General features: G+C 55.7%; 51 protein-coding genes and 1 pseudogene (2 of these 52 only partly in view). 24 read left to right on the top strand and 28 right to left on the bottom strand.

What is annotated here, in order from left to right:
• Positions 1-891, top strand: partial view of an Lnb N-terminal periplasmic domain-containing protein gene (locus tag FAP39_RS03370; RefSeq protein WP_138014966.1) — the 3' portion only. The gene continues 96 nt to the left of window position 1, outside the view; only the last 891 of its 987 coding nucleotides appear in the window; its start codon lies beyond the left edge, outside the window; it ends in the stop codon at positions 889-891.
• A 17-nt stretch (positions 892-908) separates the two neighbouring features.
• Here FAP39_RS03370 and FAP39_RS03365 read toward each other — a convergent pair whose 3' ends face one another.
• The 8 genes from FAP39_RS03365 to FAP39_RS03330 form a co-directional block, all read right to left on the bottom strand.
• Positions 909-1,394 carry an RNA pyrophosphohydrolase gene (locus FAP39_RS03365; RefSeq protein ID WP_138014965.1) on the bottom strand — a complete coding sequence of 162 codons (486 nt, stop codon included), beginning with the start codon at positions 1,392-1,394 and terminating at the stop codon, positions 909-911.
• Positions 1,395-1,580: 186 nt separating this feature from the next.
• Positions 1,581-2,912 carry a S41 family peptidase gene (locus FAP39_RS03360; RefSeq protein ID WP_138014964.1) on the bottom strand — a complete coding sequence of 444 codons (1,332 nt, stop codon included), beginning with the start codon at positions 2,910-2,912 and terminating at the stop codon, positions 1,581-1,583.
• A gap of 3 nt (positions 2,913-2,915) precedes the next feature.
• The gene (locus FAP39_RS03355) at positions 2,916-4,061 is read right to left on the bottom strand and encodes a murein hydrolase activator EnvC family protein (protein ID WP_138014963.1); all 1,146 of its coding nucleotides are present in this window, start codon (positions 4,059-4,061) and stop codon (positions 2,916-2,918) included.
• Positions 4,058-5,578, bottom strand: coding sequence for a 2,3-bisphosphoglycerate-independent phosphoglycerate mutase (gpmI, locus tag FAP39_RS03350; RefSeq protein ID WP_138014962.1), 1,521 nt, complete (start codon positions 5,576-5,578; stop codon positions 4,058-4,060). The genes FAP39_RS03355 and gpmI overlap by 4 nt, the downstream gene beginning before the upstream one ends.
• A gap of 155 nt (positions 5,579-5,733) precedes the next feature.
• Positions 5,734-7,779 carry a hypothetical protein gene (locus tag FAP39_RS03345; RefSeq protein ID WP_138014961.1) on the bottom strand — a complete coding sequence of 682 codons (2,046 nt, stop codon included), beginning with the start codon at positions 7,777-7,779 and terminating at the stop codon, positions 5,734-5,736.
• Positions 7,776-10,535 (bottom strand): DUF4159 domain-containing protein, encoded by a 2,760-nt coding sequence (locus FAP39_RS03340; protein WP_138014960.1) that lies wholly within the window; start codon positions 10,533-10,535, stop codon positions 7,776-7,778. Before FAP39_RS03340 ends, FAP39_RS03345 begins: the two co-directional genes overlap by 4 nt.
• Positions 10,535-11,404: a DUF58 domain-containing protein gene (locus FAP39_RS03335; protein ID WP_138014959.1), complete on the bottom strand. Its 870-nt coding sequence runs from the start codon at positions 11,402-11,404 to the stop codon at positions 10,535-10,537. The genes FAP39_RS03340 and FAP39_RS03335 overlap by 1 nt, the downstream gene beginning before the upstream one ends.
• Complete coding sequence (locus FAP39_RS03330) at positions 11,401-12,408, bottom strand: AAA family ATPase (protein WP_138014958.1); 1,008 nt, start codon at positions 12,406-12,408, stop codon at positions 11,401-11,403. Before FAP39_RS03330 ends, FAP39_RS03335 begins: the two co-directional genes overlap by 4 nt.
• Positions 12,409-12,475: 67 nt before the next feature.
• On the opposite strand from FAP39_RS03330, the gene FAP39_RS03325 reads away from it, so the two are divergent.
• On the top strand, positions 12,476-13,069 hold the full coding sequence (locus FAP39_RS03325; protein WP_138014957.1) for a DUF1285 domain-containing protein: 594 nt from the start codon (positions 12,476-12,478) through the stop codon (positions 13,067-13,069).
• Positions 13,070-13,215: 146 nt separating this feature from the next.
• Positions 13,216-13,974, top strand: coding sequence for a hydroxypyruvate isomerase family protein (locus FAP39_RS03320; protein ID WP_138014956.1), 759 nt, complete (start codon positions 13,216-13,218; stop codon positions 13,972-13,974).
• A 51-nt stretch (positions 13,975-14,025) separates the two neighbouring features.
• Here the strand turns inward: FAP39_RS03320 and polA are convergent, their stop codons facing one another.
• Positions 14,026-16,827, bottom strand: coding sequence for a DNA polymerase I (gene polA, locus FAP39_RS03315; protein WP_138014955.1), 2,802 nt, complete (start codon positions 16,825-16,827; stop codon positions 14,026-14,028).
• A gap of 328 nt (positions 16,828-17,155) precedes the next feature.
• On the opposite strand from polA, the gene FAP39_RS03310 reads away from it, so the two are divergent.
• Positions 17,156-18,220, top strand: coding sequence for a saccharopine dehydrogenase (locus tag FAP39_RS03310; protein WP_138014954.1), 1,065 nt, complete (start codon positions 17,156-17,158; stop codon positions 18,218-18,220).
• A 59-nt stretch (positions 18,221-18,279) separates the two neighbouring features.
• Entirely contained in the window at positions 18,280-19,422 is a 1,143-nt protein-coding gene (locus FAP39_RS03305; protein WP_138014953.1) for a saccharopine dehydrogenase family protein, read from the top strand.
• A gap of 74 nt (positions 19,423-19,496) precedes the next feature.
• Here FAP39_RS03305 and FAP39_RS03300 read toward each other — a convergent pair whose 3' ends face one another.
• The gene (locus FAP39_RS03300; RefSeq protein ID WP_138014952.1) at positions 19,497-19,823 is read right to left on the bottom strand and encodes a DUF3775 domain-containing protein; all 327 of its coding nucleotides are present in this window, start codon (positions 19,821-19,823) and stop codon (positions 19,497-19,499) included.
• Positions 19,824-19,869: 46 nt separating this feature from the next.
• Here FAP39_RS03300 and FAP39_RS03295 point away from each other — a divergent pair, with 46 nt between their 5' ends.
• The gene (locus FAP39_RS03295) at positions 19,870-20,049 is read left to right on the top strand and encodes a hypothetical protein (protein ID WP_138014951.1); all 180 of its coding nucleotides are present in this window, start codon (positions 19,870-19,872) and stop codon (positions 20,047-20,049) included.
• Here the strand turns inward: FAP39_RS03295 and FAP39_RS03290 are convergent.
• Together FAP39_RS03290 and mutL are read right to left on the bottom strand one after the other, a co-directional pair.
• A complete protein-coding gene (locus tag FAP39_RS03290) occupies positions 20,016-21,167 on the bottom strand; it encodes a DNA recombination protein RmuC (protein ID WP_138014950.1) in 1,152 nt (383 codons plus the stop codon). The genes FAP39_RS03295 and FAP39_RS03290 overlap by 34 nt on opposite strands.
• The gene (gene mutL / locus FAP39_RS03285; RefSeq protein WP_138014949.1) at positions 21,164-23,023 is read right to left on the bottom strand and encodes a DNA mismatch repair endonuclease MutL; all 1,860 of its coding nucleotides are present in this window, start codon (positions 23,021-23,023) and stop codon (positions 21,164-21,166) included. The genes FAP39_RS03290 and mutL overlap by 4 nt, the downstream gene beginning before the upstream one ends.
• Before the next feature lie 262 nt (positions 23,024-23,285).
• Here mutL and FAP39_RS03280 point away from each other — a divergent pair, with 262 nt between their 5' ends.
• The 3 genes from FAP39_RS03280 (at position 23,286) to FAP39_RS03270 (ending at position 27,138) form a co-directional block, all read left to right on the top strand.
• The gene (locus FAP39_RS03280) at positions 23,286-23,501 is read left to right on the top strand and encodes a YgaP family membrane protein (RefSeq protein ID WP_138014948.1); all 216 of its coding nucleotides are present in this window, start codon (positions 23,286-23,288) and stop codon (positions 23,499-23,501) included.
• A gap of 42 nt (positions 23,502-23,543) precedes the next feature.
• Positions 23,544-25,217 carry a bifunctional protein tyrosine phosphatase family protein/NAD(P)/FAD-dependent oxidoreductase gene (locus tag FAP39_RS03275; protein WP_138014947.1) on the top strand — a complete coding sequence of 558 codons (1,674 nt, stop codon included), beginning with the start codon at positions 23,544-23,546 and terminating at the stop codon, positions 25,215-25,217.
• A 169-nt stretch (positions 25,218-25,386) separates the two neighbouring features.
• On the top strand, positions 25,387-27,138 hold the full coding sequence (locus tag FAP39_RS03270; protein WP_138014946.1) for a SulP family inorganic anion transporter: 1,752 nt from the start codon (positions 25,387-25,389) through the stop codon (positions 27,136-27,138).
• 51 nt (positions 27,139-27,189) lie between these two features.
• Here the strand turns inward: FAP39_RS03270 and FAP39_RS03265 are convergent, their stop codons facing one another.
• From FAP39_RS03265 to FAP39_RS03250, 4 genes are read right to left on the bottom strand one after another with little or no spacing between them, the layout of a single operon-like run.
• Positions 27,190-28,116: a metal ABC transporter permease gene (locus FAP39_RS03265; protein ID WP_138014945.1), complete on the bottom strand. Its 927-nt coding sequence runs from the start codon at positions 28,114-28,116 to the stop codon at positions 27,190-27,192.
• Positions 28,113-29,321 (bottom strand): metal ABC transporter permease, encoded by a 1,209-nt coding sequence (locus FAP39_RS03260; protein WP_138014944.1) that lies wholly within the window; start codon positions 29,319-29,321, stop codon positions 28,113-28,115. The genes FAP39_RS03265 and FAP39_RS03260 overlap by 4 nt, the downstream gene beginning before the upstream one ends.
• 3 nt (positions 29,322-29,324) lie before the next feature.
• Positions 29,325-30,131, bottom strand: a complete 807-nt coding sequence (locus FAP39_RS03255; protein WP_138014943.1) for a metal ABC transporter ATP-binding protein — start codon at positions 30,129-30,131, stop codon at positions 29,325-29,327.
• A gap of 11 nt (positions 30,132-30,142) precedes the next feature.
• Positions 30,143-31,105 (bottom strand): metal ABC transporter solute-binding protein, Zn/Mn family, encoded by a 963-nt coding sequence (locus FAP39_RS03250; RefSeq protein ID WP_138014942.1) that lies wholly within the window; start codon positions 31,103-31,105, stop codon positions 30,143-30,145.
• Between the two features lie 186 nt (positions 31,106-31,291).
• Between FAP39_RS03250 and deoC the strand changes: the two genes are divergently transcribed.
• Positions 31,292-32,284 carry a deoxyribose-phosphate aldolase gene (gene deoC, locus FAP39_RS03245; protein ID WP_138014941.1) on the top strand — a complete coding sequence of 331 codons (993 nt, stop codon included), beginning with the start codon at positions 31,292-31,294 and terminating at the stop codon, positions 32,282-32,284.
• Between the two features lie 13 nt (positions 32,285-32,297).
• Positions 32,298-34,637 carry an aldehyde dehydrogenase family protein gene (locus FAP39_RS03240; protein ID WP_138014940.1) on the top strand — a complete coding sequence of 780 codons (2,340 nt, stop codon included), beginning with the start codon at positions 32,298-32,300 and terminating at the stop codon, positions 34,635-34,637.
• Positions 34,638-34,740: 103 nt separating this feature from the next.
• Here FAP39_RS03240 and FAP39_RS03235 read toward each other — a convergent pair whose 3' ends face one another.
• From FAP39_RS03235 to FAP39_RS03205, 7 genes and pseudogenes are all read right to left on the bottom strand, one after another.
• Positions 34,741-36,039 (bottom strand): M16 family metallopeptidase, encoded by a 1,299-nt coding sequence (locus FAP39_RS03235; protein WP_138014939.1) that lies wholly within the window; start codon positions 36,037-36,039, stop codon positions 34,741-34,743.
• Entirely contained in the window at positions 36,036-37,376 is a 1,341-nt protein-coding gene (locus FAP39_RS03230; protein WP_138014938.1) for a M16 family metallopeptidase, read from the bottom strand. Before FAP39_RS03230 ends, FAP39_RS03235 begins: the two co-directional genes overlap by 4 nt.
• 117 nt (positions 37,377-37,493) lie before the next feature.
• On the bottom strand, positions 37,494-38,003 hold the full coding sequence (locus FAP39_RS03225) for a DUF3035 domain-containing protein (RefSeq protein WP_138014937.1): 510 nt from the start codon (positions 38,001-38,003) through the stop codon (positions 37,494-37,496).
• A gap of 53 nt (positions 38,004-38,056) precedes the next feature.
• On the bottom strand, positions 38,057-38,527 hold the full coding sequence (gene lspA, locus FAP39_RS03220) for a signal peptidase II (RefSeq protein ID WP_138014936.1): 471 nt from the start codon (positions 38,525-38,527) through the stop codon (positions 38,057-38,059).
• Positions 38,528-38,633: 106 nt separating this feature from the next.
• Positions 38,634-40,223, bottom strand: a complete 1,590-nt coding sequence (purH, locus tag FAP39_RS03215; RefSeq protein ID WP_138014935.1) for a bifunctional phosphoribosylaminoimidazolecarboxamide formyltransferase/IMP cyclohydrolase — start codon at positions 40,221-40,223, stop codon at positions 38,634-38,636.
• Between the two features lie 23 nt (positions 40,224-40,246).
• Positions 40,247-41,993 (bottom strand): annotated as a pseudogene (locus FAP39_RS03210) (heparinase II/III family protein).
• A 207-nt stretch (positions 41,994-42,200) separates the two neighbouring features.
• Positions 42,201-43,469 (bottom strand): RsmB/NOP family class I SAM-dependent RNA methyltransferase, encoded by a 1,269-nt coding sequence (locus FAP39_RS03205; RefSeq protein WP_138014934.1) that lies wholly within the window; start codon positions 43,467-43,469, stop codon positions 42,201-42,203.
• Positions 43,470-43,546: 77 nt separating this feature from the next.
• Here FAP39_RS03205 and FAP39_RS03200 point away from each other — a divergent pair, with 77 nt between their 5' ends.
• Together FAP39_RS03200 and FAP39_RS03195 are read left to right on the top strand one after the other, a co-directional pair.
• Complete coding sequence (locus tag FAP39_RS03200) at positions 43,547-43,735, top strand: DUF1674 domain-containing protein (RefSeq protein ID WP_138014933.1); 189 nt, start codon at positions 43,547-43,549, stop codon at positions 43,733-43,735.
• A gap of 15 nt (positions 43,736-43,750) precedes the next feature.
• The gene (locus tag FAP39_RS03195) at positions 43,751-44,080 is read left to right on the top strand and encodes an NIPSNAP family protein (RefSeq protein WP_138014932.1); all 330 of its coding nucleotides are present in this window, start codon (positions 43,751-43,753) and stop codon (positions 44,078-44,080) included.
• A 4-nt stretch (positions 44,081-44,084) separates the two neighbouring features.
• Here the strand turns inward: FAP39_RS03195 and dapB are convergent, their stop codons facing one another.
• Positions 44,085-44,894 (bottom strand): 4-hydroxy-tetrahydrodipicolinate reductase, encoded by an 810-nt coding sequence (gene dapB / locus FAP39_RS03190; protein ID WP_138014931.1) that lies wholly within the window; start codon positions 44,892-44,894, stop codon positions 44,085-44,087.
• A 139-nt stretch (positions 44,895-45,033) separates the two neighbouring features.
• Here dapB and rbfA point away from each other — a divergent pair, with 139 nt between their 5' ends.
• The 7 genes from rbfA (at position 45,034) to rpsO (ending at position 49,557) form a co-directional block, all read left to right on the top strand.
• Positions 45,034-45,438, top strand: coding sequence for a 30S ribosome-binding factor RbfA (gene rbfA, locus FAP39_RS03185; protein WP_138014930.1), 405 nt, complete (start codon positions 45,034-45,036; stop codon positions 45,436-45,438).
• Positions 45,438-46,184: a phosphodiester glycosidase family protein gene (locus tag FAP39_RS03180; protein WP_425471391.1), complete on the top strand. Its 747-nt coding sequence runs from the start codon at positions 45,438-45,440 to the stop codon at positions 46,182-46,184. Before rbfA ends, FAP39_RS03180 begins: the two co-directional genes overlap by 1 nt.
• A gap of 101 nt (positions 46,185-46,285) precedes the next feature.
• Positions 46,286-47,206, top strand: coding sequence for a tRNA pseudouridine(55) synthase TruB (truB, locus tag FAP39_RS03175; RefSeq protein WP_138014928.1), 921 nt, complete (start codon positions 46,286-46,288; stop codon positions 47,204-47,206).
• Positions 47,203-47,718 carry a DUF1643 domain-containing protein gene (locus FAP39_RS03170; RefSeq protein ID WP_138014927.1) on the top strand — a complete coding sequence of 172 codons (516 nt, stop codon included), beginning with the start codon at positions 47,203-47,205 and terminating at the stop codon, positions 47,716-47,718. The genes truB and FAP39_RS03170 overlap by 4 nt, the downstream gene beginning before the upstream one ends.
• Positions 47,719-47,736: 18 nt before the next feature.
• The gene (locus tag FAP39_RS03165) at positions 47,737-48,033 is read left to right on the top strand and encodes a DUF5665 domain-containing protein (RefSeq protein WP_138014926.1); all 297 of its coding nucleotides are present in this window, start codon (positions 47,737-47,739) and stop codon (positions 48,031-48,033) included.
• A gap of 87 nt (positions 48,034-48,120) precedes the next feature.
• Entirely contained in the window at positions 48,121-49,116 is a 996-nt protein-coding gene (locus FAP39_RS03160; protein WP_138014925.1) for a calcium-binding protein, read from the top strand.
• A 171-nt stretch (positions 49,117-49,287) separates the two neighbouring features.
• Positions 49,288-49,557, top strand: coding sequence for a 30S ribosomal protein S15 (rpsO, locus tag FAP39_RS03155; protein ID WP_138014924.1), 270 nt, complete (start codon positions 49,288-49,290; stop codon positions 49,555-49,557).
• Between the two features lie 92 nt (positions 49,558-49,649).
• On the opposite strand, the gene FAP39_RS03150 is transcribed toward rpsO, so the two are convergent.
• Entirely contained in the window at positions 49,650-50,336 is a 687-nt protein-coding gene (locus FAP39_RS03150; RefSeq protein ID WP_138014994.1) for an SGNH/GDSL hydrolase family protein, read from the bottom strand.
• A gap of 290 nt (positions 50,337-50,626) precedes the next feature.
• On the opposite strand from FAP39_RS03150, the gene pnp reads away from it, so the two are divergent.
• The gene (gene pnp / locus FAP39_RS03145; protein ID WP_138014923.1) at positions 50,627-52,768 is read left to right on the top strand and encodes a polyribonucleotide nucleotidyltransferase; all 2,142 of its coding nucleotides are present in this window, start codon (positions 50,627-50,629) and stop codon (positions 52,766-52,768) included.
• A 125-nt stretch (positions 52,769-52,893) separates the two neighbouring features.
• Positions 52,894-53,613, top strand: coding sequence for a glycosyltransferase family 25 protein (locus FAP39_RS03140; protein WP_138014922.1), 720 nt, complete (start codon positions 52,894-52,896; stop codon positions 53,611-53,613).
• A 68-nt stretch (positions 53,614-53,681) separates the two neighbouring features.
• On the opposite strand, the gene FAP39_RS03135 is transcribed toward FAP39_RS03140, so the two are convergent.
• Positions 53,682-54,335, bottom strand: coding sequence for a peroxiredoxin (locus tag FAP39_RS03135; protein WP_138014921.1), 654 nt, complete (start codon positions 54,333-54,335; stop codon positions 53,682-53,684).
• 237 nt (positions 54,336-54,572) lie between these two features.
• Between FAP39_RS03135 and FAP39_RS03130 the strand changes: the two genes are divergently transcribed.
• Positions 54,573-56,003, top strand: coding sequence for an aldehyde dehydrogenase family protein (locus tag FAP39_RS03130; RefSeq protein WP_138014920.1), 1,431 nt, complete (start codon positions 54,573-54,575; stop codon positions 56,001-56,003).
• 52 nt (positions 56,004-56,055) lie between these two features.
• Here FAP39_RS03130 and FAP39_RS03125 read toward each other — a convergent pair whose 3' ends face one another.
• Positions 56,056-56,727, bottom strand: a complete 672-nt coding sequence (locus FAP39_RS03125; protein WP_138014919.1) for an FkbM family methyltransferase — start codon at positions 56,725-56,727, stop codon at positions 56,056-56,058.
• 83 nt (positions 56,728-56,810) lie between these two features.
• Between FAP39_RS03125 and FAP39_RS03120 the strand changes: the two genes are divergently transcribed.
• Positions 56,811-57,662 (top strand): alpha-1,2-fucosyltransferase, encoded by an 852-nt coding sequence (locus FAP39_RS03120; protein WP_138014918.1) that lies wholly within the window; start codon positions 56,811-56,813, stop codon positions 57,660-57,662.
• Here the strand turns inward: FAP39_RS03120 and FAP39_RS03115 are convergent.
• On the bottom strand, positions 57,659-57,671 hold the end of the coding sequence (locus FAP39_RS03115; protein WP_138014917.1) for an RluA family pseudouridine synthase. Its footprint extends 641 nt past the window's final position; the window shows 13 of its 654 coding nt (coding positions 642-654); its start codon lies beyond the right edge, outside the window; the stop codon is at positions 57,659-57,661. The two genes, FAP39_RS03120 and FAP39_RS03115, sit on opposite strands and share 4 nt — an antisense overlap.

Genomic DNA, 57,671 nt, shown 5'->3' with positions numbered 1-57,671 from the left:
TGGCAAGGAATCGGCACGTCGGTTTGGCTCTTGGCAAGCATCAGCTTGATCACATTTGTGACCCTGAGTTCACAAAGCAAAACGCGGAAAATTCTGGCTGCGCTGATTCCCCTTGCCGCAATCGCGATCTGGTGGTCGCAAATTCAACCCAGCAATGCGCGGTCCTGGACACCTGAATTGGCCCAATCCGTCACCGGAGATGTCCACGGCTCACAAGTCACCCTGCATAATGTGCGCGACTTTGATTGGCATGGGCCCACATCTTTCACCCCTCGCTGGATCACCGAAACCTATGATCTGGATAAACTGGACACGCTCGAGGTGTTTTTGTCGTATTGGGGAAACCCTGCCATTGCGCATACGCTCGTTTCCTTTGGGTTTAGCGATGGCCAGCAGATCGTGTTTTCCGTAGAAATCCGCAAAGAAGACGGCGAAGATTATTCAGAACTTGGCGGTTTTTTCAAAAGCTTCGAGCTGTCTCTGATTGCGGCCACAGAACGTGACATTCTGTTTTTACGCACAAATGCCCGCGACCCGATCGAAGACGTCTATCGCTACGTTCTCGATGTCCAAGCCGAACCCAGCAAAGAGTTATTCTTGTCTTATGTCGCGCTCGCAAATGATTTGGCGGAGCGCCCAAGATGGTACAATACGGCGACGACAAATTGCACCACCGTCATCTATCGACTGGTGAAATCCTTCAACCCGGACGTATCATTCGATTGGCGCATACTGGTTTCGGGGTATCTTCCAGAATTTTTCGCCGAAAACGGCCAACTCAAGTGGCCACCTGCTACGGCTCCGTTACGTGCAACCGCTCATATTACGCCCTTGGTGCAAGGTATAAAGACGTCTCAGGGGTATTCCGAGGCAATCCGCGCCACGCAATGACCCCGTGATCCTTATGATTACAAGAGTTTGTCTTCAAATGCCGCGACAACTTGTTGATACACTTCGCGCTTGAAGGGAACGATATTGTCAACGAGTTCACCGACCGCCAGCCACCGCCACTGAGAAAACTCAGCGTGTTTGGTCGCAATATTCACCTGATCATCTGTACCTTGAAAGCGCAGCAAGAACCATTTCTGGGTCTGACCGCGATACCGACCTTTCCAAATCCGTGGCACAAGATCATGCGGCAAATCGTAATTTATCCAGTCAGCTGTCTCTGCTTCAATGGTCACATTTTCGGCCAGCACACCGGTTTCTTCCCACAGCTCGCGCAATGCTGCGGCTTCTGGGTTCTCACCCTTGTCGACACCGCCTTGTGGCATCTGCCAAGCGGCAGTTTGATTGTCGATCCGCTGCCCGACAAACACCTGATTGTTCGCATTCACCAGCATAATGCCCACGCACGGACGATAAGGAAGCTTGGCAATTTCTTCTGGGGTCATCTCGATATCCTGCAAATTTAGAGCAATCCCTTTGTCCTTAGCGGTCTGGCGGGATGAGGCGCAAGGCCTCAAAATGTCCGAGCCCATCCTATCCCCTCTGCGGTTGGTCTTTTGGGTACTGGCTGTCGCCCATAAATGCAAAAGGCGCCCCAAAGGGCGCCTTAATACCTCTACACTCGAACGCGGTTACTTTTTTGGACCAAGCGCTGACAAACCTTTCAGAATATCAATTGCATAGGCCAACTGGTAATCGTCTTCGCGAAGCTTGGCTGCATCTTCTGCCTTTGCCCGATCTTCTTCGATTTGACGAATTTCGTCTTCGGACAGACTGTCGTTATCAAGGCTCCCGCGCAGATCAGCTTCGGTGCGCATCTTACGCTTGTCGTCGGTGTCTTCTGACGCAGGTGCACGACGTGGTTGTTCCACAATGATATCCGGTGACACGCCCAAAGACTGGATCGAACGACCAGACGGCGTGTAATACCGCGCAGTTGTCAAACGCATCGCCCCATCCCCGCGCAATGGCATCACGGTTTGAACCGACCCTTTACCAAAGCTCTTGGTGCCCACGACGATGGCCCGACGGTGATCTTTCAAAGCGCCGGCAACGATTTCAGACGCCGAGGCCGAACCACCGTTAATCAGCACCACAATTGGCTTGCCTTCAGCAAGATCACCCGGCGTCGCGTTGTAACGGTCTCCGTCCTCGGGATTGCGTCCACGTGTCGAGACGATCTCGCCTTTTTCAAGGAACGCATCCGAGACTTTGATCGCTTGCGTCAGCAGACCCCCTGGGTTGTTGCGCAGATCAAGCACGATTCCGTTCACGTTTTCCATGCCACCCAGCTCTGCCACTTGCTTTTCAAAGCCAGCTTGCAGGTTCGGCGTGGTCTGGTCATTAAACGTTGTCACGCGCAACACAACAGTGCTGCCTTCTGTGCGCGACCGGACCGCTGTCAGCTTAATCGTATCCCGAATAATCGACACGTCGAAGGGCTCGTTTTCGCCTTCGCGCGCGACTGTGATGATGATTTCAGATCCAACAGGGCCACGCATTTTCTCAACAGCTTCATCAAGTGTGAGACCCAGCACGCTTTCGCCATCCACATGGGTGATTAAATCCCCTGCTTCGATACCTGCGGTGTCCGCCGGTGTGCCATCTATCGGTGACACAACTTTGACAAAGCCTTCTTCTTGGGTGACTTCGATACCAAGCCCGCCAAACTCTCCGCGAGTTTGAACGCGCATGTCTGCGGCATCATCCGGTGACAAATATGAAGAGTGCGGGTCAAGCGAGGTCAACATGCCATTTATCGCGGCTTCGATCAGATCGCCCTCATCAACTTCTTCGACATATTGGACGCGAATGCGCTCGAAAATGTCTCCGAACAAATCAAGCTGTTCATACACATTGTTGTGGCGCGCACTTTCTTCGGCCAACAGCGGACCAGCCACCTGCGTGGCGGCAATGACACCGGCCAGTGTACCGCCCAGCGCGGCCGCGACAAATTTCTTCATCAATCATCCATCCTTGTCTGTGCGGAACCATATGTTCGGATCCACCGAATTTTTATCTTGTCTAACTTCTATATAGAGCGTTTCTGAGCGCCCGTTACCAGACCCATCACCAGACTGTGAGAGAATTGCGCCAATTTTTGGGTCTTCTCCCCCCATCAAGCCCACGGGCGTGCCTTCGGGAATGACCTGACCTGCATCGCCAAAGACCGTTTCCATACCCGCCAAAACGAACAGCAGCCCCGTTTGTGGTTCGAGAATCATCACATTGCCGTAATCCAACAAAGGCCCACGATATCGGATGGTGGCAGCCGTGGGGGATACAACAAGCGCATTTGGCCTTGCCGCCAAAACCAAGCCAGGGCGGCGGATACCTGCGGCATCGGCCTCGCCCGCATATCTTAGAACCTGTGCCTGAACCGGTAACGCCAACGACCCTTTGCGCGCAGAAATATCGGGCAAGTCCATTGGCTGAACGCCGTCTTCCTGAATTTCACTCAAGCCGCTAGCAAACCCTTCAAGGGTTTCTGTGGTCGCAATCAACAGTGCTGTTTTTACCGGGTCATCCGCAAAGCGCTGCGGTAGGTCTGATCGATCTGATATCGCCTTGGACAGCTCGGTGCGCGCATCCTGAACGCCCCTCAGGCCAGCCTGTAAATCGTCAGCAGCCCCTTGCTGGAGATCCCGTAGAATCACAATTTCTTCAAGATCCACCCGCAACTTATTGGCACGGGCTTCAAGCGCTGGCGTGATATCTGCCAAAATCATCCCCGAACGGGCCGTGCCCGTCGGACCAGACGGGTGCAGCAACATCACAGGAGGCGGACCGCTGCCCATTGACTGAAGCACCCCAAGCAGGCGGGAAATCTCCGCCTCTTGCGCCTTGAGTTCTCGCCCGATTTGGGCCTCGCGGATGGCCGCCCTGCGCAAGCCCTCGCGCATGGCCATCAATCCGGCTTCATACGCTTGAACGGTTTGGGTCAGCGCAGCAACGCGGTCTCTCGACTTACGTGCACTCTGCAAAGACAGTGAGGCCTGTTCGAGTTGCTGTGCTGCAGCGCGCGCTGAATCTGCGGGATTACTTTGGGCAAATGCGCCGTGCACACCCGCCAAAATGATCGCCCCAGAGAACAGTACCGCTGCAAACTTCATCGTGTAATCAGGCTTTCTCCGGTCATTTCATCCGGCTGAGGCAGGCCCATCAAGTCCAGCAACGACGGGGCCAGATCGGCCAAACGCCCAGCGCGTACAGTGGCACCTTCAGGTCCGTTCACCAATATCACTGGCACCAAATTCGTTGTGTGCGCCGTATGCGGACCGCCAGTCACAGGATCAACCATCACTTCGCAATTCCCGTGATCTGCTGTCACGATCATCGCTCCACCGGCCTTGTTCAATGCCGCCTGCACAGCGCCAAGCCCTTGATCGACGGCCTCGCATGCACGCATCGCAGCCTGCAGATCGCCCGTGTGCCCCACCATGTCCGGATTGGCATAATTGGTCACAATCAGATCATAGCCTTCTTCAATCGCGGCGACGAATTGTTCGGTCACCTCATGCGCCGACATCTCCGGCTGAAGATCATAGGTCGCCACCTTAGGTGATTTTGGCATGAACCGATCTTCACCCTTGGCAGGTTGTTCATCGCCACCATTCAGGAAAAAGGTCACATGCGGATACTTCTCGGTCTCTGCCAACCGGAACTGGCGCAGGCCCTGCTTGGCGACCCATTCCCCCAGAGTATTATGGATTTCCTGTTTTGGATAGGCCGTCTTCATATAGGTATTGTGATCTTGGGAATAGTTCACCATGCCCAGCATTGCGGCCCAGTCCGGGCGGTCGCCAATATCAAAATCCGCAAATCCGGGTTTTCCCAAAGCCGCCAAAATTTCGCGTGCGCGGTCGGCACGGAAATTCAAGCAAAAGAACCCGTCTTTGTCGGTCGCACCAGAATACCCCCCAATCACCGAGGCGCTGATAAATTCGTCGCTTTCTGATCGCGCATAGGCATTCGAAACTGCGGCATGGGCGTCAGCCGCCGCAACACCCGTGCCGTGCACCATCGCGTTATAGGCTTCGGCGACGCGTTCCCACCGCGTGTCGCGATCCATCGCAAAATAGCGGCCCGTCACTGTGGCGATTTTGGTGCCGTGCGGCATACGCTCTGCCAATGTTTCCAGATAGGTAAATGCCGACTTTGGCGCCACATCACGACCATCCGTGATGGCGTGCAACACAGCTGGAACACCTGCATCACTCATCGCTTTAAGCGCGGCAAGAATATGTTCGATATGGCCGTGCACGCCGCCGTCTGAAATCACCCCCATCAAATGGGCAGTTCCGCCTGTTTCCAACAGTGTGGCGATAAACGCCTTGAGCGCCCTATTGTCGAAAAATGACTCGTCTTCGATCGCCAGATCAATTTGTCCCAAATCCATGGCGACAACACGGCCTGCGCCGATATTTGTGTGCCCGACTTCAGAGTTGCCCATTTGACCCGTTGGTAACCCGACATCCGGCCCATGCGTGATCAGCGTCGCATTCGGGCACTTGGCCATCATCGCATCGAACGTCGGCGTATTGGCCAAAGCGGGTGCATTGGCGACAGTTGTCTCGCTGAGACCCCAACCATCAAGAATACACAAGACAACAGGTTTAGGTGTGTTCATGGCTCACTGCTCCGTCTGATTTGCCTGCGTTCTATCTTGCTGGTGTACAAGGGTGAACCCTATTCATACCTGCTGCTGCAAATTGCCCCTGAAATTGCCACGCTCTGATGTCTGGATACTCACCTTAGTGGATGACAGTCCCGAAGACATATCTCTCATCGGCGGCCCTCGCGCAGCCATCCACCGACGATCAGCATCGATACCATTGCGAGCACAAGCCACGCGGGCAACATCGGCGTGCGCGCCACATCTCGCACATCGTAGGCATTACGGGGCGTGATGCCCACCCACCCGTTTCCCGCCGCCGGACGCCCAGAGCGCACTGACCGAATGGATGGCACGCCTGCGCTCATCGCAAAGCTGCCCCCACGCTGTGCCTTGATCGCTGGCGCCAAAACCGACGCGGTGGCGATGGTATCTACGAATTCAAGAGGCGCCGCAGGCCCCAAACCTATGACCGCATCCTTGTCCCCGTTTTTCAGGCGATACAGCCCGATCTCATCTCCCGCAAAATCTGCTTCAAAGTGGCCGGGCCTGAGTTCCGTGAGCGCGCGCGTGTGACGTTCGCCTGTTGGCGTCGTGATGACCACATCACCGACAGACTCCTTGAGAGATCGGCGAATGATGCGCATTCGCTGGCCAGTGGCTTCTGCCCACAGCGCCTCTTCTTCAAGGTCCGGCTCTCCCATCATCCAATGCGCAAGCCTGCGCAGCAACTCAAGCTGTGGTCCGCCCCCCTCGTATCCGCGCGCCCAAAGCCACGCGTGATCAGACGCCAAAAGCGCCACGCGCCCCTCGTCAACGCGATCCAATATCAGCAGCGGGCGTCCTTGATGCCCCGTCATGACTACATCACCGCGTTCGGGTTCCACCTCGACCTGCCGCAGCCACCGCCCCCAGATATCCTGACGTGGAAGCCCCGCAGTAACTGGATGACGTCGACCAATGTCAGACACCACCGGCACATATCCATCATCAATAACCCGCGCGGTTGGCCGCGCAGGCAGGACCTCGGCAAGGGGGGATCGATACAGGCTGTCTGCGCTAGCAAAATCAGGGCCCGCGGCCACCAGAACCGCCCCACCGTTTCGCACATAGTTCACAACATTTTCCAAATAAAGTGATGGCAGAATGCCCCGCCGCTGATAGCGATCGAACACAATCAAGTCGAAATCGTCGATCTTTTCCATAAACAATTCACGGGTGGGAAACGCGATCAAAGACAATTCGCCAACTGGCACGCCATCCTGTTTTTCCGGCGGTCGGAGAATTGTGAAGTGCACCAAATCCACCGAGGCATCTGATTTAAGCAAATTGCGCCATGTACGCCCACCCGGATGCGGTTCTCCGCTCACAAGCAGAACGCGCAATCGGTCTCTGACACCGTTTATCTGAATCAGCGCACTGTTGTTGCGATCCGTTATCTCACCCTGAGCGTTGGGCACCGAAAACTGGATTACATTTCGTCCGGCATGCGGCAACGTGACGGGCAATTCTATGTCTTCGCCGATCGGAACCCGAAATCTCAGCGGCGTGTCACCATCGACGGAAATATCCAAGGGGGCTTTTCCATCCTGCGAGACAGGGGCCGCGCCGCTGTCTTCGATGCGCAAGGTCAGCGTGACGGCATCCCCAAGGATCGCAAAAGCGGGCGCATTGCGCACTGAAAGGCGTCGATCCCAATCATCCTCCAAACCGCTATGCATCAAATGGAATGGGGCAGACAAAGCCGGCATCTGCTTCATATCATGCACGCGGCCATCGCTCAGTGCGAAAACCCCGGCGATGCGCCCGTTGGGTTCTTGCGCCAATGCCTCGGTAAGAGCCTGCATCAACTCGGTCCCAGTGTCATTGGCACCGTCAGGCACATCAATGCGACGCACTTCGACATTGTCTTGCGCCCCAAGACGCGTACTCAAAGTGCTGGCAAACTCGTCTGTGCGCGCGCCACGATCCAACAAGGTCTGGCTAGAACTTTGGTCAACCAGCATAAGGACAATATCCGATAGCGGCGTGCGAAACTCCCTTTGTAATTCTGGCCCACAAAGCGCGGCCAAAATCACGACTCCCGCCAAGCCGCGCAAACTCCAGCCTGTGAGGCCGCGTCGCCATGCCCACAGGACCGCAACCAACGTCAAGACCGTCAAACCAACAAGCGCCCACACAGGCAACAATGGGGTAAACAATACAGTCCCAGTCATTGGCCCAACCTATCCAGCAACGCGGGAACATGCACTTGATCCGACTTATAGTTCCCCGTCAGCACATGCATCACCAAGTTCACCCCAAACCGCAACGCCAGTTCCCTTTGACGATCCCCGGCACGACCACGGCCAATGGGAAACATGGCGTTCCCGCGCCCATCAATGGCCCAAGCTGACGCCCAGTCGTTGCCCCCGATCACCACAGGTGTCACCCCGTCATTGAGGTTGCGGAACGGCATTCCATCAATACGCTCGGCGTCTTGTGGTGGGGCCTCGACCCAGATATCTTTGGCAACATAGCGACCGGGAAAATCCTGTAGCAAATAGAAGGTACGCGTAATCACGTGATCTTTGGGCATTGGTGCCAGCGGTGGAATATCAAGCGGGGCTGCCAACCGTTGAAGTTTGCGCCCATTGGCACTGGCCGCTCCAGAACTGGCAATGTCGGCATCTCTGGTATCAAACAGGATCATGCCCCCCGAGCGCAGATAGGCATTTAGTTTTGCGTATGCCTCTTGGGATGGAATGGGTTGGCCTTGCCTTATCGGCCAGTACAAAAGCGGATAAAACGCGATCTCATCTCGTTCAAGATCGACTCCTGCAGGTTCGGCAGGTTCGACCGACGTTCGAAAGAACAGCGTCTCGGACAGCCCCTTGAGCCCAGCGTGCGCGACATCGTCCACCGCACGATCCCCTGTCAGCACATGACCAAGGACAACTTCTCTGGTATCTTGGATCGCGCGCGTATCCTGCGCCTCTGTCATCTGGGGCAAAGTCATCAACGCCAACAAGATCACCGCGACACGTGGCCCCCAAAAGCGCCCCGACACGAGCAAGGACGCAACCACATCAACCGCCATAAGCACCAAGGCCAACGCCAAAAACACACCGGACAGATCCTTTACGGGTGTCACCTGCACCCCCTGAACCTGTACGTCAGCTGGCCATGCCACACGCTTGAGCACCTCGTCAGGACGTAAGACATTGCGCGCGAGCAGGCGTGTGCCGTCGCGATATAATCCAGGGCGCAGGTTCGGCCCCAAGATGTCTGAAATCAGGGCTGGCCCAGCCACGCCAGAAAGGGTTTTCCCGTCTTTTAGTTCCCCGAACCCATCCAGCACCTGAACCGGCTGCCATGTTGTCCCTTCCAGATCATTCGGCGCTGCACGATCTGCACTACTTAGAACCGCCAAACGATCCAACATCTGCACAAAAAGGCCAGACAGTGGCAGGCCCGACCATTCCGCGTTGGCAGTGACGTGAAACAAAACAATATGTCCGTTACCCTGTGTTTTACGTGTCACCAATGGGGTGCCATCCGTAAGCGCCGCGATCACCCGAGACGCAAGCGCCGGATCAGGTTGCGCCACAACCTGTGCTCGCACGCGTACATCTTTGGGAATTGTCAGACCGAAAAAGGGGCTCTCAGCATCAAATGGTGCCAGTTCTTTTGGTGCCCCCCAACTCATGGCACCTCCGATGCTGCGCCCTCCAGAGCGCAATCGCACCGGCATCAACGGATCTTCGGATGCACGATTAAAACCGCTGGCGGCCAGTTTCGGCCCAGCAAAACGTAACAATAGCCCGCCCTGCTCGACCCACTGCAATACCTCGACAGTTTGCGCCTCAGACAATCCGGCAACATCAGCCAGCACGATGACATCGGGATTGGCAGGCAGAACATCTGCCAAACCGCCTTCGATCACATCTGCATTCGGTTCCAGAGCCTGACGCAAATAGTGCAACGGCGACAAAAGCTGTAACCCTTCTCTATCTTCCCGCCCTGAAATCAGCGCCACCTCGCGTCGGCGCAGCCGATCATCAATCAAATGAATGGCGGCAGCCGAAGGCTGTGTTGCAATTTCAAAATGTGTTATCCGCGCCCGCAACTCGGCAGGCACGACAAGATCAACTGTGGTCGTGTCAGATCCTGCTGAAAAAGTCACGGGCACGCGCGCCAGAACGCCTTTTGCACCAGACGGATCAAGCCCGTGGGCCTCGACAACCGCACCTTGTGTCGGTGCGTGCGTGGCATTGTCACGAATGGCGCGGCGCACCATCAGCTGTACAACCCCGTTGTCAAACGCCACCGACGCGATCGCCAGCGCGCTTTGGTCCGGCTGCACAACCCGAACCGTTCCGTGATCTTGAAGGGCATGTAACAAGCGCATGCGACCTTCATATGCCAGATCATCCGACATCCAGAGCGTCTGAAATGCGGAATCAGGCAACCCAGAGATCAGGTCTTGAATATCCCCTGCATTTGGTTGCCACGCCTGCGGCACCAACCCTGCCAAGCCTGACACCCAAAGGCGCGAATCTTGAAAGCGCACGGGTTCTGGTGCGCTCAAATTGACCAGAGCGACAGCGCGATCATCGCGTCCGGCCTGTTCAAGTTCCGCCTTGATCATATCAATTTGGTCAGGCCAGTTCGGCGCTGCGGCCCAACTTCCATCAACCACGATCAGTAAATCACCTTCGACATCGTCGTTTGTATTCGGATTGAGAATTGGCCCTGCCAAGCCGACGATCGCTGCTCCGATGAGAAGGGATCGCATCACCAAAAGCCACCAAGGTGTGCGATCTGAAACCGCATCATCATCCTGAAGCCCCAACAATAGCGCAACACCCGGAAACCTGCGCGTGATCGGCGCGGGCGGGATCGCCCTAAGAACAATCCAGAGAACCGGCAACGCCACAAGCGCCAGTAACATCCACGGCGTCGTGAACCCGAGGGGAAGTCCAAACCACATCAGCGCTGCTCCATCGCGCGATAAAGCCACAATAGCGCCGCCTGATGCGGGGACGACGTCAGGTGGCTGTTAAACTGCCATCCGGTCACACGACACATATCACGCAACCGATCACGTCGTTCAGATAATCGCTCAATATATTTTTCCCTCAGATCAGACGCCTTTCGAGTCTCATGCTGTACACGCGCTCCCATACTTTCAAAAACGGTGCGACCCTGAAACGGAAAACTCTCTTCGGTCGGGTCCAGCACTTGCAAGAGCACACCACTTACCCCGCGATCTGCTGCCTTGAGTAACGACGCCTCGACATCGTCAATGTTGCCCATGAAATCCGAAACGAACAAGGCGCGCGCATGCGGCAGCATCGCGCGCGTTTCTGGGGTGCCGAAATCCTCGTCAGACGTATGCGAGATCGCATCAGCCAATCGTAAAATCTGACCTTCACCGCGACGCGGGGGCAGTTCCTGCCCCATAAGGCCAACCCTCTCACCGGCACGGATCAACAGGATACTCAGAGCCAGTGCCAAGACACGCGCTGTGTCTGACTTGGGCCCTAGTTTGTTATCAGAAGCAAACCTCATCGAGGCCGACTGATCCACCCAAAGCAAGACAGATTGCGCAACTTGCCATTCTCGTTGCCGCACGAACTGCATATCACTGCGCGCAGACCGCCGCCAATCGATCAAGCGGAGCGAGTCACCCGGTTGCACAGGGCGGTATTGCCAGAAATCATCCCCCAACCCCGCACGCCGACGTCCGTGTTCCCCCAACAGCACCGTGCCCGCCAGCTGCTCGGCCCAAGCCAACAGCGGTGGTAACCGAGACGCCTCGGTCTCGGCGCGGGTTCGAAGATCGGGCGCGGTTATCACGCAGCCACCCCAAGCCCGTCGAGATGTGCCGCAGTGGCCGTGATGAGACCCGAAATCGTTTCACCCCGCGCGCGCGCTGCAAAGGTCAGAGCCATTCGATGGCTCAAAACTGGTTGGGCCATATCCAACACGTCTTGCGCCGATGGGGCCAGCCGGCCCTGCAGCAAGGCGCGCGCCCGCACGGTCATCATCAAGGCCTGCGCGGCGCGTGGCCCGGGCCCCCACGCCACCGAATTGCGCACATTTTCCGGCGATGATGGGTCTTCTGGTCGAAACGCACGCACCAAATCCAAAATCATTTCTACGACGCTGTCGCCGACAGGCATCCGCCGCAGCACCTTTTGCGCCGCTAACAATTCAGTGCCAGAAAACACCTCGTGCGCCGCTTCGTCGTCAACTCCGGTCGTGGCCAGCAAAATATCGCGTTCTGTATCACGCGTGGGATACGGAACATCAATTTGCACCAAGAACCTGTCCAACTGCGCCTCGGGCAGAGGATATGTGCCTTCTTGCTCGATCGGGTTCTGCGTCGCCAACACATGAAACGGGGCATCTAACGCACGATCGGCCCCTGCCACGGTGACTTTGTGCTCTTGCATCGCCTGAAGTAACGCGGATTGCGTGCGCGGGCTGGCACGGTTGATTTCATCCGCCATCAACAGTTGGCAAAAAATCGGCCCCGGTACGAACCTGAATTCCCGCGTGCCGCCTTTGCCTTTTTCCAACACCTCGGACCCGAGGATGTCCGCCGGCATCAAATCTGGCGTGAACTGCACACGGTTGCCCTGCAACCCCATCACAACTGACAAGGTCTCGACCAAGCGCGTCTTGCCCAAACCGGGCAAACCAACAAGCAACCCGTGCCCCCCACACAGCAACGCCGAGAGCGTGAGATCAACAACCTGTTCTTGCCCGATAAAACGTTTGGTGATTGCAGCCTTGGCATGGCCAAGTTTTTCGCCCAGTGCTTCGATTTCAGCGACCAGATCGATGTCTTCGGCCATGACAATTCTCCTGTTTCGGATATACTATGTGTGAACTCTATACCGCGCTGCAGAAATGGCAAAAACAATGAGCGAACAAATTCCTGTGAAACCTTCGGCTGAGGGCATCGCAGCATCAGCAAGAGCTGCAAAGAACCAAACCAAGGGCATGCCTCCGGTGCACCTGTGGAATCCGCCATTTTGTGGCGATCTCGACATGCGAATTGCGCGAGACGGGACGTGGTTTTATCTCGGCACGCCGATCGGGCGGCACGGGTTGGTCAAGCTTTTCTCCTCGGTACTGCGCAAAGATGACGATAAGTATTTTCTGGTCACGCCCGTTGAAAAAGTGGGAATCACCGTCGACGACGCGCCATTTGTCGCCATTGATTTCGATGTTGACGGACAAGGAAACGCGCAAAACCTAACGTTCTCCACCAACGTGGACGATTTTGCGGTTGCTGGCCCTGATCACCCAATACGGGTGGCGCGCGACGCAGAGACGGGTGAGCCGTCGCCCTATATCCTGATCCGAAGCAATCTCGAAGCTCTGATTGATCGCAAGAGCTTTTATCGGCTCGTTGATCTGGGCGTGCATCACACCGTTGATGGACAAAGCTGGTTTGGCGTTTGGTCGGCAGAGTCATTTTTTCCAATCATTCTGTCGAGCGAGCTCGAGTAAAACGACCTTTTGTGACATTTTTTTGCGAGCCGGCACAGTGCCAAGCCCCATATTAGCGGGTTTTTGCCCATGGATGCCCTGTTTTTTATGGACAGCCTTTGCCTCTGTTCCAGCTTAAGCTATAGGCTGACGCGAAAGGACGTCACATGCCTAAATTTGCCGCAAACCTAAGTCTGCTTTTCCCCGAGATCCCCTTCCTAGATCGGTTCGCCGCCGCTCGGTCTGCAGGGTTTTCTGCTGTCGAAATTCTTTTTCCGTATGACATAAATGCGCGTGATATTCTGAGTGCGCTACAGGCAGCGTCTTTGGATTTGGTTCTCATTAACACCCCGCCCCCCAACTGGACCGGAGGCGATCGCGGCTTTGCCGCTATTCCGGGTGGGCAGGATCGCTTCAGATATGATTTCAAACGTGCTTTGCGGTACGCAGATGTTTTGGGGGCGCAGATGGTGCACGTCATGTCTGGCGTCGCCAAGGGGCAAGATGCGCATGAAACAATGATCGAGAACCTGAAGTGGGCGACCGATTATGCGCCCAAACAACGCCTGACGATTGAACCCATCAACACGGATGACATGCCGGGCTATTTCCTCGACAGCTTTGACCGTGCCGCAGATATCCTTGACGAGATCGCAGCCCCGAACTTGGCATTACAATTCGACACCTATCATGCGCACAAAATCACCAGCGACGTCAGCGCAACGTGGGACAAGCACGGCCACCGCGCAGGGCATATTCAAATTGCGGGAACCCCAGACCGAAACGAGCCTCTTAAAGGCGACATCGATTATCCCGAATTTTTCAGGAAACTCGACGACGCCGGATATCAAGGGCATGTGAGCGCCGAATATCACCCCGCCGGCCTCACAACCGACGGGCTTGGTTGGCTAAAAAACGCGCGCTAGTGCGCGGTCATTTAGATACCCACTGGCTCGCAACATCATAGATGGCGATCTTCAGTGTGCCTCTGCCCAGTTTGCGCCGCGTCCAGCATCAACAATTAGCGGCACATCCAGCTTGACCACTGGTTCCGCAGCACCTTGCATGATCGCACGCGCAACCTCGGTCGTTTCATCAACCGCATCGTCATCAACTTCGAAAATCAGTTCATCGTGCACCTGCAACAGCATCTTTGCCGGAAGATGTGCAATGGCCTCGGGCATCCGGATCATCGCGCGTCGGATAATATCCGCAGCAGTTCCCTGTATAGGCGCATTGATTGCCGCCCGCTGGGCAAACCCCGCACGAGGCCCCTTGGCATTCATTTCCGGCATATGGATTTTGCGACCAAACAAAGTTTGAACAAATAGGTTCTCTTTGGCGAACGCCTTGGTGTCATCCATATATGTCCGGATACCCGGGAACCGTTCAAAATACCGGTTGATGAAGTCTTGTGCTTCCTTGCGCGGAATGCGCAGGTTGCGCGCCAAACCAAAACCGGAAATGCCATAGATCACGCCAAAGTTGATCGCTTTGGCGCGGCGTCTGGTTTCTGGGGTCATCTCGGTCAGAGGCACGTCAAACATTTCAGAAGCCGTCATGGCGTGAATATCTTGCCCATCACGGAAGGCCTGTTTGAGAGCCTCGATGTCAGCCATATGCGCCAAGATACGTAATTCAATTTGGCTATAGTCTAAACTGATCAGCGTTTTGCCTGCATCCGCAACGAATGCCTCGCGAATGCGCCGACCTTCTTCGCTGCGGACAGGGATATTTTGCAGATTCGGATCGCTTGACGCCAGACGTCCGGTGTTTGCGCCGGTTTGGACATACGATGTATGCACACGGCCAGTGTCGGGATTGATGTGATCCTGTAGCGCATCGGTATAGGTGGATTTCAATTTGGAAAGCTGGCGCCAATCCAGAACCTTTGCGGGCAGGTCATGTTCGGTTGCCAAATCCTCGAGAATGTCCGCTCCAGTCGCGTAGGCGCCTGTTTTCCCCTTTTTGCCGCCTTCCAGTCCCATTTCATCAAACAGGATTTCACCCAATTGTTTGGGTGATCCCACATTAAAGGGGCGTCCGGCCAACGCATGAATGTCCGCTTCTAGTCCGGCCATTTTTTGCGCAAAGGTGTTCGACATACGCGATAGCGTGTCGCGGTCAACTTTGACGCCATGCATCTCCATCTGCGCCAATACCGGTGACAAGGGCCGTTCGAGTGTCTCGTAAACCGACGTTACCTGATGCTGATGTAACTGGGGTTTGAATTTCTGCCAAAGCCGAAACGTGATGTCCGCATCCTCTGCTGCATAAGGCACGGCGTCTTGGATTGGCACCATATCAAACGTAATCGCTGCTTTTCCGGTCCCCAAAAGCGATTTAATCGGAATAGGTTTGTGGTCAAGATATCGCTCGGACAATGCATCCATACCATGCCCATGCAATCCGGCATGAAGCGCATATGATATCAACATCGTGTCATCAATTGGCGCCACGTTAACGCCATAGCGCTTTAGAATTTTGCAATCATATTTGGCATTCTGAAAGACCTTGAGGATGGAATCATCTTCAAGAACCGGCCTGAGCGCATCCAGCACCTCTTGCAGCGGCATCTGGCCGTCTGCCAGTTCATCACTTCCGAACAAATCATCGCTGGTGCCTTTCTTGTGCCCGACGGGGATATAGCACGCCTCGCCCGGCTCAACCGACAGACACACCCCGACCAGATCAACGATCATTTCGTTAAGGCCTGTGGTTTCAGTATCAACCGCCACGGTGCCCCGCGCCTTGATTTTCTCGATCCAGACGTCAAGCGCGCCCCGATCTTTCACCCACTCGTAAGCATCTGCGTCAAATGGCTTGTCCTCAGGTGCATCGGCTGCTGCAGATTGCACTGGGGCGTCAGCTATTACAGGTGCTTCAACACCTAACTGGTCCGATATTCTCTTGGTGAGGGTCCGGAACTCCATCTCGGCCAAAAACTCTAGCAGGACGTCTGAATCCGGGTCTTGAACCTCCAGATCATCAATCGAAAAATCAAGCGGCGTGTTCTCGTCCAGTTGCACAAGCTTTTTTGACAGTTCAATTTGTGCCCGATGATCAATCAAGGTTTGACGCCGCTTGGGCTGCTTGATTTCTTCGGCCCGATCTAAAAGTGTTTCTAGATCGCCATACTCGTTAATCAACAGGGCCGCTGTTTTGATCCCGATGCCGGGCGCACCCGGAACATTGTCAATACTATCCCCAGCAAGGGCTTGGACATCGACAACACGTTCAGGCCCGACACCAAACTTTTCAAAGACACCATCACGGTCGATCCGTTTGTTTTTCATCGCGTCCAGCATTTCAACGCCGCCGCCGACCAATTGCATCATGTCTTTGTCCGACGAGATGATTGTGCAGCGCCCTCCGGCGTCGCGTGCCTGCACTGCGAGTGTTGCAATGATGTCGTCAGCTTCCCAGCCTTCCAGCTCTTTGCATGCAATGTTAAATGCCTGTGTGGCCGCGCGCGTCAAAGGCATCTGTGGGCGCAAGTCTTCAGGCATCGCGTCACGGTTTGCCTTGTAGAGATCATACATATCATTACGGAATGTATGGCTGCCTTTATCAAAAATTACCGCAACGTGGGTTGGCGCGTCTGGGCCAGAATTACCTTCGATATACCGATGCAGCATGTTGCAAAAGCCAGCAACCGCACCGATTGGCAGACCATCAGATTTACGTGTCAGGGGCGGGAGCGCGTGGTACGCGCGAAAGATAAAGGCCGAGCCATCAATCAAGTGCAGATGGCACCCCTTGCCAAAACCATTTTCCATGTCGCGCGCCTTTCCTCATTGGTACATATGTTGTGCCACGCGCGCGACGCCGTTGCCAGTCAGGAAATGAGGCATCGAGAAACTGCACGTATGTATTGAAGGTGTAAATCCGGCACATGTTCTTCACAACATGGCCCCATCTGACAGTCTGCCGAGCGAAGCGAGGCTTGGCCCAACGAAACGAGAGGCCACAGGCATCGACGTGAGGCGGGAGCGCGCCGTTTGTACCGTTTCATGATGTGACGTCGCGCCCGTCGATGAATTTGGAAATTGATGCTTTTCACTGGGGCACAATTTTCCTAAGCCTTGTACAAATGGAGGCTATCACATGACACATCTCTGGGTCCGCGCCGAACAGCGCCAACACGAAGAACGCGTGGGCATCACCCCCCATGGCGCGGCACAGCTTATCGCGCGCGGCATTCAGGTCACCGTCGAAGAGAGCTCTGTGCGCGCAATCCCTCTGGACGGGTACAAAGCTGTGGGATGTCACATTGCGCCGGAAAACAGCTGGCCCAGCGCCCCAACAGACGCCATTATTTTTGGGCTAAAAGAACTCCCCGAGGATGGCACACCATTGCCGCACAAACATATCATGTTCGGGCATGCCTACAAAGGCCAACACTCAGGCGTCACACTTCTGCAGCGCTTCAACGCAGGCGGAGGCACACTTTACGATCTCGAATATCTCGTCGACGGGTCAGGCCGCCGCGTTGCAGCCTTTGGATATTGGGCCGGATATGCTGGCGCCGCAGCGACACTCAAGGCTTGGGCCGCCCAGCAACGCCAGTCAATCTGCGGACCAGTCGGCGTCTTTGCCAGCAAAGATGCCCTGCTCGACAGCTTGGGGGCCGAGCTGGACACGCTCGGAGATGATCGCCCCTCTGCCATCGTGATTGGCGCCATGGGGCGTGTGGGCACGGGCGCTGCGGATTTATTGGAAACCATGGGTGTGACCGTTACCAAGTGGGACATGGCCGAAACCGCCAGCGGCGGGCCTTTTCCCGAAATACTCGCGCACGATATCTTTATGAATTGCATCTTTGCACGGCCAGGAACGCCGGTCTTTGTGCCGCAATCCGCAAAATCGGCGACGCGACAGCTCACAGCCATCGGCGACGTCGCCTGCGATCCCGACAGCGACTATAATCCGGTTCCAGTCTATGACCGTGCGACCACATGGGAGTCCCCTGTTGTGCGGGTCCACGACACGCCGCCGTTGGATGTCATGGCGATTGATAACTTGCCGTCCATGCTACCGGTCGAATCTTCCGAAGATTACGCAGACCAGCTATTGCCAACGTTGTGCGATTTGACCAATCTTGACGCTGGCGTTTGGCGTCGCGCGGCAGCAGAGTTCGCAACACACAGTTCAGCCATCAAACCCACGTAATCCACACTGTCGGACAGAACCCAATGCTCTTGGGCGCGACACCCTAAGGAGAAAATCGCATGACCATTCATTGGTGTGGCACAGGCCTTTCCGCCATCCCCGGCTTGCGCCGTCTCATCGACTCAGGCAAGCAAGTTACAGTTTGGAACCGGACGGTCGAAAAAGCCCAAGAGGCCATTGGCGATATCACTTCTGACATCAGGGCCTTTGATATCGACACACTTTCTGCCTGTCTTGCACAGGGTGACCTCGTTGTGTCGATGTTGCCCGGCGATTGGCATGTGCCCTTGGCAGAGCTGTGCATATCAAAGCAGGCCCATTTCGTCAGTTCGTCTTACATTGCCCCCGAAATGCGGGCCTTGAACGATGCTGCGCAAGCCGCTGGTGTGTCCTGCGTCAACGAGGTTGGTCTTGATCCAGGCATTGATCACCTCATGGCCCACGCGTTGATCGCGGACTATAAATCGTCAGATGCGTTTGAGGGCGACAATGACCTGTCTTTCATTTCGTATTGCGGCGGGATCCCCAAAGTCCCGAACCCGTTCCGGTACAAATTTAGCTGGTCGCCGCTTGGGGTGCTCAAGGCACTCCGGTCGCCGTCACGCTCTATTCGCGATTATGCGCCGCTGGATGTTCAACGGCCTTGGGACGCGATCAGCAGCTATGCCGCCCCCTTACCCGTTCCCGAAAGCTTCGAAGTCTATCCAAACAGGGACTCGATCCCGTTCATGGCCGACTATCAGTTTGATCCTGACTGGTCCGTAAAGGAATTCGTGCGCGGCACCTTGCGCCTGAATGGATGGGCCGATGCATGGGCCGACGTCTTTGAGGAAATTGAAACCCTTCAAGGGCCAGAGGGCGAGCAACGTCTCAAGGATATGTCTGATCAATTCTGGCGCGACAACGCCTATGGCGAAAATGACCCCGACCGCGTGGTGCTTTGTGTCGCGCTCAAAGCCGCGCGCGGTGACGACACCGTCTGGCACAAAACCTATGTCATGGATGCTTGGGGGGACGAGAACGGCACCGCGATGGCGCGCCTTGTGTCGATCCCTGTATCGTTGGCCGTCGACGCCGTTCTTGAAGGAGAAATTCCCGCAGGTGTCTCCGCTGCACCCAGCGATCCATCGCTTGTCACATCTTGGCTAAACACCATCGATGGTCTGGCCCAACACCTAGAAGTCACCGACCACGTGGCGTGACCCAATACTGTCGCGCCCGGTAAAATGCCGGGCGTGAACCACACCGCAACGACGCCTAGTACGTCCTAAGCCGGTTATCCGCCTCGAACCAGATCGTCTTCTGCATCTGACAAAGACATCCCGAGCTCTTCCATCCCATTTTCTAGATGGTCTGACATGTGCGGTGATCCAAGCAAATAATCTGCAGTTGGCGCCGTGGCCTCATTTTTGGCCGTTGCGATCGCATCCGCAAGTTCTTCTGCGGCAAAGCTTTCACGACCAACCCACATGACCGCGACCAAACTGGCCTGTTCATCCTCGTTCAAACGTTCAACAAAGGCCCGTAGCTCGCCTTCTGCACGATCCAATTCGCGCGCCATGAGCACAACCTGTGCAACTTTCCACGCAGAAATCTCAAGCATATCGCAGCCTCCAATTCAAAATTCCGTCCCTAATGCACCCGTATTTATGCCCGACGTCCTTGATCTGGCGCAACTGAATTTGACGGAATATCCAAATTCAGTGTGGTTGGCGCACTTTGCCGACATCCTGATCGCAGCCATTGTCGCACACAGCGCCGGCGCCGTCACCGTGCGGCACGTTGTTCACCAGACCTATGGCTTTGGCGACGTCAGGGGAACAACTTGATCCGCATCCGGAGACAGCTCTTCAAAATCAAAGTTGTCCAGCCGCCGCGCCCGTCGTCCCGCTTTGTCCGAGCTGATTTTAATCTCGGCGATGTCCTTGGAAGCCTGGCCAAAGTGGCGGTCCAGATTTTCTACGCGCGTCCCAAGCCGTTCGACATCCGCATAGAGCAGCCCAAGCTCGCGACGGATCGCCCCTGCCTGCTCTTGCATGCGTGCGTCCTTAAGAATGGCGCGCATGGTGTTCAGTGTGGCCATGCATGTGGTCGGAGACACAATCCAGACCCGCGCGGCAAAACCTTCGCGCACCAGCTCAGGAAAATTGGCATGAAGCTCGGCATAAACCGCTTCTGATGGTAAAAACATCAACGCCCCATCGGCTGTTTCACCATCCAAAATGTACTTTGATGAAATCGCCTTGATATGCGCTTTGACCGATGTGCGCAGCATTCTGGCGGCGTCATTCAATTCATTCTGCGTCGTGGCGTTACGCAGGGCTTCATAGGCTTCCAATGGAAACTTGCTGTCGATGACAATTGGGCCGGGTGGATTTGGCAAGTGGATCAAACAGTCGGCGCGCTTCCCATTCGAAAGCGTGTGCTGCAGTTCATAAGAATCCTTTGGCAGGGCCTTGGACACGATATCGTTCAGTTGGATTTCGCCGAAAGCCCCACGCGTTTGCTTGTTGCTCAGGATATCCTGCAAGCTCAGAACATCGCCTGACAGCTTGGTGATATTGTCTTGGGCTTTGTCGATAGAAACAAGGCGTTGCTGCAATTCGCCCAATGAATGCGCCGTGCGCCGCGCCGATCCTTGCAGGTTGTCATTCATCTGCAGGCTAACTTGAGACAGGCGTTGCTCCATCAACTGAAGCATATTTGTTTGCGCCGCGGCTTGGGCTTCGGACACATGCGTCAACCCGCCTGCCAGCTGCTGCTGGCCGTCTGCCAGCGACTGAACGCGCTGTCCCAAAGCCCCCATTTGGTGGGCCAACGGCTCGGCCATACGGGCGGATTTTCCGGCCGCGCGCACCGTCATAATCAGCAACAGGATCACAATGCCTGCAAGCCCCAGCCCAACCAATTCGGGCAAGCCCAATTCATATTCCGCGATTTTGATCATGTCCGTCCGAACAGCCGCTCAATGTCGGCCAGCTTAAGTTCCACATAGGTTGGACGACCATGGTTGCACTGCCCCGAATGCGGGGTGGCTTCCATATCGCGCAGCAACGCATTCATTTCGTCAGCCCGCATGCGACGCCCCGACCGGATCGATCCATGGCACGCGACGCGAGACAGGATTGCTTCGATTTTGGCCTGAACGAGGCTGCTTTCGCCCTGATCGTCCAGCTCATCAAGAATATCCAGTATCATCGGGCGTGCGTCGATCTCGCCCAAAATGGCCGGTGTTTCACGTACCGCGATCGCGGCCCCGCCGAAGGGCTCGATCGTGAGCCCCAGCTTGGACAGACCGTTGGCAACCGACAATATGCGCGCGCACTCGGCCTCAGACAGCTCAACGATTTCTGGGATCAGCAGCGCCTGAGCTGCAACGCCGTTCTCGGACATCTGTGCCTTGAGACGCTCATAGACCAAACGTTCGTGGGCGGCATGCTGATCCACAATCACCATCCCGTCGGCCGTCTGGGCGACAATGTAATTCTCGTGGACCTGCGCCCTCGCCGCGCCAAGAGGAAATTGCTCAAGCGGCGCCTCTGCCTCTGGGTCATCTGCAAGCTCAACGCGGGCACTCATGGCCATCGGTGTTTCGGCAAAACCCGGCGCTGTCATCTGGTCAGGTTCCGGGGCCTGCATCTGATACCCTGCGGCGCGCGCGCCCATCGACGGGCGATCCATCTGATAGACACGACCGGTTGGCTCTGGTCGAAAGGCGCCCAGCGTGGCACCTGCCACCGTGGTTGACGCCCGATGCCCTGCCTCGGCCAACGCATGGCGCAGCGCCGACACAATCAACCCTCGCGCCAAACCGGGATCGCGAAAACGGACTTCGGACTTGGCAGGGTGCACGTTCACGTCCACGAGATGTGGATCACATTCAATGAACAGCGCAGCCGCCGGATGGCGGTCGCGGCTAAGAAAGTCAAAATAAGCCCCGCGCAAGGCGCCCACCAGCAATTTGTCTTTGACAGGGCGTCCGTTCACAAACAGGTACTGCGCAACATTCGACCCACGTGAATACGTCGGCAGCGCGGCATATCCCGTCAGATGCAGCCCTTCACGCGTGGCATCAATCCGCAAAGCATTGTCCGCAAATTCTGAGCCAAGTATCCGGCCCAATCGGCCGTGAAGCGCATCAAACAAGTCTCCGGTTTGGGCATCGGTGCGAAAGGTGACGCGCCCCTCGCCGCCGCCAGACACGTCCCTAAGGGTAAACCCGACAAAGGGTTCCGCCATCGCAAGGCGCTTGACGACATCGGTAATGGCTTGGGCTTCTGCACGGTCTGTGCGCATAAATTTCAACCGGGCTGGCGTGGCATAAAACAGGTCACGCAACTCAACAATTGTGCCACCACTCAGCGCCGCAGGTTTGACGGCCGTCATATGACCGCCTTCCACCGAGATCACCGCAGCGTCGTGATCCAACACACGTGACGTGATTTTCAGACGCCCCACTGCGCCAAGCGAAGGCAAGGCCTCGCCTCTGAACCCAAAGGTGTGAATATCAAGTAGGTCGCTGCCGTCGATCTTGGACGTTGCATGACGCGACAACGCAAGACCAAGATCATCCGGCGCAATCCCGCAGCCATCATCCACAACGCGAATAAGCGTTTTGCCACCATCCGCATAGCTGATATCAATTCGACGCGCACCGGCATCAATCGCGTTTTCCACCAGCTCTTTGACGGCGCTGGCAGGGCGTTCAACCACTTCGCCAGCCGCGATGCGATTGATCGCGGCATCATCCAGCTGGCGGATCACAGGGCGGTTTTCGCCTATCTTGGGGTCTGATCTTTGCATACCGCAAAACCTAGCACGCAACTGAACGATTCTGCCACATGCTTTCGAATTTCCGGATGCCATCGTTTGGGGTAACGAATACATGGCCTTTAGCATCGCAATGCGTCGCGATCGGGTCATTCCACACCAATGAAAACACAGCGAGAATGCTTGTTTTAAACGGGTAAACAAGCTGCGGCAAAAGGCGGCCCTTCCTTTTATTCTACTATCTGAATATATTTGGGGCAGGATTGTAATCATCTTTCAGAATCGGAGTTTCTCCATGTCCCCTAATGTTGGCAATATCGACCGCCTGTTGCGTCTTGTCTTGGGCGTAGCCTTGTTTGTTGCACCCTTCGTGATCTCATCTTCTCTTTGGGAAAACGACGTGATGAAATATGGTGCGATGATTGTTGGTGTTGTTCTGGCCGGTACATCTGCCATGAAGTTTTGCCCGCTGTATCGCTTGGTGGGTATGTCCACCTGCCCGCGCAAATAAGTCTCGGGTCGCGCCAAGACAAAAACAGAAGGACCGCCCCTTATGGATCTCAAAAAGATCTCTGACCAGATTTCCGTATCACCGCAGATCACACCAGACGACGTGGCCACCATTGCCGCGATGGGGTTTCGGTCGGTTATGTGTAACAGGCCTGACGGTGAAGGGGCGGACCAACCCACATTTGAAGAAATTGAGGTCGCTGCCAAGGCTGCAGGCCTTGAAACGCGGTTCTTGCCAATCATTTCCGGCAAGGTTCAGGACAGTGATGCCGACGATTTCGGTCAGGCCCTGATCGAACTTCCCGGACCCGTGTTCGCGTACTGCCGCACGGGCACTCGCTCGGCGACATTATGGTCGCTAAGCCAGGCCGACACGCTTGCGCCTGCGGAAATTCTCGAGGCCACGCAAGCGGCTGGGTATGATATGGCGGGCGTCGTCCGGCGCATCGTGAACGGTGGCAAAACGCCAACCGATACGTCCGATGCCGCATTTGATGTCGTCATCGTCGGCGGCGGAGCTGCTGGTATTGCCGTGGCGTCGAGCCTAATTTCACGCAAACCCGGACTGGACGTGGCTGTCATTGATCCTGCGGACATCCACTATTATCAACCCGGTTGGACAATGGTTGGCGGCGGCGTCTTTGACGCGGAAACCACGGCCAAAACCATGGGGTCCCTGATCCCCAAAGGGGTGCACTGGGTTAAGTCGGCAGTGGCGGCATTTGAACCCAAAGACAACGCCGTCGTTTTGGACGGCTGCCGTGTGGTCAAGTACAACCGCCTGATCGTCTGCCCGGGGCTCAAGCTTGACTGGCATGCCGTTGACGGCTTGGTTGAGACACTGGGCAAAAACGGTGTGACCTCGAATTATCGCTATGATCTTGCGCCGTACACGTGGGAGCTGGTCAAAGGCCTTAAGAAAGGCCGCGCCTTGTTTACCCAACCGCCGATGCCCATCAAATGCGCAGGAGCCCCGCAAAAGGCGCTGTATCTGTCGGCACATAATTGGGAGACCATGGGCGCACTTGAGAACATCGACATCCAATTCATGAATGCCGGCGGCGTATTGTTTGGCGTCAAAGATTATGTGCCTGCCTTGATGGAATACATCGACCGGTATGATGCTGACCTTAACTTTTTCCACAACCTGATCGCCGTGGATGGTTCCGCGAAGCAAGCCACCTTTGAAGTCAGCAAACCCGACACGGAAAAGACCACCGTCACCGTCGATTTCGACATGATGCACGTGTGCCCGCCCCAGACCGCGCCCGACTTTATTCGGGTGTCTCCTTTGGCAGACGCCGCCGGATGGATCGACGTCGACCAATCGACCCTGCGCCACAAAGAATACGGCAATATCTGGTCACTTGGCGATGTCATGAACGCGCCGAATGCCAAAACGGCGGCAGCGGCCCGAATGCAGGCCCCGATTGTGGCAGAGAACCTGATTGACGAAATCGAGGGGAAATCCCCGACGGCCATCTATAACGGCTATGGATCGTGCCCGCTTACGGTGGAGCGCGGCAAGATTGTGCTGGCCGAATTCGGATATGGCGGCACGTTGCTGCCCAGTTTCCCTAAGTGGCTGATTGATGGCACCAAGCCCACCCGTGCGGCGTGGATTCTCAAGGAACAGATTTTGCCGCCGATCTATTGGAAAGCCATGTTGCGTGGCAAGGAATGGCTGGCCAAACCTGAAAAAGTTTCAGCAAAATAGCACCGAGACTGCCCCCCAGCCTGATGAGGTTGGGGGTTTTCAAGTTCCAACAAAGTTCCGTCGTGTCGTACGCATCTTGCTGCACTATTTCGCGTCTTCACCCTTCACTTATTCACCAAATTGAATATATGTGGCGCACACATCATCGCCTGTATTGGACCATTGCCCCATGACGCTGCCCAAACCACGCCGAGCCTCGCTCGAACGTCATTTCCCAATTTTACAATGGTCCAAGACTTATGACAGGGCCGCACTGACGTCTGATGCGGTTGCTGCCGTTATCGTCACAATCATGCTGATCCCGCAATCATTGGCATATGCCCTGCTTGCTGGCCTGCCCGCAGAAATGGGGCTGTATGCGTCGATTTTACCTCTGATCGCCTATGCCATTTTTGGCACCTCACGCGCATTGGCTGTCGGCCCTGTGGCCGTAATTTCATTGATGACCGCCGCAGCTGTCGGAAACATGGCACTTCAGGGCACCGCAGAATACGCCGCAGCCGCGATCACACTGGCCTTTATTTCCGGCCTGATCCTGACCGTTATGGGACTTTTTCGCTTGGGCTTTTTGGCAAATTTTTTGTCCCATCCGGTGATCGCAGGCTTTATCACCGCCTCTGGGGTGATCATTGCGACCTCCCAACTCAAGCATATTCTGGGGATTGATGCGCATGGCCATAGCCTGGCCGAGTTGATCACCTCAATACTTGAGAACATTACCAGCACCAACATCATCACCCTGATCATTGGCCTTAGCACGTTGGCCTTTTTGTTTTGGGTGCGCAAAGGTCTCAAACCCTTACTTTTGGGCACGGGCATGGCCCCACGCTTGGCTGAGATCTTGGCAAAGGCGGGTCCCGTCGGTGCCGTCGCTGTGACCACATTATCTGTGTGGGCCTTTGGCTTGGATACACATGGCGTTCGGATCGTCGGCGACATCCCGATGGGGTTGCCACCTTTGTCCTTGCCAAGTTTTTCTGCCGATATCTGGTCCAACCTGTTTGTGTCGGCGATTTTGATTTCGATCATCGGGTTTGTCGAATCCGTTTCGGTTGCCCAAACATTGGCCGCAAAAAAGCGGCAACGTATTTTGCCCGATCAAGAACTGGTGGGTCTCGGCACATCCAATATCGCGTCGGCACTCTCTGGCGGTTTCCCTGTGACAGGCGGGTTTTCACGCTCGGTCGTGAACTTTGACGCAGGCGCCGAGACCCCAGCCGCGGGGGCCTTCACCGCCATTGGGATCGGTCTTGCGGCATTGCTCTTGACGCCCATGCTGTTTTTCTTGCCCAAAGCCACTCTGGCAGCGACCATCATTGTTGCCGTCCTCAGCTTGGTGGATTTTTCGATCCTGCCGAAAACATGGAACTACTCCAAGGTTGATTTTTCGGCTGTGGCTGCGACGATTTTTTTGACACTTGGATTTGGTGTCGAAATTGGCGTGTCTGCTGGCGTCCTTCTTTCCATTGGCCTGTTTCTTTACAAAACCTCGCGCCCCCATGTGGCAGAGGTCGGGTTGGTGCCAAACACCCAACATTTTCGCAATATCTTGCGTCATGACGTCGAAACAGACCCGTCACTTGTCACATTACGTATCGATGAAAGCCTGTATTTTGCCAACGCGCGCTACCTCGAAGATTATCTGTATGATCGCGTGGTGTGCGACGAGCCAATTCAACATGTCGTGCTGATGTGCTCAGCAGTGAACGAAATCGACATGAGCGCACTTGAGAGCCTTGAAGAGATCAACAAGCGCTTACAGGAAATGGGCATCAAGCTTCATCTATCCGAAGTCAAAGGCCCCGTCATGGATCGCCTTGTGCGAAGCCATTTCATTACGGAACTGACGGGGGATATCTTCCTCGCACAATACGATGCAATGGTGGCTCTGACTGGGGCAAACGCCCAAAAATCGCCCTAGACATCTTGGGCTGGTAGATGGCGGCACAGGTGTGTCGCCACCTACCAAATCCTATTCAACTGGCGCGCCAGAGCGCGTGCGGCACGGGCCGAAGACAGCCGTAATTGCCAGAAGAATGCCGGACACCGTCGCAATCATACCTGCCGCACTCACGGCATTGTCCGCACCGATCCACATTGGCCCAAAACCGGCAATCACATAGCCCGCAATCGCGGACACAAGGGCGAACACCACGCTCCATGCAATTTGCACCTCGAGGCGGTTGGTCATCAGACGCGCTGCAGCAGGCGGACAAATGAACATCGCAATCACGATAATTGATCCAACCGCATCAAAGGCCGCCACTGCGGCAATTGCCGCAACAATCACAAGCGCCAACCCGAGTACACCGGTCCGCATTCCCAACGTTTGGGCAAAACCTTCGTCAAATGTCGACAGCTTTAGCGGCCGCCAAAAGAGCCAAACAAATGCACAGACCACGATCAACGTCAGCGTGATACGGATCAGCTCTTCGGGCAACCCGGCCAAAGCAACAGGATCGACAAGAGACCCCCATCCGTCCGCATCCAGCCAAATCAGGCTTTCCAAGTTCCCATAGAGCGCATGTTCCACATCCAAATGGACCGTTGAGGTATCGGACTGCTCAAGCAACAAAACACCTGCCGCAAACATAGCCGTAAAGGTGACCCCCATGGCCGCCCCCGGTTCGATTTTGCCAAGTCGGCGGATCGCCTCGATCAGGGCGACCGCGACAACGGATGCACCTGCTGCGCCAATCATCATTGGCCAAGCGCTCACCGCACCCGTGACCAAGAACGCAACAACAATACCCGGCAACACCACATGGGAAATGGCATCCCCAATCAGTGCCTGCCGACGCAGCACCAGAAAATTACCCGGTAATGCGCAGGCCACTGCAGCGAACATACCAATCAGCATAGGCGTCAAAGACAGTGGGACAAATTCTTCTCCGGTCATGGTGCGACGGCCTCTTTTGGGCCACCAATACGGCGGTCGATTTCTGAAATTTGGTCAACGGTCAGCACAGTTTCGATTTCTCTCAGACCATCATACAGCGCTGCTGCGCCCTCGTGCTGGCGGTCTGATCGCACAACTTCCCACCGTTTTTCATCTCGCAACGCCTTTGCGGCCCTTGCACGACCTGTCTCCGTCGCAACCCCATCTGCACGTGCCAACCCGGCGCGGCGCAACAAATTGAGTGTCAGGCGTTCATAGATGGGTTGTCCTTGTGCAAGCGCCAACAGACCTTGGCGCATGTGCACCCGCCGTTGAAACCGTACATGCCGGATCAACGCCGCCAGGATCCCTCTGTTGGGGGCCAGCACCAAAGACACCGCAAAGATCGTAAAACTTACCAAAACAATGATCGGTCCGGTGGGGAACGATGGAGCGGATGCAGAGATCGCCGCGCCGATATAGCCCGAAATCCCCCCCACAAGACCCGCAATTGCTGCCACATAATCCGTACGATCCGTCCAGAACCGCGCCGTCACAGGCGGGATGATCAGCATCGCCACAATAAGGATAAGACCGACAATTTTAAGCCCAACGACCGTGACCGCCATGGCAAGGCCCATAATTATCAAATCAATTTGGCCTACCTTAAGTCCGCTTGCAGCCGCAAATTCGGGATCGAACGCCACCAACGCCATAGGGCGGCGAAACGTCAGCACCGCCAATAACGTCGCTGCGCCACCAACCGCGATCACAACCGCGTCGCTCCACAACATTCCGGCAGTCGAGCCAAGTAGAAACCCTTCTAGGCCTGCTTGGCGTCCCGAAGACATCGACTGGATCACCGTCAACAGAACAATGCCAAACCCAAAGAACACCGAAAGCACCGCGCCAATCGCAGCGTCCTCCGCCAATCGGGTACGACGCGTCAGCCAGTTCACAATCAACAACCCCAGAGTTGCCGAAACCGCAGACCCAAACAACAACCCTGGCAGGTTGCGGCCATCTCCGCCCAACATCACCATCACAATAAAGGCCAACCCAACGCCCGGCAGCGTTGCATGGGAAATCGCGTCGCTCACAAGAGCGCGTTTGCGCAAGAACAAAAATGTCCCCGTTACGCCAGATGCGATGCCAAGAAAGGTCGCGCCGATTGTGACCAACGTCGCGTTATACCCCAATTGCAGGGCCAGAGCATCAAACAACATGGGTTAGCTCGCGATCAAATCCAGCTGGTCGATCTGGCCAGTGGCCAGACGTCCACCATAGGTCATATCCAGATTTTCACGGGTATAGGCCTCGGCGACAGATCCCTCTGCGATCTTGCGCGTATTGATCATGAACACACGGTCAAAATACTCGGTCACAGTGGCAAGGTCGTGATGCACTGCGACAACGGTTTTACCTTCGGCCTTAAGCCCCTTAAGCACATCTATGATGGCTTTTTCAGTCGCGGCATCAACGCCCGCAAATGGTTCATCCAACAAGTACAGTTCGGCCCCTTGCGCCAAGGCACGCGCCAAGAACACACGCTGTTGCTGCCCACCAGAAAGCTGACCAATTTGGCGATCCGCAAAATCGCTCATCCCGACCCGTTCGAGGCATGCACGCGCCTTTTCGATATGGCGCGCCTTAATCCGACGCAGCAGACCCAATTCGCGATACAGCCCCATCAGCACGACATCGATGACGCGTGTGGGAAAATCCCAATCAACCGACGCCCGCTGTGGGACATAGGCGATTTTCTGACGCTGGCCACGCAACGGCGCACCGTACACCATTGATTGCCCGGCAAGCGGTTTGACGATACCCAATGCCGCCTTAAGAAGCGTCGATTTACCGGCACCATTGGGGCCGATAATCGCTGTCATTGACCCTTGGACGATGGTCATATCCACTGAAAACACAACAGGCTTTTGACCATATGACACTGTCATACCGCGCACAGCGAGCGGGCTTTGGTCAACTGTATCAGTAACCGGAGCCGAGCCTTGATTTGCAGCCAATTCCAACGTCATATCATACTTCCCTAGGTTCCTGCGGACAGCCGACCGGCCATCCCGCGCTCTGCGGCGGTGCCGCCCAACGCATTTGTAATCACCGTCACATTGTGATCAATCATTCCCACATAAGTGCCTTCATAGGTGCCGCTGGCGCCCATGGCATCCGAGAACAGTTCCCCACCAATTTGCACGATGTGGTTCTGTGCGGCGGCCCCTTCTGTCAGGGCGCGAATACTGCGATCCGACACCGAGCTTTCGACAAAAACTGCCTTGATATCGCGCTCGACCAGCAGATTTACCAGCTCGCCAATTCGGTTCAGGCCCGCCTCGCTTTGGGTGGAAATCCCCTGAATGCCAAGCACCTCAAATCCATAATCACGCCCGAAATAGCCAAATGCATCATGCGCCGTCACCAACACACGGGTATGTTCAGGCACGGTTGCCAGAGATGTTTGCGCATACTGCTGCAACTGCACCAATTCTTGGTCGAAGATCACGAAATTGGCTTCGAAATCTGCAGCCAATTCAGGGCGCGCTTGGATCATCACGTCCCGAATACGCGCTGCGACATGACGCCAAAGGTCCGGCACCATCCAAACATGCGGATCAAATTTGTCGTCATAGCTTGGATGAATGCGCAACAGATCTCTGGGCAGGCCATCCGCCACAGCAACCACGTTCCGCTTGGTTTCAAGTTTGTGGAAAAACTCTTCCATCTGCGCTTCGAGATACAGGCCATGCCACAGAACAATATCTGCGCGTGTCATCGCAACAATGTCAGATCGGGTTTGGCGATACGAATGCGGATCAACACCCGCGCCCATGAGGCCACGCACCTGCACATGATCCCCGCCGATCCGGCGCGCTGTGTCCGCAATCATACCAGTTGTCGCGACAATAGTAAGCTGACCCTGCGCAAGAGCAGGTGTCGCTAGGGTGGCAGCACCAGCCACAGAGGACATCAAAAAGTTTCGACGTGAGATTCGCATAATGCACCCATATCCCTTGTTGAAAATGAATATGAGAGCCATTCGCAACAATGTCAATGCAATTGAGAATAATTCTCAATTAAGATTTGATTATTTGGTCAAATACACGCGAGGTCGTTATGCCAGCTTCTTGCCAACCCTATTGCGCCATGCCACGGTGATATCTGATTTCAACGAGGACCACACATGCAAAGCGCGACAGTCACACCAACTGATCACCAGTTGCCGCAAACCCTCGAGCCACGCAATCCGGGCATGGCACTTGATCTGGATTGGGTCCGACGCGCCCAGGCAAATACATCCGCCATCGAGCGGCGCGCCAAGACCCTGCCCGGGCGGCGTTCTGTCAAAAAAGACTATCAAGCTGCGTGGATGCTCAAGGCGATCACCTGTATCGATCTGACCACTCTTTCCGGAGATGACACCGAAGGCCGCGTGCGGCGCTTGTGCGCAAAAGCCCGTCAGCCGGTAAGCGCCGATATCTTGGCCAAGCTGGGCATGCCCAACCTTACCACAGGCGCGGTCTGTGTGTATCATGACATGGTGCCAACCGCCGTGCACGCCCTTGCGGGCACCGGCATCCCCGTTGCGGCGGTGTCGACAGGGTTTCCTGCTGGGCTGTCTCCGTTTCACTTGCGTGTTGCCGAAATTGGCGAGAGCGTGACGGCAGGTGCTGAAGAAATTGATATCGTGATCACCCGCCGTCATGTGCTTCAGGGCAACTGGCAAGCGCTGTATGACGAAATGAAAGCCTTCCGCGAGGCGTGCGGCAATGCCCACGTCAAGGCCATCCTCGCAACCGGCGAGCTGGGCACTCTGCGCAATGTCGCGCGGGCCTCTTTGGTGTGCATGATGGCAGGGGCCGATTTCATCAAAACCTCTACAGGCAAAGAAAGTGTCAATGCCACACTCCCCGTGAGTCTTGTGATGATACGTGCCATTCGCGATTATTACGACCGCACAGGATTTCGCGTTGGGTACAAACCCGCAGGCGGCATCTCTAAGGCCAAAGATGCGGTGACGTATCTCGCCCTGATGAAAGACGAACTTGGCGATCGTTGGCTGCAGCCTGATCTATTCCGGTTTGGAGCCTCTTCCTTGCTTGGGGACCTCGAGCGACAACTTGATCACCATGTGGGCGGCGCGTACTCCGCCAGCTACCGACACGCATTGGCCTAACAGGACACATCTTATGACTGTCAAAGACATCTTCGAAACGATGGAATACGGGCCTGCCCCAGAAAACGCGGCGGATGCTTTTGCGTGGCTTGTCGATCAAGGGGATCGGTTCGGGCACTTTATTAACGGGGCCTTTACCCCTCCCAAAGACAGCTTTACCAGCAAGAACCCCGCCAACGGCGAAACCTTGGCGACGCTTTCGCAAGGCACACAGGACGACGTTGATTTCGCCGTTTCTGCCGCACGCAAAGCCCAGCCCAAGTGGGAAAAACTGGGCGGACATGGGCGTGCGAAATACCTCTATGCAATTGCTCGCCTGCTGCAAAAGCACGCGCGTCTGCTCGCGGTTCTCGAAACACTGGACAACGGCAAACCGATCCGTGAAAGCCGTGATATTGATATCCCACAAGCCCAGCGGCATTTTTACTTTCACGCAGGGATGGCGCAACTTATGTCATCCGAGCTGCCTGATCGCGCGGCTTTGGGTGTGTGTGGACAGATTGTGCCGTGGAATTTTCCGCTGCTCATGCTTGCTTGGAAGATCGCACCCGCACTTGCGATGGGCAACACGGTTGTTCTCAAACCAGCGGAATACACATCGCTCACGGCTTTGGCATTTGCTGACATTTGCCGACAGGCCGGATTGCCCGCAGGCGTCGTCAATATCGTCACCGGTGACGGTGCCACGGGCGAATTGATCGTCAATCATACTGATATAGACAAGATCGCATTCACCGGCTCCACCGATGTGGGCCGCAAAATCCGGCGTGCAACCGCAGGAAGCGGCAGAGCACTTACCCTCGAGCTTGGCGGGAAATCGCCATATATCGTGTTTGAGGATGCCGACATCGACAGCGCAATCGAAGGGCTTGTGGATGCCATCTGGTTCAATCAGGGCCAAGTCTGCTGTGCCGGATCGCGCCTATTGGTACAGGAAGGCATCGCCGAACGTTTTTATACCAAGCTGCGCGCGCGCATGGATGGGCTTCGATTGGGGAACCCATTGGATAAATGCATTGATGTGGGCGCAATTGTGGACCCAGTCCAGCTACAAACCATTACCGAGATGGTGGCCTCAAACTCCGACGGTCATACCTATGCCGCCGCAGTCGATATGCCCGTCGAGGGATGTTTTTATCCGCCCACACTGATCACCGGATTGGCCCCCTCATCGCGGTTGATGCAAGAAGAAATATTCGGCCCCGTCTTGGTGGCAACCACCTTTCGCACACCTGCCGAAGCGGTCCAATTGGCCAACAACACCCGATACGGGCTGGCGGCAAGCGTCTGGACCGAGAATGTAAATCTGGCGCTGGATATCGCGCCTCAGCTGGTGGCGGGTGTTGTGTGGGTCAATGCCACCAACCTGTTTGACGCCGCAGCGGGTTTTGGCGGCATGCGCGAAAGCGGCTTTGGGCGCGAAGGTGGCTGGGAAGGGCTGGCGGCCTATACCAAGCCTGTGAGCCCCAATAAGCCACTGGCGCGCATTGACGGCTTCAAGGGCGACAAAGGCCCGCAAGACCCGTTGGATCGCACACCAAAACTCTATATCGCTGGAAAACAAGCCCGCCCCGATGGCGGATATTCCAAGCAGGTCTATAGCAAGTCAGGCGCTTTGTTGGGTCAGGCGCCGATTGCCAACCGCAAAGACGTGCGCAACGCCGTTGAGGCAGCACATGCTGCAAAAAGCTGGTCAAAAACCACGGGCCATCTGCGGGCGCAAATCCTGTATTACATTGCAGAAAACCTGTCCGCGCGCGGCGACGAGTTCGCCAACCGTATCAATGCGCTGACCGGGGCACGCAATGGACGCAAAGAAGTGGACAGCTCGATCGAGCGCCTGTTCAGCGCGGCCGCATGGGCCGACAAATATGATGGTCAGGTGCACAATGTGCCGATCCGCGGCGTCGCAATGGCAATGCGCGAGCCCGTTGGCGTGATTGGTGCACTTTGCCCTGACGAGTCGCCCTTGTTAGGCTTGATCAGCGTCATGGCGCCTGCGATTGCGATGGGCAATCGGGTGATATTGGCCGCTTCGGAGCCGTTCCCACTGGCCGCAACGGACTTTTATCAGGTGCTCGAAACCTCTGATGTCCCCGCAGGCGTCGTGAATATCTTGACCGGGTCCCATGGCGAACTTGCCCCCACATTGGCAAGTCATCTTGATATCGATGCTGTCTGGAGCTTTTCCTCGACGGATTTGAGCTCAGAGATCGAGAATGCCAGCGCCGGAAATCTAAAGCGAACTTGGGTGAACCGTGGCAAAGCGCGCGACTGGGCGGTTGATCACAGCCGCAGCTTCTTAGAAGCCGCAACCGAAGTCAAAAATATCTGGGTTCCATACGGGGAATAAGTGTCGCCGATTTGGAACCACCACAAAAACTAGGGCCCGCCGCAGTTCTTGCGGCAGGCCCTCATCTTAATAGCGCCCAATAGAGTGTCCGAGGACGACCCTATCAAAGCCCCTCGGGTTTCCCCACGATCACAAAGCGAAGCTCCTCAGGTTTCAGAAGCTCTCGTGCGACACGATTGACATCGTCCAGTGTCACCGCATTCACTTTGTCGTTGCGGGTGGCAATATAGTCGATGGGCAGATCATCCATCTGCATGCCCACCATAATCCGCGCGATCGCGCCGTTGCCGTCAAACCGCAGAGGGTAAGCCCCCGTCAAAAGCGCCTTGGCCTTCTCAAGCTCGTCTTGGGTCACGCCGCTCTCGGCCATATGTGCCCACTCTGCTTTGATCACAGATACCGTCTCTGAAATGCGGTCATTGGCCGATGCAACACTACCTATATAGAGCGCAGCAAGATCCTTGGGCGCGAGATATGAATACACCCCATAAGTCAGGCCCCGCTTTTCACGGACCTCGGTCATCAGACGGCTTTCGAACCCGCCCCCGCCAAGAATTGTATTCAACACATACGCCGCAAAAAAGTCGTCGTCGTGGCGCTCAATCCCAGCATGCCCAAACAAGGCAACCGACTGGGGCGTTTCATAGTCAACCACGGTAGTGCCACCTGTAAGGGCCAATGTTGCAGGCATCGGCATATCTGCACCGGTTGCAGGAAGCCCCCCCAACAACGTATCAAGCAACGCTCCCAGCTCTTCGGCCGAAATATCGCCAACTACCCCAATATAAAGACGATCACGGGCCATCGCTGCGGCATGAGCCGCGACAATATCATCCCGCGTCAATGCGGACACTGTATCAACAGTGCCTTCCGCAGCAGAGCCATAGGGATGATCGCCAAACGCCAACTGATCAAACGCACGTGCGGCGATCTCGTTCGGATCTTTTTCATTCGACCGGATGATCGACAGGACCTGCCCTCTGACCCGCTCCAGCGACGCATCATCGAAATTGGGTTCCACCAAAGACGTCCGCAACAAGGCGACAGCCTGATCGCGGTTCTCAGTTAGGAAGCGTGCAGAAATAGACACCGTATCGTCGCCCGAGTCATAGGAGAATCCTGCCGCCAACTCTTCGGTAGCACGGGCAAATCCTTGTGCATCCAGTTCGCCGGCGCCTTCTTCCAGCAATCCGACCATCAAGCTTGTTGCGCCGCGTTTGTCGGGTAAATCCAATGACGCCCCGCCGCGAAACCGCAACTCTAGCGCCACAAATGGAATGGACGGCTCCTGAACCAGCCATGCCGTGATCCCACCCGGAGAAGTGATTTCCTGAATTTTCACATCGGCCCATGCGGGCAACGCGGTACAGGCAAATAATACTGCTACGATCCAACGCTTCATTGGCTTCCCCCCGTCGCATGTCCACTTGTTAACCAGCCAGTGACCGATTGTTTTCGATCAAACACAGCCCGTGCCGCATCCAGAATATCCTGTTCTGTCACGGCCTGAAGCACATCCGGCCACGCCTGAACATCCTCAACCGTCAGCCCCGTGGTCAGCGCCCGTCCATACCGGTTTGCAATCGATTCAACGCTATCGCGCGCATAAACCTGAGACGCCCGAAGCTGCATCTTGATGCGGTCAAGCTGGGCCTGATCCACGCCTTCTTCCAAAAATGCCGCAATCACCGCGTCCATCGCGTCTTCTGCGTCTTGGAGGCTGACACCATCTGCAGGCACAACCGTCAAATCAAACGTCGTCATGTCCAGCGACGTGCCCCCGTAAAAGGCCCCCGCATAGATGACCTTTTGTTGTTCGAACTGGAGCTTTTGGTTCAAGACAGATGTGCTGCCACCGCCCAGTATTTCCGCCAACATCGTCAGCGCCGCAGCCTGAGATTGTGCGCCGGGGTTTCGTTCGGGGGCCAAATAAGATCGGGTCACATAAGGCTGGGCCACGCGCGGGTCTTCGAAAACCATCCGCCGCGCGGATGTTTGGCGCGGCTCCGATGTGCGATCACGCGGCATCAGATCAGGGTTGGCCGGAAGAACCCCATAATAGGTCTTGGCCAACGCGAGCACGTCTTGTGGATCGACATCCCCAGCCACAACCAAGATCGCGTTATTTGGCGCATAGTATGTACCGTAATACGCCAAAGCATCCTCAAGCGAGAGCGTTTCCATCTCGTGTCGCCAGCCAATAATCGGAACACCATACCGATGGTTATAGTACTGGGCCGCGTTCATCTGTTCTCGAAACAAGGCACCTGGGCTATTTTCGGTGCGCATGTTGCGCTCTTCGATGATGACATCACGTTCGGTCAGAATTTCTTCTTGACCAAGGCGCAAATTGACCATCCGGTCGCTTTCCATCGTCATCATCAATTCAAGGCGATCTGCCGCGACACGCTGAAAATAGGCAGTATAGTCGTAACTGGTAAAGGCATTGTCCCGCCCGCCCTGAGCAGCCACAGTCGCAGAAAATTCGCCCGGCTCAAGCTTGTCCGTACCTTTGAAAAGCAGATGCTCCAAGAAATGAGCCACTCCGGAAACTCCTGCTGTTTCATCTGCGGACCCAGATCGATACCAAACCATGTGCATCACAACAGGTGCCCGGTGATCTTCAATCACGACGACCTGCATACCGTTGTCCAAAGTGAAATCGCTCACGTTTTCTGCAGCACGTGCAGGGGCCGCAGCCAAAAGTCCGATCGTTAGTAGTGCGAGAATGCGGCGCATGCGGCCTCTCCTAGTCAAAAAGTCTAATCAATAGATGTAGATGATAGTTACGCCCAAGACTGGGCGCTTCAAGAGGCTAAACGCAAATGTGAGCGAAGAAAGGCCGCGCTGAATATCTTAGAACAACGGTGCGGCGGGCGTCTTGGCCCCACCGGCCCGCCAACGCGCCTGTTCTCGTGGCGCATTCAGGTGCTGACCTTCGTAGATTTCGTTGTACCGATCTTCTTTGACAATCTTGAAGTTCGAAAAGCGGCCCTTGGTCCGGCGGAACTCGGCATCTTCTGCCGCAACCGTTTGACGGATATTCGCCGACCGTCCGGTCCGCCCGGAGTAATTCACCAATGCGGCGTCGCTCTTTGAAATTGTCGTGGAGTGCACGGCCTTGCGAGACCCGCCAAGAGCCGCAACCGCGTCCCCTTTGGGGTCGAGGGCAGTGATGTTCGAACCACCCGGTGTCGGAGTCGGAAGCGCTGTATAGTTTTGCGGTGTCTCAAGGGGCTTGCTGGGCAAGATGCGGAACTCGTCAGGGCCATCTCCGTTCGAGCTCAGGTGACGAATGCCTTCTTTGCCGCTGCATGCAGCCAGCAAAAGGCTCACTCCCAAAATGATAGCACGCGACACGCGCATAGCACTACTCCTGCTTCTATTGTTCGTGCTTTTATCCGATTGTGAAGCCGCCGTCACGTGGCCTTTTTGCTGCCACCCCAGATCACCAGACCAAAGGCCCCGGCAAAGATCCAAATATCGGCAACGTTAAAGGAATACGGGTTGTTGATCCCGCAACACGACATGTTCAAAAAATCGGCAACAGCCCCATACAAGAGCCGATCCACCACATTTCCCAGCGCGCCTCCGATCAAAAGCCCCGCAGAGATCATCCCCATTTTTCCGGGCGGGTCACGATATACCCACATCAGGATCGCGCCCGAAATTGCAAACCCCAGCAAAATAAGAAACCAGCGTGCGGTGTCGGCGCTGTTGGAAAAGAGGCCGAAATTGATACCTTCGTTCCACGCCATGTGAAAGCGCAGCAATGGCGGCAGAACATCAAGCTGACCGATGTCCCGAAGATTCAGAACATGCACGACAAGATATTTGCTGGCTTGGTCAGAAAGAAAAGCCCAAAAACCTGCCCAGAAGACAAGACGCATGTAAACGCCCCCTTTATTGCCTCGTTTTACCTTTTGTATCAAAGGCTTGTATTTTTTGGGATGCCCGCCCGACAATCTGGGGCAGACATCCGTATTTTTTGCCGTGTTAGTGGCGGAAGTGGCGCATCCCGGTAAAGACCATGGCCAATCCTGCTTCATCCGCTGCGGCGATGACTTCTTCGTCGCGCATGGAACCACCGGGCTGAATGACGCATTTCCCGCCTGCGGCAGCGGCTTCCAACAAACCGTCAGCAAATGGGAAAAAGGCATCTGACGCCACCGCACTGCCTTTGGCGGGGCTTTCGTCCAAGCCAAGTTCTTCGGCCATGCGGCCAGCTTTGGCGGCGGCAACGTTTGCACTGTCCAGACGGCTCATCTGTCCGGCGCCAACACCGACGGTCGCGCCATCTTTGACATAGACAATCGCGTTGGATTTAACGTGTTTCGCCACTTTCCACGCAAACAATAGATCGGCCATTTCTTGCTCAGTTGGGGCCTTCTTGGTCACAACCTTCAGGTCCTCGACATCGACAGATCCGACATCTTTGTCCTGAACCAAAAGACCGCCCGCAACTTGTTTGTACGCCATAATCGGCGTGCGCGGATTAGGCAGTGCGTCCGTCAGCAACAAACGCAGGTTCTTTTTGGAAGCAAAAATTTCCTTGGCTTCGTCTGACGCACCAGGTGCAATTACAACTTCTGTGAAAATCTCGACGATCTTTTTTGCTGTGTCCGCCTCAAGCGGCTGGTTCAGGGCAACGATACCACCAAACGCCGACGTGCGGTCGCAATCAAAGGCCTTTTGATAGGCCTCGGTCAATGTCGCTCCAACCGCAACGCCACACGGGTTGGCGTGTTTGATAATCGCACAGGCTGGCCCGTTGGCCGGATCAAATTCCGCCACCAGCTCATAGGCAGCGTCTGTGTCGTTGATATTATTATAGCTCAGCTCTTTACCCTGAAGCTGGACCGCTGTGGCCACGCCGGGGCGGTTCGATCCGTCAGTATAAAACGCAGCTTTCTGATGGCTGTTTTCACCATAACGCAAGGTCTGCTTCAACTCGCCAGCGACGGCCCGACGTTTGGGCGCAACCAGATCAAGTTGGCTTGCCATCCAGTTAGACACGGCGGCATCATACGCGGCGGTACGCGCATAAGCCTTTTGCGAAAGCTTGCGGCGGAATTTCGGACAGGTGGCCCCGTCGTGCTGTTCCATGTCACCCAAGAGCTTATCGTAATCTTCGACATCAACGATCACGTTCACAAAGGCCGCGTTCTTGGCCGCAGCACGGATCATTGCCGGACCGCCAATATCGATGTTTTCGATACATGTGTCATAGTCGGCACCCGCAGCCACCGTGGCTTCGAACGGGTACAGGTTTACGACCAAAAGATCGATGCCGCCAATGCCGTGCTCATCCATGGCCGCAACGTGGTCGGCATTGTCGCGCAACGCCAAAAGGCCGCCATGCACATTGGGATGCAGTGTTTTTACACGACCATCCATCATTTCAGGGAAACCTGTGATGTCAGCCACATCTTTGACCGCGAGACCTGCGTCCCGCATGGCTTTGGCGCTGCCACCAGTTGAGAGCAATTCAACGCCACGCGCAGATAGCGCGGTGGCCAGCTCGATCAAGCCAGTTTTGTCAGAAACAGAGATAAGGGCGCGGCGGACGGGGTGCAGGTCGGTCATGGGTACAATGGTTCCCTAAGGGTTCAAGGTGTCAGATCCAGGTCATCGCGGTTCAGGTCTCGGATCGCCATCGCAGAATCCTGCGCTTTGGCCAAAGACCACCGGATGCGGGTCGCATACTCCATTGCGGCCCCAGATAGAACGATCTGTTTTGTCGCGCGCGGCTTTAATCGGTTTTTTTTCCAGAAAAACACTGGGTTCAAGGCCCAATTCTATGCTGCCATCGAACCGAAAGACCCAAAGCTCCCCGCTTTTGAGCGCCAGTGAGACCGCAGCCCCGCCCATATCTACGGCGGCGTCGACCTCGGGATGCAGGTGAAACCGAAGCCGGAACGGAATACCTTGCAAGCTTGTGGCATCCATTGCCTTGTCGAACGTGCGCTTGGCAGGCGCATCCAGCGCCACCAGCAAGTCTTCTCCGACCATACCGCGCCCGTCAAAGGTAAGCTCGAGCGTGCGCGCATGCGTCAGACCATGTGTTGCCACATATCCGTTGTGCCCACCCTGGAACCTTAAACCATCCGACGCCTGACTCATTTGTACAGGCACATCGGTGGGCGCATCGACCAACTGCTCCTGACGTCGACCGCCTTGTCCGGCCTCGCCCAAACGTGCGCTGGAATACCCATCAAGACATAATGTCGAATGACTTGGGGTGGCCCGCCCAGCCCGACGCCATTCCTCGCCGAAATTCGCCCCGGAGCCACAATTGACGATCATTGGGCGGCGACCACTGGTCAGCTCAAACGCCAAAGTAGAGGCGTGCCCGTTGATCGATGCCTCTTTGACAGGGGGGGGGCTTGCATCGGCAATCACGCTGGTGCGTCCCGCAGACAGTCGCGCATACCCCATCGAAAGCCCGTCAGCTTGGCGCAGCTTGTTTTGGCTTTCGGCCAGCGCATGATCAAGCCGCCCTTCAAGCCCGCGGCCGCCGCCATGAAACCGCGCCAATCCACCATCTGCATGGCGCAGCGTACGCAATGTCGGCGCAATGCGCTCAATGGCTCCAAGATGGGCCTCTGATGGGGCTTGCCCTGCTTCGGCCAAAGCCGCAGCCGTCCAAGTCAGCAACGTGAACACTTCGAGCAGCTCTTCGGGGTTGCGTGTCGGTATCCCCCCGTCAGGATCGACCTGAAGCTTGCATTCTTTGTCGAGCGCCTTGAGAGCTGGCGCAACGTATTGCGACATCCCCTCAAGGGCCAGACCCGCGTAAATCAATCCCGTCAGTGCTTCGAACCGTGGCAGACCTGCCCCAGCTTTATGCCAGCGTCGTGATAGGAAAATCGTCTGTTGCGCCAAGGAACGATAAAACGCTGCCGACTGAGCGCTTTCTTGCCCACGCAATAGAAATAGCGCGTGGTTGATCCATCGAATCAGCCGCCGCCCCGTGAGATCCGGCGTCCATCCAGGACCCCGCCCGGCACCATATTGCGAGATCCAGAGCCACACCCAATCTTGCGCTTTCTGACGTGCGGCAATGTCCCCGACCGACGCCAAATCGTCGAGCCATGCAAACCCATGAAGTTCGTTGGTAAAGCTGAGGTCGCGCGCACCCAAGGACCAAATTTGAGCATCAGAGCTGGTGATCAATCGCCCAGCAAACAGGAAATTTCCTGCGATCAGTTGTCGACCACGAGCAAAGCTGCCGATTGTGCGTGGTTCAGGCGTAGAGGTGAACGCAGTTGCAGGACGTGCCATCGCACTTAGGCGCGCATGCACAAGATGCATGAAACGCGTATACCGCGCCGAAAGTCCTTCGGGGTTGGTCATCACTCTACTGCCTCTACGCTCTGGTGGCGTTTTCCGGAATGATAAACCCAGCGTGATCCAAAGTCACCGATTGAATCGCGTGATCGTTGCAGATGACATCCGTCCGCGCGCAAACACCAGTGCCTCCCTGCTCGACATGGGGGACAGCGTCACGCCGTTAGGGCATTCACGAGAGGCTTCGATGCCTCGCGCGCACAGAGAAATTTGTCAGGATTTTCTGATACAGGCCATATAGAACCCGTCCATTCCGCCCTTGTCAGACCAATAGTCCGGTCGTAACCGCAAGCCGCCTTCTTCGGTGATCCATGCAGGGTCGACACCATCCAAAGCCACGGCCGCACGATCCACACTCAGCCCCTCGTGGCGCGCCAGCGCATCCTCAACCTGACACTCACCTTCATCCGGCAACAATGAGCACGTACAGAAAACCAAACGCCCCCCGGGTTTGAGCAAGCTAATCGCGTGATCCAGCATCGCGGCCTGAAGGTTTATCAAATCGCCAAAGTCGCTTCCGTCTTTGGCATGCGGCAGGTCAGGATGTCGCCGAATAGTCCCCGTCGCCGAACATGGCGCATCCAGCAAGATTGCATCCCACGCGCCGCCTTGCGCCATCGCGTCGCCCACGACAATTTCAGCCTTGAGGCCTGTGCGTTTGAGATTTTCGCGCACACGCGCCATGCGCGATTCCGAGTCATCCACTGCGGTGACAACGGCCCCCGCGGCGGCAAGCTGCATCGTTTTCCCACCCGGTGCCGCGCACAGGTCCAGAACCTGTTCGCCGGATTGGGGGTTTAGGACATGCACCGGCATCGACGCCGCTGCGTCTTGCACCCACCAGCTTCCGCGCTTGAAACCCGGAAGACCGGACACTTGGCCCGCCTCTTGCAGTCGTACCGTGCCCGTAGGCAGCATCTCGCCGCCCAAAGAGCGATGAAGCGCGCCACGATCCCCTTTGGCCATCAAATCAAGTGGGGCACCCGCAAAATGTGCGGCTTCCATCGCCTGAACACCTTCTGCACCGTACGCCGCCACCAAGGGGCTGCGCAGCCATTTCGGTAGATGCGGTACACGCAATGCAGCCCACATTTCCGGCCCGGTATCCGCAACTTTGCGCAACACGGCGTTCACAAGCCCCTTCATGGCGGCTGTCCGTCGGTTTTTGCCAACAATCTCTACCGCAGCATTGACCACCCCATGGGCAGCCCCGCCCTGACACAATTCATATGTGGCGATGCGCAAAATATTTTGCACGGTCAAAGGCGGGCTTTTCGCCAAGTGTTTTTTCAGGATGCGGTCTGCGCGTTCCAGCCCGCGCAGGGTTTCTGTGGCCAAGCGCTGTGCACGCGCCCGATCTTCTGGCACAAGCCTATCCAGCGCGCCGCCACCGATCAATTCCGACATAAGGCGCCCTTCGCCCAACACCTGATCCAACAGGTAAACCGCGCTACGACGGGCCTGAACACCGGTCTGAGACATGAGGACGCTCCTTCAATCACTTGTCCATAGAAGACGGGCGCGTATATCAAGGGCTAACGGCAAAAGGAACCCACCGTATGACCGATGAGACCCAAGAGACCCCAAAGGCATTGCCCGCAGCAGCCCAGCGCGCCCTCGCCGAAGCCGAAGAACGCCGTAAGGCGGCCAAATCCCTTGATCTTCAAACCGAACTTGGGGGGCGAGATGGCCCCGAACCTGTGCGGTATGGCGATTGGGAAAAAAAGGGAATCGCGATCGACTTTTGATAGGGCCACACGACTATGATCATCGAACTTCGAAAATATCGGCTCAAGCCCGGGCGGCGTGAAGACTTTATTCGATATTTCGAAGACACAAATCGACGCGTCTTGCGCGACGCGGGCATGCGTGTTTTCGGACCACTACGCGATCTGGACGATCCCGATGTCGTACACTGGAGCCGCGCGTTTGACAGCTTGGCGCATCGCGACGCCGTCAAAGACGCCTTTTACGATGGCCCCGTCTGGGCCGAAATCGAGCCAATTGTCATGCCGATGATTGAAACCTTTGAAGCCTCGGTGGTCGAGACCACCCAAGGGTTCGAAGGTTTCGACGGCTCTGTCATGTTGTGATCGACTAGAGACCCAGCACATCGAGCATATCGTATTCACCCGGTTTTTGGCTTTGACCCCAAAGCGCAGCCTTGAGCGCCCCTCTGGCGAAAACGCTTCGGTCGCTGGCGACATGTCGCAGGATAATCCGTTCGCCAGCCGTGGCAAACATCACGTCATGTTCCCCGACGATGTCGCCGCCGCGCACAGCCACGAAGCCGATGTCGCCTTTCTGACGCGCACCTGTAATGCCATCGCGCCCGCGATCAGACACATCCGCCAATGCAACACCACGCCCTTCTGCAGCCGCCTCACCTAACATCAGCGCCGTGCCACTTGGGGCGTCCACTTTTTGGTTGTGATGTGATTCAATGATTTCAATATCGTAATCATCGTCCAAAGCTGCCGCGACTTTTTTGGTCAGTTGGGTCAACAGATTGACCCCCAACGACATATTGCCCGCGCGCACAATCACGGCATGTCGGCCACATGGCTCTAGCTTGGCAATATCTTCGTCGCTCATGCCTGTGGTACCGATCACATGCACAGCGCGCGCCTGTGCCGCGAGTTTCGCAAATTGCAATGTTGCGGCAGGTGCTGTGAAATCGATAACGGCCTGTGCTTTGGCAAACGCCTCAAGCGGCTCGTCTGTGACCACCACACCAAGCGCGGCACCGCCCATCGCTTGGCCGATATCCTGACCGACCCAGGGGTGCCCGGCTCTTTCAACGGCTCCGACCAAACGCGCCTTGTCGCTTTGTACAACAGTTTGGATCAGCATCTGCCCCATCCGGCCTGATGCTCCGGTAATTACAATTCCGGGAAGCTCTGTCATCGTCTCGTACCTTTCAACGGTCCCTGTGCCGCCAAAGGATCCCCCTCAGCGCAGGCGCAGGCCACAATTCATCTGTTGTCACCGTTTAGCGAAACCGCGACCGCTTGGCAAAGCCTCTTGAAAGGCCTAAGTGAAGCACATGGCAAAGAACAGATACACAGAAGATACCGGTCCCTCGCAACGACAGCTGCGTGTCGGGGAATTGATCCGTCGCACCCTCTCCGAGGTTCTGATGCGGGGGGATGTTCATGATCCCGACCTAAATCGCATGTCCATTACCGTCGGCGAGGTCCGCACCACACCCGATCTGCGCATTGCGACAGTTTATGTGCTGCCGCTTGGCGGCAAGGGCAAAGACGAGGTGCTTAAGCTATTGGCCCGCAACAAAGGCGAATTGCGCACGATCATTGGTCGCAAGGCCCAACTCAAATACGCGCCTGATTTGCGGTTCCAGCTGGACATGACCTTTGACCAAATGGACGCAACCAGAGATATGTTGGCGCAAGCGAGTGTGCGGCAGGATTTGGAGCGCGACGACGAATGATGCGTACAGCCGCGATTTGTGTTGCCGTCTGGAGCGCGCTTGTCGTGCTCGTGACGCCTGCAGCCGAAGCGGTGAGTTGCGAGATGCTGACGTTTGAAGGCGGAGACTATTCAGTGTGCTCCGTCGATCTGCGCCAAGACGACCTGAGAATCTTTTTGCGAGATGAAACCGGAATGCCCCTCGGCAGCTTTGGGAACGTCGCGCGCACCCTGCCAGACGGTCACGTGCTGGCATTTGGGGTGAACGGTGGCATGTATCATGCCGATCGGCGCCCCGTTGGTCTGTTTATTGAGGACGGCCAGCAGGAAATGCGCCTGCTCACCAATGCCAGTCCGGGGAATTTCGGGCTTTTGCCCAATGGTGTGTTCTGTATTCGGGCAGGCCGTGCAGATGTCATCGAAACCCTGCGCTTTGCAGACACGCAACCAGATTGCCAGTATGCGACGCAATCTGGTCCAATGCTTGTCATAGACGACAAATTGCATCCGCGTTTTCTAAAAGACGGCACCTCACGTCTGATCCGAAATGGCGTCGGCACCACGCCAGATGGGAAAACCGCCATTTTTGCCATGTCCAATCAAGGCGTGAACTTCCACACATTCGCACGGTTGTTTCGCGATAAACTGAGCACCCCCAACGCGCTCTATCTAGATGGCCGTATTTCACGGCTGTATGCCCCCATGATCGGCCGTGCTGACGCGGGTTTGCCCATGGGGCCAATTATTGGCGTGGTCAAAACGCCTTAGGACGAGACTCGTCGAAACAACGACGATCTGCCAGATCACAAATTGACAGCACGCCGCCCTTCGGGTACCCCGCCGCCCTTATCAAAAGAACGGATCAGATCATGGCACGCAAACGCAAGGGACGCGATATTTCGGGATGGCTCGTGGTCGACAAGCCGGCTGGCATCACGTCAACCTCGGTGGTCAACAAAGTCCGCTGGGCCATGGACGCCAAAAAGGCGGGGCATGCGGGAACCCTTGATCCGGATGCCACAGGCGTTCTTGCGATTGCGCTTGGCGAAGCCACCAAAACCGTCCCATACATCACGGACGCCCTCAAATCTTACCGCTTCACCGTAAGGCTGGGCCAAGCCACCAACACAGATGATCTTGAGGGTGAAGTGATCGCGCGCTCGGATCTGCGCCCAAGCGACGACGAAATCAAAACCTGTCTTGGCCAGTTTGTTGGCGACATCATGCAAGTCCCTCCAAAGTTTTCAGCGATCAAAGTCGACGGGCAACGCGCATACAAGCTTGCACGGGATGGCGAAGACGTCGAACTTGCGGCCCGCCCCCTGTGGGTCGAAGAGCTTGTGATGATAGATCGTGAAGATTCAGACCACGTATTGCTTGAAATGATCTGTGGCAAAGGTGGATATGTCCGATCTATTGCCCGCGATCTTGGTGAAAAACTCGGATGTTTTGGCCATGTCAGAGAGTTGCGCCGCGTTTGGTCCGGCCCGTTTGAGGCCGCAAACGGGTTGAGCCTTGACCAAATCAACGAGATGGCAAAGACACCTGATCTTGATGCTTACCTGCAACCCCTTGAAATAGGTCTGAGTGAGCTTCCCGAGGTCAAATGTGCCGCCGACGGCGCAACACGTTTGCGCAATGGCAACCCCGGTTTGGTGATCGCCCATGACGTGACCTATGGCGATGAATGCTGGGCGTCACAAGACGGCAAAGCTGTGGCCGTCGGTGTATTCAAAGCGGGTGAGCTGCACCCCAGTCGCGTGTTTGTGCCATCCCAAGACGCCGAATGATCACGCGATCCCACCAAAGTGACACCGCCACGTCGACCGCGCAATACTCGCCGTGCGAGACATATCGCTATGCGCTGACACGCACGTGGGATCCGCAGGGCCGCAAGCTGGCCTATATTATGCTCAACCCGTCAAAAGCCACAGAAATGCACAATGATCCGACCGTAGAGCGCTGCGAGCGACGCGCACGTGCGTTGGGGTTTGGTGCGTTTCGTGTGGTGAATTTGTTTGCCTTGCGCGAAACTGATCCACATAAATTGCGGAAGCACTCCACACCCGAAGGCCCGGAAAACACCGCCGCAATACAGGACGCCTGTGCATGGGCGGATCAGATTTTGGCAGGCTGGGGTGTGCACGGCACACATCTAGATCGAGGCAAAGAGATGCAGACAATTCTGACAGACAGCGGGCGTGAAATTCATTGTCTGGGCTTGACCAAGCACGGCCATCCGCGCCACCCTTTGTATATTGCATATGCCCAGCGCCCTGAACTGTGGCTTGCCCAAAAATAAATTTTGAAAGCTATCACAATGCCCCAACAAGATGACACCAAACTGATTTCGGCTATTGAGCACCTTACCGCAGAATTGACCGCTACGCGCGCCGCCAAAAACAGTATTTTGCGCAGCTTTGGATCATCTGTGCTGCGCGGTGTGGCCTTTGCATTTGGGGCCCTGCTGGCGATTGGGATACTGGGCGCCCTCGTCGCTTGGTGGATTTCATCTTTCAACCTGTTTCCGGTGATTGGTGGCTGGATTTCAAACCTGTTGCTGTCGATCGAAATACCAGAGAAATTTTTGGCCCTGCGCGAGATGCGCGGCAACTAGACCTGCGTTAACCAACGATTCAACAAACGATTTACGACTCGGCGCACGATATGCCCAAATAGGATGGGGTATTGTGGAGTTTAGGATATGTTATTTCTTGCAGGGCTGTTCAGCCTCATGGCCGCTGGGGCGGTTTCGGCATTGGACTTTGACTTTGGCAACAACGATGATTCCGACGACACCCAGACCCTAGAAGAAGAAACGGCCCAGACGGATGCAAGCGCTGATACCAGCGGTTTGATCCAAATGCTTGGGGACGCCGAGACATCCCAAGATCAGATTGTCTCAGGCACAGAGACGCAGGATCAAATATCGGGCGGAAGCGGCAACGACCAACTGAACGGATATGACGGGGACGACACCCTGATTGGGGGCGACGGAAACGATGACCTGTGGGGAAGCGACGGCGACGATTCTGTTTCCGGCGGGACCGGCAACGATACTCTGCACGGGCACGAAGGCGACGACACCCTAGAAGGCGACGACGGGGACGACACGCTATTTGGTCACTTTGGCGGCGACCTTTTGGATGGTGGGGCTGGAGATGACAGCCTCGTGGGCGGGTTTGGAAATGATGTCTTGCTGGGTGACGACGGGGATGATGCACTGCATGGAGGCGCCGAAGACGACACGCTTGTCGGCGGAGAGGGTCAAGATACCTTGTTCGGGGGGAATGGTCAGGATTTGCTGAGTGGCATTGAACAGACTGACGCCACGCTGGATTTCCTCAACGGCGGGGATGGTGATGACACAATCGACATTGGCCGCGGCGATTACGCATCTGGTGGCGATGGGGCAGACAGCTTTGTTTTGGGGGATTGGGATTCGTTACAAGATGACGAGATCGCTATTGTCACCGACTATGATGCCTCAGAGGACAATCTCGTGCTGCTTTACGAAGACCTCGGCGGCGCGGACCCAGATGTCGAAGTTACGCCGGACCAAGAAAACCCAGCCAATTCGGCCATTTTTGTGAATGGCGTTCAGGTTGCGACTGTGCAGGGTATTTCTGAGCTTGTTGCTTCTGACATCACGCTACTCCCTCAAGGAAGCCCAGCAAGCGCCGAACTGCTGCACATCTAACCCCTGACCGTCGACAACTTTCGCGGACCGCCCAAGCCCCCTTGTCTATTCTGCGAAATTCACCTATACGCCCGCATCCGGACTTGGAACATGAAGTCAGGACTTTCTCCACGGACCCTGCTGGACGACATCCCGGCTTGTGCCCTTAACCCTTTAATACAGGAGATCCCGATGTCGATCACAGCCGAAGACAAAGCCCGCGTCATGAAAGAATTCGCAACCACAGAAGGCGACACAGGTTCGCCCGAAGTACAGGTTGCTATCCTCAGCTCGCGCATCGCGACATTGACCGAGCACTTTAAGACCCACAAAAAAGACAACCACGGTCGCCGTGGCCTTTTGAAGATGGTTGCGCAGCGTCGTAAGCTTTTGGACTATACCAAAACAAAAGACGAAGCTCGCTATCAGGACCTGATCAAACGCCTCGGCCTGCGCCGCTAAGCGAAGATCATTCCGACAGAGTTTTGGCCGCGACCCTTTGGGGTGGCGGCCTTTTTTGTGGCCCGTTTTGTGGCCTGCGACACATCAAAAGGTTATTCCGCCGATCGAATGATATTGCTGACGGCCTTACCGATCGCAGCGCTCGCCTTGACCGATGGGTGAATCATATCCGCGCCGTGATACGATCTGTCCCCATATGGCACGAGATCAGCCAAGGACAAAAAATAGACCCCATCAAGAATATTCGCCAACTTGTCGATGCGGGTTTCCAATTCATTGCCCTCATCACGGCATTCATCGATGATGGACCCGACGCCAGGGCTGCGCAGATACCCGACATAGACCACATTGATATCGGCCTTATGCAATGTATCGACCAATCGTGGAATTTCGCCTTTGCGGCCATCTGGAGAAATCAAGCGGTTCATTTTTTTGTCACAGGCGACACACCCGCATCCCAGCCAAAGATCATTACCGCCACCATTCAATACCACCCAGTCCCAATCGCCTTTTTTGTATTGATTGGCGATCTTCAGACCCATAGCGCCAGACAGAGGCAGTTTGTAAATAATCCGCGCGCCACCGACGGAGCGGTTGACCACTGGCTCGCCCAACTCACGCCCAATGACATGCGCAATAGATCGTTGTGACATGCCATGCCACGCCATCAAGCTATCGCCCATGGCCAGAATACGCGGCGCCGCTGGCCCGCCTTCAGCCAACAACGACTGTGGACCACACAACAAAAATGCGACCAGACCCAACACGCGCAACATCATTTCGTTCAAACCCTCGGCTCATAAAATCCGTAAACTGCTCTGAATTGGATTTGTTCCCGTTTCACAACCAGAAGGCAATAACTAATGGCGCGGGCCGACAAGCGTCAGTTGGCCTCATAAATACTAGTTTCCAAAAGGCGCGTTTTCATGTATGGCGCGACCATCTGAGACGCAGTGCCTTGACCCCGGCGCTCGAGAGAAAGATGTAAGGGGGTCGGCGGCAATGTGGCCGCCATTCAAAACGGGAGACTCGGGAGCGCCCGGGGATACTCCCAGCTAGGATACGCTATATGTTTAACGTAACGACAAAATCTATGCAGTGGGGCGAAGAGACCCTCACGCTGGAAACGGGCAAGGTTGCCCGTCAGGCCGATGGCTCGGTTATCGCCACTTTGGGCGAAACTTCGGTCATGGCCAACGTGACTTTCGCAAAGTCACCCAAGCCCGGACAGGATTTCTTTCCTCTGACCGTGCATTACCAAGAAAAATACTATGCAGCCGGTAAAGTCCCCGGTGGTTTCTTTAAGCGTGAGGCCCGCCCCACAGAAAAAGAAACTCTGACTGCGCGTTTGATCGACCGTCCGATCCGCCCACTGTTTGTACCAGGCTTCAAAAACGAAGTTCTGGTCATGTGCACCGTACTGAGCCACGATTTGGTGAATGACCCCGACATGGTTGCGATGATCGCAGCCTCTGCGGCTCTGACCATTTCTGGCGCACCTTTCATGGGCCCAATCGCTGCTTGCCGCGTTGGCTTTACCGAAGGTGAATATGTACTCAACCCAACAGTTGATGACATGCACGTCCTGCGCAACAACCCTGATCAACGCCTTGATCTGGTTGTAGCTGGCACCAAAGACGCCGTGATGATGGTTGAATCAGAAGCATATGAACTCAGCGAAGCTGAAATGCTTGGTGCGGTGAAATTTGCCCACGATTCGATCCAGCCCGTGATCGACCTGATCATTGATCTGGCTGAAGATGCTGCAAAAGAGCCGTTCGACTTCCAACCACCAGAATATTCCGATCTGTTTGATGCGGTAAAAGCTGCTGGCGAAGAGCAAATGCGTGCCGCTTTCGCGTTGACCGACAAGCAAGAGCGCACATCAGCTGTTTCTGCAGCACGTGATGCGATCAAAGCAGCATTGACCGAAGAACAGCTGGACGATGCCAATCTTGGCTCTGCCATGAAAAAGCTCGAAGCCAGCATTCTGCGTGGCGACGTTGTGAAAACTGGCAAGCGTATCGACGGTCGCGGCACATCTGACATTCGTGACATCGTATGCCAGACTGGCATGCTGCCACGGACACACGGGTCGTCATTGTTCACACGCGGCGAAACCCAAGGTCTGGTTGTGACCACATTGGGCACAGGCGACGACGAGCAAATGATCGACGCGTTGACTGGCACGTACCGTTCGAACTTCTTGCTGCATTATAACTTCCCTCCCTATTCGGTTGGCGAAGTTGGCCGCGTTAGCGGACCAGGACGTCGTGAAATTGGTCACGGTAAACTGGCATGGCGCGCGCTGCAGGCTGTGTTGCCTGCTGCAACAGACTTCCCGTACACTGTACGTGTTGTATCTGAGATCACTGAATCTAACGGTTCGTCTTCGATGGCGTCGGTTTGTGGTGGCTCACTGTCCATGATGGATGCGGGTGTTCCGCTGAAATCAGCCGTGGCAGGTGTTGCGATGGGTCTGATTCTGGAAGACGATGGATCCTATGCGATCTTGTCCGACATTCTGGGTGACGAAGACCACCTTGGCGACATGGACTTTAAAGTTGCGGGTACTGAAAACGGTATCACCAGCTTGCAGATGGACATCAAGGTTGCAGGCATCACGCAGGAAATCATGGAAAAAGCTTTGGCTCAAGCCAAAGACGGCCGCATGCACATCCTGGGCGAGATGAACAAAGCGCTGACCGGCGCTGCGGAATTCTCGGTACATGCTCCACGCATCGAAACCATGCAAATCCCAACCGACAAGATCCGTGAAGTGATCGGTTCTGGCGGCAAAGTCATCCGCGAGATCGTCGAAGTTTCGGGCGCCAAAGTTGACATCAACGACGAGGGCATCATCAAGATCGCATCCTCTGTCGGTGAAGCCATCCAAAAGGCCTATGACATGATCCACTCGATCGTGGCAGAACCCGAAGTTGGTCAGGTCTATAACGGTAAAGTTGTCAAAATCGTCGACTTCGGCGCGTTTGTGAACTTCTTCGGCAAGCGCGACGGCCTTGTGCACGTCTCGCAAATCGAAAACCGCCGCCTGAACCATCCTTCAGATGTTCTCAAGGAAGGCCAAGATGTCAAAGTGAAATTGCTTGGGTTTGATGACCGCGGCAAAGTTCGCCTGTCGATGAAAATCGTAGATCAGGAAACTGGTGAAGACATCGTACCGGAAGCAAAAGAAAAGAACGACGGCTAAGCCATCTGTCCTTTTAATGCTCAAGATTTGGAAAGCCCCGATTATCATGATCGGGGCTTTTTCTTTGCCCCCACTCCAACGGCGCTTTACACAGGGGCATACCCCAGCAAAAGGCGCCTCACCTCATGTACTCTTTGATCATCCACATGGCGACAAGCACCGAGCGCCGCGCAAACGTCGACCGCTTGCTGGACGATCTGCCAGATGCCCGCGTCATCGACGCCATTGATGGGCGCACTCCGGAAATTCAAGCCACGATAGCAACCCGCAATGGCGACATGTTCGCGCCCGCGTATCCATTTTCCCCGCTGCTAGGAGGAGAGATCGGCTGTTTTCTGAGCCACCGGGCAAGTTGGCAGGCCATCGTGGATAACAACTGGCCCGCCGCGTTGATCGCCGAAGACGATCTTGAAATCGCGCCAGACGCCCTTGCGCCGCTGCTTGCATTGCTGGGGCGACATACGGATCCTGATGTTTTCATTCGCATACCGCCAAAAGACCGTGAACCTCTGACCATGGTTGACGATCAAGAGGGTGATCTTAAACTGTTCACGCCAGCGCTCATCGGCCTGCAAACCACATTTCAGCTTGTCGGATTAGAGACTGCCAAACGCTTGCTTGCCGCGACTGAAGTTTTGGACCGCCCCGTCGACACACTTTTGCAAATGCACTGGATCACAGGACAAAAGATTCAGACGATTCTTCCGAACGGTTGCACAGAAAAAACGTTTCCCGGTTCGGGATCAACGGTCCAATCCAAGACGACCGGGGTTTTCCACAAAATTTCGCGTGAAGTTGCACGCGCGCGATATCGTGGCGCGCTTAAGCGGCACCCGCAAACGTAAAAGGGCGAGACCCAAGCCCCGCCCTTCCGCCTATTGCACATATTCCCGCTACCGTGGTGGCAAGCAGCCTAGTCAGGGTTCTTGGCGAACCGCAGGTAAGACAGCTTTTTGTCCAACGCGCCGTATTTTTCTTCTGCGGCAGCGTCATCCAGGGCAAGCGCCACGATCACATCTTGTCCGGTTTCCCAGTTCGCCGGTGTTGCCAGCGGCTGGCCGAATGTGCGTTGCAAGCCATCCAGCGCACGCAGAACTTCAGCAAAGTTGCGCCCCACGGACATCGGATACGTCATCGACAATTGAAGCTTTTTGTCAGGGCTGATGATGAACACAGACCGCACTGTGGCACTGTCGGCTGGTGTCCGACCGTCCGGCATGTATGCATCTGCTGGCAGCATATCAAAAGCCTTGGAGACCGCGAGGTCCTGATCCGCAATAATCGGGAAGCCCGCCTCGGTCCCGGCAAAGCTCTCGATGTCTTTTTTCCAGCCCTTGTGCTCTTCAACGCCATCGACCGATACGCCGATCACTTTTGTGCCGCGAGCGGCCCATTCGTCGGCAAGCTGTGCGACTGCACCAAATTCTGTGGTGCAAACGGGCGTAAAGTCCTTGGGGTGCGAAAACAGAATGGCCCAGCTGTCTCCGATCCAGTCATGAAACGAAATTGTGCCTTGATCTGTGTCGGCAGTGAAATTTGGAACGATGTCATTGATGCGCAGGCCCATCTAAAACTTCCTCTGAATGATTTGCGTTTGTACTCTAAAAATAGATAGGCACTCGTTCGGTATTGTATAGGCGCTATGCGGCATTTTTTGAATTTCCTGGGCGGAATAATTGGGAATTCAGGCTGAAGCGTCCACCGAATACCTAATTTGATCAAATTTATTGTGACGCTACGGAACTTGGCCTTGCCGGACAAGAACACGCCTGACAAAGTGTGCGCAAATTCAAGGAGAAATCACATGATCGAGAAACGCCAGTTCTATATTGATGGTCAATGGGTGAATCCAGCGGCACCAAATGATATGGATGTCATTGACCCGTCGACAGAAGACACATGCGCCGTCATTTCGCTTGGCGATCAAGCCGACACCGATGCCGCAGTGGCCGCGGCCAAGGCTGCTTTTCCATCATGGGCGGCAACGCCATTGGAAGAGCGCGTTGCCCTGATCAAGCGTCTGGGTGATATCTATACCGAACGTCGCGAAGAAATGGCCGAGGCCATGCGCATCGAAATGGGTGCGCCGATTGATTTGGCGCGCGCCAATCAATGGGGTGCAGGTAGCTGGCACATCGCAGGTTTTCTGGAAGCCCTAGAAGGCTTCGAATTCGAGAGAGCCTATGGCGGCGTAGACCGCATTCGTATGGAACCCATCGGCGTCTGTGCATTGATCACGCCATGGAACTGGCCGATGAATCAAGTTGCTCTCAAAGCCATTCCAGCCATGGCAGTGGGATGTACGATGATCCTGAAACCATCAGAGATTTCACCGCTGTCCAGCGTATTGTTCGCCGAAATGGTCGATCAAGCCGGATTTCCAAAAGGCGTGTTCAACATGGTAAATGGCGACGGCGTTGGCGTCGGCACACAGCTGTCGTCACACCCTGATGTGGACATGGTCAGCTTTACGGGGTCAACACGCGCCGGCATCGCCATTTCCAAAGCGGCCGCCGATACGCTGAAACGCGTCAGTCTTGAGTTGGGGGGCAAAGGGGCCAACATCATCTTTGCAGATGCCGACGAAAAAGCTGTGAAGCGGGGCGTGATCCACTGCATGCAGAACACAGGCCAATCCTGTAATGCCCCAACACGTATGTTGGTCGAGCGCTCGCGCTATGACCAAGCCGTTGAAGAGGCCAAAGCAGCCGCCGACGCCACCAAGGTCGGTCAGTCGGCCGAGTCTGGTCGCCACATTGGCCCCGTCGTGTCCGAGCTTCAGTTCAACAAGATTCAAGGGTTGATTGAAATCGGCATCAAAGAAGGCGCAACGCTTCTTTCTGGTGGGCTTGGACGTCCAGAGGGTATGAACAAAGGGTACTTTGTACGCCCAACCGTCTTTGCCGATGTCACGCCAGACATGACCATCTACCGCGAAGAAATTTTCGGTCCGGTGCTGTCCATCATCCCATTCGATTCGGAAGACGAAGCCATCGCGATGGCAAACGATACCGTCTATGGCCTGACCAACTACATTCAGACCCAAGACGACGACAAACGTCTACGTGTGGCACGTTCCGTACGGTCGGGCATGGTTGAAACCAACGGCGTCAGCCGCCAGCAAGGGTCGCCCTTCGGTGGCTTCAAGCAATCGGGCAATGGTCGCGAGGGTGGCCTGTGGGGGCTGGAAGAGTTCTGCGAAGTCAAAGCGATCTCTGGCGTCCCAATGGCCTAAGGCCCACGCCAGCAAACGTGGAAACGCCGGGATATTTTCCCGGCGTTTTTATTTAGGCCCCAAGCTCTTTCAGATGCCATTCTTCCCAAATAAAGGGATAGCACCACACGCAATGGTGCGTTTGTGCCAAAGCCTTGCGAATGTCGTCGCGACGCGTGCGATCTCCTTCGCTAAACTTGTGAAACTGAACGGTCAGGCGGTCAAATTTCGCAATCAGACCAGCATCAATGAGCGCTGGCAAAAGGTCGTATTCACCACCTTCGATGTTCATCTTGGCCGCTGCAATTTGACCAAGCGTGAGCTCCTCAAAAACCGAGACAACATCGCGCACATACCCCGTGGCGGTGGGGCCATCCGTCACAAACGCAGAAGACGCATTTTCATCATCTGACAAAATCAACTCTGCGTTGGTGCTGCCAATCGCAAAGTCATGTGAAATCACATCGGTGCGATCCGCAAATCGCTCTTTGATCATGGAGGCAAATCGTGGATGCGGTTCAAAGGTATGCACCGTGACAGCATAGCGCGCGGTCATGGTTTCAGCCCAATCGCCTACGTAGCCCCCAATATCCAACACCGTTTGGCCAGGCAGCAATCCGGTATACCCAGAAGGTGTTCCGCGCCCGTGCGCACGGCGAAATGCTTTGTAATCGGACCGAAACGCCCGATACGCAGGATCCGTCAGAATCCGCCACATTTTGCTTACTTCACTTTTCAGGCTCATACTGCCCCCGTTTTCCGCCTCGCCTTCCTAGCAAGGTCTCTGATAGTAATGACGTGTTTAAGCGAAAAGGAAACGGGCGTAAAATGATCTTCGCAAGACTATTTGGCGGCTTGGGCAATCAGATGTTCCAATACGCGGCAGGCAAGGCATTGGCGGATCGTCTGGGCGTCGATCTGGCGCTTGATTTTCGCACGATTGACCACCGTGGCACGCGGCGGTTGACGCATGTGTTTGATCTGGACATTCAGGACGCTGCAAAACTGCCGCCGGCAAAGCACGAAAACGCCGTCCGCTATGCACTTTGGCGCAGCATTGGAAAATCTCCAAAGTTTCGGCGCGAGACCGGTCTGGGCTATAATCCTGGCTTTGAGACTTGGGGCGACGACAGCTACCTGCATGGATATTGGCAGTCAGAGGCCTATTTCACCTCTATTTCCGACCACATCCGACATGCGTTTGTACCTACGCCCACCGTGTCACAGGCAAACGTGGCCATCGCCAATCAGATCGCCGCACGCACGTCCATTTCTCTGCATGTCCGACGTGGCGACTATCTGGCGCTTGGTGCCCACGGCGTTTGTTCCGAAGCCTATTACAACGCGGCGCTTGACGAGATTGTAAAAAGATTGGACACACCTGCCAGCGTCTTTGTGTTTTCGGATGATCCGCAATGGGCCCATGATAATTTGCCCCTGCCGTATGAGAAAATCGTCGTGGATATCAACGGGCCCGAGACAGACTATGACGACATGAGATTGATGAGCAAATGCCAACATAACGTCATCGCAAACAGCTCGTTTTCGTGGTGGGGCGCATGGTTGAACAGCAACCCGTCAAAAATTGTAACAGCCCCCACCAACTGGTTTGCCGCAGGCGGAATGGAAAATCCCGATATCTTACCAGATAGCTGGCTTGCCGTGAGCGCCCAAAGCTAGAAATTGGCT

This window comes from Shimia litoralis, from assembly GCF_005518135.1.
In the GTDB taxonomy this organism is placed as follows: Bacteria; Pseudomonadota; Alphaproteobacteria; order Rhodobacterales; family Rhodobacteraceae; genus Shimia_E; species Shimia_E litoralis.
This window is presented reverse-complemented; position numbering and strand designations above follow the sequence as displayed.

Excerpts from the sequence above, each read along its gene's own strand:
- FAP39_RS03365 (WP_138014965.1), bottom strand. The coding sequence starts at position 1,394 with ATGACCCCAGAAGAAATTGCCAAGCTTCCTTATCGTCCGTGCGTGGGC.
- FAP39_RS03360 (WP_138014964.1), bottom strand. The coding sequence starts at position 2,912 with ATGAAGAAATTTGTCGCGGCCGCGCTGGGCGGTACACTGGCCGGTGTC.
- FAP39_RS03355 (WP_138014963.1), bottom strand. The coding sequence starts at position 4,061 with ATGAAGTTTGCAGCGGTACTGTTCTCTGGGGCGATCATTTTGGCGGGT.
- gpmI (WP_138014962.1), bottom strand. The coding sequence starts at position 5,578 with ATGAACACACCTAAACCTGTTGTCTTGTGTATTCTTGATGGTTGGGGT.
- FAP39_RS03345 (WP_138014961.1), bottom strand. The coding sequence starts at position 7,779 with ATGACTGGGACTGTATTGTTTACCCCATTGTTGCCTGTGTGGGCGCTT.
- FAP39_RS03340 (WP_138014960.1), bottom strand. The coding sequence starts at position 10,535 with ATGTGGTTTGGACTTCCCCTCGGGTTCACGACGCCGTGGATGTTACTG.
- FAP39_RS03330 (WP_138014958.1), bottom strand. The coding sequence starts at position 12,408 with ATGGCCGAAGACATCGATCTGGTCGCTGAAATCGAAGCACTGGGCGAA.
- FAP39_RS03325 (WP_138014957.1), top strand. The coding sequence starts at position 12,476 with ATGAGCGAACAAATTCCTGTGAAACCTTCGGCTGAGGGCATCGCAGCA.
- FAP39_RS03320 (WP_138014956.1), top strand. The coding sequence starts at position 13,216 with ATGCCTAAATTTGCCGCAAACCTAAGTCTGCTTTTCCCCGAGATCCCC.
- polA (WP_138014955.1), bottom strand. The coding sequence starts at position 16,827 with ATGGAAAATGGTTTTGGCAAGGGGTGCCATCTGCACTTGATTGATGGC.
- FAP39_RS03310 (WP_138014954.1), top strand. The coding sequence starts at position 17,156 with ATGACACATCTCTGGGTCCGCGCCGAACAGCGCCAACACGAAGAACGC.
- FAP39_RS03305 (WP_138014953.1), top strand. The coding sequence starts at position 18,280 with ATGACCATTCATTGGTGTGGCACAGGCCTTTCCGCCATCCCCGGCTTG.
- FAP39_RS03300 (WP_138014952.1), bottom strand. The coding sequence starts at position 19,823 with ATGCTTGAGATTTCTGCGTGGAAAGTTGCACAGGTTGTGCTCATGGCG.
- FAP39_RS03295 (WP_138014951.1), top strand. The coding sequence starts at position 19,870 with ATGCCCGACGTCCTTGATCTGGCGCAACTGAATTTGACGGAATATCCA.
- FAP39_RS03290 (WP_138014950.1), bottom strand. The coding sequence starts at position 21,167 with ATGATCAAAATCGCGGAATATGAATTGGGCTTGCCCGAATTGGTTGGG.
- mutL (WP_138014949.1), bottom strand. The coding sequence starts at position 23,023 with ATGCAAAGATCAGACCCCAAGATAGGCGAAAACCGCCCTGTGATCCGC.
- FAP39_RS03280 (WP_138014948.1), top strand. The coding sequence starts at position 23,286 with ATGTCCCCTAATGTTGGCAATATCGACCGCCTGTTGCGTCTTGTCTTG.
- FAP39_RS03275 (WP_138014947.1), top strand. The coding sequence starts at position 23,544 with ATGGATCTCAAAAAGATCTCTGACCAGATTTCCGTATCACCGCAGATC.
- FAP39_RS03270 (WP_138014946.1), top strand. The coding sequence starts at position 25,387 with ATGACGCTGCCCAAACCACGCCGAGCCTCGCTCGAACGTCATTTCCCA.
- FAP39_RS03265 (WP_138014945.1), bottom strand. The coding sequence starts at position 28,116 with ATGACCGGAGAAGAATTTGTCCCACTGTCTTTGACGCCTATGCTGATT.
- FAP39_RS03260 (WP_138014944.1), bottom strand. The coding sequence starts at position 29,321 with ATGTTGTTTGATGCTCTGGCCCTGCAATTGGGGTATAACGCGACGTTG.
- FAP39_RS03255 (WP_138014943.1), bottom strand. The coding sequence starts at position 30,131 with ATGACGTTGGAATTGGCTGCAAATCAAGGCTCGGCTCCGGTTACTGAT.
- FAP39_RS03250 (WP_138014942.1), bottom strand. The coding sequence starts at position 31,105 with ATGCGAATCTCACGTCGAAACTTTTTGATGTCCTCTGTGGCTGGTGCT.
- deoC (WP_138014941.1), top strand. The coding sequence starts at position 31,292 with ATGCAAAGCGCGACAGTCACACCAACTGATCACCAGTTGCCGCAAACC.
- FAP39_RS03240 (WP_138014940.1), top strand. The coding sequence starts at position 32,298 with ATGACTGTCAAAGACATCTTCGAAACGATGGAATACGGGCCTGCCCCA.
- FAP39_RS03235 (WP_138014939.1), bottom strand. The coding sequence starts at position 36,039 with ATGAAGCGTTGGATCGTAGCAGTATTATTTGCCTGTACCGCGTTGCCC.
- FAP39_RS03230 (WP_138014938.1), bottom strand. The coding sequence starts at position 37,376 with ATGCGCCGCATTCTCGCACTACTAACGATCGGACTTTTGGCTGCGGCC.
- FAP39_RS03225 (WP_138014937.1), bottom strand. The coding sequence starts at position 38,003 with ATGCGCGTGTCGCGTGCTATCATTTTGGGAGTGAGCCTTTTGCTGGCT.
- lspA (WP_138014936.1), bottom strand. The coding sequence starts at position 38,527 with ATGCGTCTTGTCTTCTGGGCAGGTTTTTGGGCTTTTCTTTCTGACCAA.
- purH (WP_138014935.1), bottom strand. The coding sequence starts at position 40,223 with ATGACCGACCTGCACCCCGTCCGCCGCGCCCTTATCTCTGTTTCTGAC.
- FAP39_RS03205 (WP_138014934.1), bottom strand. The coding sequence starts at position 43,469 with ATGTCTCAGACCGGTGTTCAGGCCCGTCGTAGCGCGGTTTACCTGTTG.
- FAP39_RS03200 (WP_138014933.1), top strand. The coding sequence starts at position 43,547 with ATGACCGATGAGACCCAAGAGACCCCAAAGGCATTGCCCGCAGCAGCC.
- FAP39_RS03195 (WP_138014932.1), top strand. The coding sequence starts at position 43,751 with ATGATCATCGAACTTCGAAAATATCGGCTCAAGCCCGGGCGGCGTGAA.
- dapB (WP_138014931.1), bottom strand. The coding sequence starts at position 44,894 with ATGACAGAGCTTCCCGGAATTGTAATTACCGGAGCATCAGGCCGGATG.
- rbfA (WP_138014930.1), top strand. The coding sequence starts at position 45,034 with ATGGCAAAGAACAGATACACAGAAGATACCGGTCCCTCGCAACGACAG.
- FAP39_RS03180 (WP_425471391.1), top strand. The coding sequence starts at position 45,438 with ATGCGTACAGCCGCGATTTGTGTTGCCGTCTGGAGCGCGCTTGTCGTG.
- truB (WP_138014928.1), top strand. The coding sequence starts at position 46,286 with ATGGCACGCAAACGCAAGGGACGCGATATTTCGGGATGGCTCGTGGTC.
- FAP39_RS03170 (WP_138014927.1), top strand. The coding sequence starts at position 47,203 with ATGATCACGCGATCCCACCAAAGTGACACCGCCACGTCGACCGCGCAA.
- FAP39_RS03165 (WP_138014926.1), top strand. The coding sequence starts at position 47,737 with ATGCCCCAACAAGATGACACCAAACTGATTTCGGCTATTGAGCACCTT.
- FAP39_RS03160 (WP_138014925.1), top strand. The coding sequence starts at position 48,121 with ATGTTATTTCTTGCAGGGCTGTTCAGCCTCATGGCCGCTGGGGCGGTT.
- rpsO (WP_138014924.1), top strand. The coding sequence starts at position 49,288 with ATGTCGATCACAGCCGAAGACAAAGCCCGCGTCATGAAAGAATTCGCA.
- FAP39_RS03150 (WP_138014994.1), bottom strand. The coding sequence starts at position 50,336 with ATGATGTTGCGCGTGTTGGGTCTGGTCGCATTTTTGTTGTGTGGTCCA.
- pnp (WP_138014923.1), top strand. The coding sequence starts at position 50,627 with ATGTTTAACGTAACGACAAAATCTATGCAGTGGGGCGAAGAGACCCTC.
- FAP39_RS03140 (WP_138014922.1), top strand. The coding sequence starts at position 52,894 with ATGTACTCTTTGATCATCCACATGGCGACAAGCACCGAGCGCCGCGCA.
- FAP39_RS03135 (WP_138014921.1), bottom strand. The coding sequence starts at position 54,335 with ATGGGCCTGCGCATCAATGACATCGTTCCAAATTTCACTGCCGACACA.
- FAP39_RS03130 (WP_138014920.1), top strand. The coding sequence starts at position 54,573 with ATGATCGAGAAACGCCAGTTCTATATTGATGGTCAATGGGTGAATCCA.
- FAP39_RS03125 (WP_138014919.1), bottom strand. The coding sequence starts at position 56,727 with ATGAGCCTGAAAAGTGAAGTAAGCAAAATGTGGCGGATTCTGACGGAT.
- FAP39_RS03120 (WP_138014918.1), top strand. The coding sequence starts at position 56,811 with ATGATCTTCGCAAGACTATTTGGCGGCTTGGGCAATCAGATGTTCCAA.